The 56,061-nt window shown below is 71.5% G+C and carries 53 protein-coding genes and 4 pseudogenes (1 of these 57 running past the window's edge); 30 read left to right on the top strand and 27 right to left on the bottom strand.

The window, feature by feature from the left end:
* Positions 1-20 precede the first annotated feature (20 nt).
* From ACFYY6_RS22785 to ACFYY6_RS22815, 7 genes are all read left to right on the top strand, one after another.
* Positions 21-896: a HipA family kinase gene (locus ACFYY6_RS22785; RefSeq protein ID WP_351625684.1), complete on the top strand. Its 876-nt coding sequence runs from the start codon at positions 21-23 to the stop codon at positions 894-896.
* Positions 893-1,276 (top strand): DUF3037 domain-containing protein, encoded by a 384-nt coding sequence (locus ACFYY6_RS22790; RefSeq protein ID WP_351518741.1) that lies wholly within the window; start codon positions 893-895, stop codon positions 1,274-1,276. Before ACFYY6_RS22785 ends, ACFYY6_RS22790 begins: the two co-directional genes overlap by 4 nt.
* Before the next feature lie 276 nt (positions 1,277-1,552).
* On the top strand, positions 1,553-2,314 hold the full coding sequence (fabG, locus tag ACFYY6_RS22795; protein ID WP_351518740.1) for a 3-oxoacyl-ACP reductase FabG: 762 nt from the start codon (positions 1,553-1,555) through the stop codon (positions 2,312-2,314).
* 20 nt (positions 2,315-2,334) lie between these two features.
* Positions 2,335-3,090 carry an SDR family oxidoreductase gene (locus ACFYY6_RS22800; protein WP_351518739.1) on the top strand — a complete coding sequence of 252 codons (756 nt, stop codon included), beginning with the start codon at positions 2,335-2,337 and terminating at the stop codon, positions 3,088-3,090.
* Between the two features lie 117 nt (positions 3,091-3,207).
* Entirely contained in the window at positions 3,208-4,788 is a 1,581-nt protein-coding gene (locus ACFYY6_RS22805) for an ABC transporter substrate-binding protein (RefSeq protein ID WP_351518737.1), read from the top strand.
* A gap of 149 nt (positions 4,789-4,937) precedes the next feature.
* Entirely contained in the window at positions 4,938-5,621 is a 684-nt protein-coding gene (locus tag ACFYY6_RS22810; RefSeq protein WP_073782656.1) for a uracil-DNA glycosylase, read from the top strand.
* Positions 5,622-5,933: 312 nt separating this feature from the next.
* Positions 5,934-6,419: a hypothetical protein gene (locus tag ACFYY6_RS22815; RefSeq protein ID WP_351518735.1), complete on the top strand. Its 486-nt coding sequence runs from the start codon at positions 5,934-5,936 to the stop codon at positions 6,417-6,419.
* A gap of 54 nt (positions 6,420-6,473) precedes the next feature.
* Here ACFYY6_RS22815 and ACFYY6_RS22820 read toward each other — a convergent pair whose 3' ends face one another.
* Complete coding sequence (locus ACFYY6_RS22820) at positions 6,474-6,926, bottom strand: hypothetical protein (RefSeq protein ID WP_351518734.1); 453 nt, start codon at positions 6,924-6,926, stop codon at positions 6,474-6,476.
* A 288-nt stretch (positions 6,927-7,214) separates the two neighbouring features.
* Here ACFYY6_RS22820 and ACFYY6_RS22825 point away from each other — a divergent pair, with 288 nt between their 5' ends.
* Positions 7,215-8,114, top strand: a complete 900-nt coding sequence (locus ACFYY6_RS22825; RefSeq protein ID WP_351518733.1) for a Gfo/Idh/MocA family oxidoreductase — start codon at positions 7,215-7,217, stop codon at positions 8,112-8,114.
* 44 nt (positions 8,115-8,158) lie between these two features.
* Here ACFYY6_RS22825 and lnt read toward each other — a convergent pair whose 3' ends face one another.
* A complete protein-coding gene (gene lnt / locus ACFYY6_RS22830) occupies positions 8,159-9,871 on the bottom strand; it encodes an apolipoprotein N-acyltransferase (RefSeq protein WP_389194827.1) in 1,713 nt (570 codons plus the stop codon).
* A gap of 149 nt (positions 9,872-10,020) precedes the next feature.
* Entirely contained in the window at positions 10,021-10,869 is an 849-nt protein-coding gene (locus ACFYY6_RS22835) for a universal stress protein (protein ID WP_351518730.1), read from the bottom strand.
* A gap of 186 nt (positions 10,870-11,055) precedes the next feature.
* Here ACFYY6_RS22835 and ACFYY6_RS22840 point away from each other — a divergent pair, with 186 nt between their 5' ends.
* Positions 11,056-11,310: a DUF1049 domain-containing protein gene (locus ACFYY6_RS22840; protein ID WP_351518729.1), complete on the top strand. Its 255-nt coding sequence runs from the start codon at positions 11,056-11,058 to the stop codon at positions 11,308-11,310.
* Between the two features lie 286 nt (positions 11,311-11,596).
* Here ACFYY6_RS22840 and ACFYY6_RS22845 read toward each other — a convergent pair whose 3' ends face one another.
* Positions 11,597-12,232, bottom strand: coding sequence for a TetR/AcrR family transcriptional regulator (locus ACFYY6_RS22845; RefSeq protein WP_351518728.1), 636 nt, complete (start codon positions 12,230-12,232; stop codon positions 11,597-11,599).
* A gap of 111 nt (positions 12,233-12,343) precedes the next feature.
* Between ACFYY6_RS22845 and ACFYY6_RS22850 the strand changes: the two genes are divergently transcribed.
* Complete coding sequence (locus tag ACFYY6_RS22850; protein ID WP_389194830.1) at positions 12,344-13,624, top strand: MFS transporter; 1,281 nt, start codon at positions 12,344-12,346, stop codon at positions 13,622-13,624.
* 59 nt (positions 13,625-13,683) lie between these two features.
* On the opposite strand, the gene ACFYY6_RS22855 is transcribed toward ACFYY6_RS22850, so the two are convergent.
* Together ACFYY6_RS22855 and ACFYY6_RS22860 are read right to left on the bottom strand one after the other, a co-directional pair.
* A complete protein-coding gene (locus ACFYY6_RS22855) occupies positions 13,684-13,839 on the bottom strand; it encodes a hypothetical protein (protein WP_351518725.1) in 156 nt (51 codons plus the stop codon).
* A gap of 403 nt (positions 13,840-14,242) precedes the next feature.
* Positions 14,243-14,800, bottom strand: a complete 558-nt coding sequence (locus tag ACFYY6_RS22860) for a hemerythrin domain-containing protein (protein ID WP_389194833.1) — start codon at positions 14,798-14,800, stop codon at positions 14,243-14,245.
* 533 nt (positions 14,801-15,333) lie between these two features.
* Here ACFYY6_RS22860 and ACFYY6_RS22865 point away from each other — a divergent pair.
* Positions 15,334-15,494 (top strand): annotated as a pseudogene (locus ACFYY6_RS22865) (IS5/IS1182 family transposase); the annotation flags it as partial.
* Between the two features lie 146 nt (positions 15,495-15,640).
* Entirely contained in the window at positions 15,641-16,177 is a 537-nt protein-coding gene (locus ACFYY6_RS22870) for a hypothetical protein (protein ID WP_389194837.1), read from the top strand.
* Positions 16,178-16,536: 359 nt separating this feature from the next.
* On the opposite strand, the gene ACFYY6_RS22875 is transcribed toward ACFYY6_RS22870, so the two are convergent.
* Positions 16,537-16,959, bottom strand: a complete 423-nt coding sequence (locus tag ACFYY6_RS22875; protein ID WP_351525764.1) for a hypothetical protein — start codon at positions 16,957-16,959, stop codon at positions 16,537-16,539.
* A gap of 288 nt (positions 16,960-17,247) precedes the next feature.
* On the opposite strand from ACFYY6_RS22875, the gene ACFYY6_RS22880 reads away from it, so the two are divergent.
* On the top strand, positions 17,248-19,332 hold the full coding sequence (locus ACFYY6_RS22880) for a SpoIIE family protein phosphatase (protein WP_389194840.1): 2,085 nt from the start codon (positions 17,248-17,250) through the stop codon (positions 19,330-19,332).
* A gap of 491 nt (positions 19,333-19,823) precedes the next feature.
* On the opposite strand, the gene ACFYY6_RS22885 is transcribed toward ACFYY6_RS22880, so the two are convergent.
* Positions 19,824-20,240: a CBS domain-containing protein gene (locus ACFYY6_RS22885; RefSeq protein WP_351525760.1), complete on the bottom strand. Its 417-nt coding sequence runs from the start codon at positions 20,238-20,240 to the stop codon at positions 19,824-19,826.
* A gap of 1,614 nt (positions 20,241-21,854) precedes the next feature.
* On the opposite strand from ACFYY6_RS22885, the pseudogene ACFYY6_RS22890 reads away from it, so the two are divergent.
* The 3 genes and pseudogenes from ACFYY6_RS22890 (at position 21,855) to ACFYY6_RS22900 (ending at position 23,598) form a co-directional block, all read left to right on the top strand.
* A pseudogene (locus tag ACFYY6_RS22890) lies at positions 21,855-22,128 on the top strand (hypothetical protein).
* A gap of 476 nt (positions 22,129-22,604) precedes the next feature.
* Positions 22,605-23,111, top strand: coding sequence for a DUF1918 domain-containing protein (locus ACFYY6_RS22895; protein WP_386608186.1), 507 nt, complete (start codon positions 22,605-22,607; stop codon positions 23,109-23,111).
* Positions 23,089-23,598, top strand: a complete 510-nt coding sequence (locus ACFYY6_RS22900; RefSeq protein WP_351524825.1) for a DUF6328 family protein — start codon at positions 23,089-23,091, stop codon at positions 23,596-23,598. Before ACFYY6_RS22895 ends, ACFYY6_RS22900 begins: the two co-directional genes overlap by 23 nt.
* Before the next feature lie 651 nt (positions 23,599-24,249).
* Here the strand turns inward: ACFYY6_RS22900 and ACFYY6_RS22905 are convergent.
* From ACFYY6_RS22905 to ACFYY6_RS22915, 3 genes are all read right to left on the bottom strand, one after another.
* Entirely contained in the window at positions 24,250-24,492 is a 243-nt protein-coding gene (locus ACFYY6_RS22905) for a CDGSH iron-sulfur domain-containing protein (RefSeq protein WP_351625704.1), read from the bottom strand.
* Positions 24,476-25,156, bottom strand: a complete 681-nt coding sequence (locus tag ACFYY6_RS22910) for a HemK2/MTQ2 family protein methyltransferase (protein WP_351625706.1) — start codon at positions 25,154-25,156, stop codon at positions 24,476-24,478. The genes ACFYY6_RS22905 and ACFYY6_RS22910 overlap by 17 nt, the downstream gene beginning before the upstream one ends.
* A gap of 111 nt (positions 25,157-25,267) precedes the next feature.
* Positions 25,268-26,230, bottom strand: coding sequence for an iron-containing redox enzyme family protein (locus tag ACFYY6_RS22915; protein ID WP_351524823.1), 963 nt, complete (start codon positions 26,228-26,230; stop codon positions 25,268-25,270).
* An 82-nt stretch (positions 26,231-26,312) separates the two neighbouring features.
* Between ACFYY6_RS22915 and ACFYY6_RS22920 the strand changes: the two genes are divergently transcribed.
* Entirely contained in the window at positions 26,313-26,639 is a 327-nt protein-coding gene (locus ACFYY6_RS22920; RefSeq protein WP_386608187.1) for a GvpL/GvpF family gas vesicle protein, read from the top strand.
* 365 nt (positions 26,640-27,004) lie between these two features.
* On the opposite strand, the gene ACFYY6_RS22925 is transcribed toward ACFYY6_RS22920, so the two are convergent.
* A complete protein-coding gene (locus ACFYY6_RS22925) occupies positions 27,005-27,187 on the bottom strand; it encodes a CsbD family protein (RefSeq protein ID WP_351524821.1) in 183 nt (60 codons plus the stop codon).
* A 299-nt stretch (positions 27,188-27,486) separates the two neighbouring features.
* Here ACFYY6_RS22925 and ACFYY6_RS22930 point away from each other — a divergent pair, with 299 nt between their 5' ends.
* Entirely contained in the window at positions 27,487-27,813 is a 327-nt protein-coding gene (locus ACFYY6_RS22930) for a plasmid stabilization protein (protein WP_351524820.1), read from the top strand.
* A gap of 490 nt (positions 27,814-28,303) precedes the next feature.
* Here ACFYY6_RS22930 and ACFYY6_RS22935 read toward each other — a convergent pair whose 3' ends face one another.
* Positions 28,304-28,480, bottom strand: a complete 177-nt coding sequence (locus ACFYY6_RS22935; RefSeq protein WP_351524819.1) for a hypothetical protein — start codon at positions 28,478-28,480, stop codon at positions 28,304-28,306.
* 337 nt (positions 28,481-28,817) lie between these two features.
* Here ACFYY6_RS22935 and ACFYY6_RS22940 point away from each other — a divergent pair.
* Positions 28,818-29,306: pseudogene (locus ACFYY6_RS22940) on the top strand (SDR family NAD(P)-dependent oxidoreductase); the annotation flags it as partial.
* A 552-nt stretch (positions 29,307-29,858) separates the two neighbouring features.
* Here ACFYY6_RS22940 and ACFYY6_RS22945 read toward each other — a convergent pair.
* The 9 genes and pseudogenes from ACFYY6_RS22945 to ACFYY6_RS22985 form a co-directional block, all read right to left on the bottom strand.
* Entirely contained in the window at positions 29,859-30,266 is a 408-nt protein-coding gene (locus ACFYY6_RS22945) for a glycoside hydrolase family 15 protein (protein WP_389194845.1), read from the bottom strand.
* Position 30,267: 1 nt separating this feature from the next.
* A pseudogene (locus ACFYY6_RS22950) lies at positions 30,268-30,606 on the bottom strand (trehalase-like domain-containing protein); the annotation flags it as partial.
* On the bottom strand, positions 30,603-31,730 hold the full coding sequence (locus tag ACFYY6_RS22955; protein WP_389194848.1) for an enolase C-terminal domain-like protein: 1,128 nt from the start codon (positions 31,728-31,730) through the stop codon (positions 30,603-30,605). The gene ACFYY6_RS22955 and the pseudogene ACFYY6_RS22950, both read right to left, overlap by 4 nt.
* Positions 31,731-33,551: a thiamine pyrophosphate-requiring protein gene (locus ACFYY6_RS22960; RefSeq protein ID WP_351524817.1), complete on the bottom strand. Its 1,821-nt coding sequence runs from the start codon at positions 33,549-33,551 to the stop codon at positions 31,731-31,733. It abuts the gene before it with no gap.
* 107 nt (positions 33,552-33,658) lie between these two features.
* A complete protein-coding gene (locus tag ACFYY6_RS22965; protein WP_389194851.1) occupies positions 33,659-36,772 on the bottom strand; it encodes an FAD-linked oxidase C-terminal domain-containing protein in 3,114 nt (1,037 codons plus the stop codon).
* A 141-nt stretch (positions 36,773-36,913) separates the two neighbouring features.
* Complete coding sequence (locus tag ACFYY6_RS22970) at positions 36,914-37,951, bottom strand: NAD-dependent epimerase/dehydratase family protein (protein WP_389194854.1); 1,038 nt, start codon at positions 37,949-37,951, stop codon at positions 36,914-36,916.
* Between the two features lie 84 nt (positions 37,952-38,035).
* On the bottom strand, positions 38,036-39,220 hold the full coding sequence (locus tag ACFYY6_RS22975; protein WP_389194857.1) for a zinc-dependent alcohol dehydrogenase: 1,185 nt from the start codon (positions 39,218-39,220) through the stop codon (positions 38,036-38,038).
* 398 nt (positions 39,221-39,618) lie between these two features.
* Positions 39,619-40,491: an undecaprenyl-diphosphate phosphatase gene (locus tag ACFYY6_RS22980; RefSeq protein WP_351516599.1), complete on the bottom strand. Its 873-nt coding sequence runs from the start codon at positions 40,489-40,491 to the stop codon at positions 39,619-39,621.
* Between the two features lie 293 nt (positions 40,492-40,784).
* Positions 40,785-41,498 (bottom strand): TVP38/TMEM64 family protein, encoded by a 714-nt coding sequence (locus ACFYY6_RS22985; RefSeq protein WP_351516597.1) that lies wholly within the window; start codon positions 41,496-41,498, stop codon positions 40,785-40,787.
* Positions 41,499-41,628: 130 nt separating this feature from the next.
* On the opposite strand from ACFYY6_RS22985, the gene ACFYY6_RS22990 reads away from it, so the two are divergent.
* The 4 genes from ACFYY6_RS22990 to ACFYY6_RS23005 all read left to right on the top strand — a co-directional run bounded on the left by ACFYY6_RS22990 (position 41,629) and on the right by ACFYY6_RS23005 (position 44,821).
* Positions 41,629-41,769: a hypothetical protein gene (locus ACFYY6_RS22990; RefSeq protein ID WP_199883148.1), complete on the top strand. Its 141-nt coding sequence runs from the start codon at positions 41,629-41,631 to the stop codon at positions 41,767-41,769.
* A 95-nt stretch (positions 41,770-41,864) separates the two neighbouring features.
* Positions 41,865-43,034, top strand: a complete 1,170-nt coding sequence (gene tuf / locus ACFYY6_RS22995; protein WP_351516595.1) for an elongation factor Tu — start codon at positions 41,865-41,867, stop codon at positions 43,032-43,034.
* Between the two features lie 73 nt (positions 43,035-43,107).
* Positions 43,108-43,953, top strand: coding sequence for a patatin-like phospholipase family protein (locus ACFYY6_RS23000; RefSeq protein ID WP_388651889.1), 846 nt, complete (start codon positions 43,108-43,110; stop codon positions 43,951-43,953).
* Positions 43,954-43,975: 22 nt separating this feature from the next.
* Positions 43,976-44,821 carry a fused MFS/spermidine synthase gene (locus ACFYY6_RS23005; protein ID WP_351516591.1) on the top strand — a complete coding sequence of 282 codons (846 nt, stop codon included), beginning with the start codon at positions 43,976-43,978 and terminating at the stop codon, positions 44,819-44,821.
* Here the strand turns inward: ACFYY6_RS23005 and ACFYY6_RS23010 are convergent.
* Positions 44,783-46,099: an MFS transporter gene (locus ACFYY6_RS23010; protein ID WP_351516589.1), complete on the bottom strand. Its 1,317-nt coding sequence runs from the start codon at positions 46,097-46,099 to the stop codon at positions 44,783-44,785. The two genes, ACFYY6_RS23005 and ACFYY6_RS23010, sit on opposite strands and share 39 nt — an antisense overlap.
* An 89-nt stretch (positions 46,100-46,188) precedes the next feature.
* On the bottom strand, positions 46,189-47,259 hold the full coding sequence (locus tag ACFYY6_RS23015) for a hypothetical protein (RefSeq protein WP_351625742.1): 1,071 nt from the start codon (positions 47,257-47,259) through the stop codon (positions 46,189-46,191).
* Positions 47,260-47,432: 173 nt separating this feature from the next.
* On the opposite strand from ACFYY6_RS23015, the gene ACFYY6_RS23020 reads away from it, so the two are divergent.
* Complete coding sequence (locus ACFYY6_RS23020) at positions 47,433-47,885, top strand: DUF4442 domain-containing protein (RefSeq protein WP_351516585.1); 453 nt, start codon at positions 47,433-47,435, stop codon at positions 47,883-47,885.
* A gap of 169 nt (positions 47,886-48,054) precedes the next feature.
* Here the strand turns inward: ACFYY6_RS23020 and ACFYY6_RS23025 are convergent, their stop codons facing one another.
* Positions 48,055-48,597 (bottom strand): gamma carbonic anhydrase family protein, encoded by a 543-nt coding sequence (locus ACFYY6_RS23025; RefSeq protein ID WP_389194862.1) that lies wholly within the window; start codon positions 48,595-48,597, stop codon positions 48,055-48,057.
* A gap of 153 nt (positions 48,598-48,750) precedes the next feature.
* On the opposite strand from ACFYY6_RS23025, the gene ACFYY6_RS23030 reads away from it, so the two are divergent.
* Both ACFYY6_RS23030 and ACFYY6_RS23035 read left to right on the top strand, forming a co-directional pair.
* Positions 48,751-49,506, top strand: a complete 756-nt coding sequence (locus ACFYY6_RS23030) for an acyltransferase (protein ID WP_351625746.1) — start codon at positions 48,751-48,753, stop codon at positions 49,504-49,506.
* A gap of 104 nt (positions 49,507-49,610) precedes the next feature.
* A complete protein-coding gene (locus ACFYY6_RS23035; RefSeq protein ID WP_389194865.1) occupies positions 49,611-50,183 on the top strand; it encodes a helix-turn-helix domain-containing protein in 573 nt (190 codons plus the stop codon).
* Between the two features lie 12 nt (positions 50,184-50,195).
* Here ACFYY6_RS23035 and ACFYY6_RS23040 read toward each other — a convergent pair whose 3' ends face one another.
* Both ACFYY6_RS23040 and ACFYY6_RS23045 read right to left on the bottom strand, forming a co-directional pair.
* Positions 50,196-51,047 (bottom strand): aminoglycoside N(3)-acetyltransferase, encoded by an 852-nt coding sequence (locus ACFYY6_RS23040; protein ID WP_389194868.1) that lies wholly within the window; start codon positions 51,045-51,047, stop codon positions 50,196-50,198.
* 117 nt (positions 51,048-51,164) lie between these two features.
* A complete protein-coding gene (locus tag ACFYY6_RS23045; RefSeq protein WP_351516580.1) occupies positions 51,165-51,575 on the bottom strand; it encodes a CoA-binding protein in 411 nt (136 codons plus the stop codon).
* Between the two features lie 58 nt (positions 51,576-51,633).
* Between ACFYY6_RS23045 and ACFYY6_RS23050 the strand changes: the two genes are divergently transcribed.
* From ACFYY6_RS23050 to ACFYY6_RS23065, 4 genes are all read left to right on the top strand, one after another.
* Positions 51,634-52,260 (top strand): YigZ family protein, encoded by a 627-nt coding sequence (locus tag ACFYY6_RS23050; protein WP_351516579.1) that lies wholly within the window; start codon positions 51,634-51,636, stop codon positions 52,258-52,260.
* 131 nt (positions 52,261-52,391) lie between these two features.
* Complete coding sequence (locus ACFYY6_RS23055) at positions 52,392-53,339, top strand: ornithine cyclodeaminase family protein (RefSeq protein WP_351516578.1); 948 nt, start codon at positions 52,392-52,394, stop codon at positions 53,337-53,339.
* 219 nt (positions 53,340-53,558) lie between these two features.
* A complete protein-coding gene (locus ACFYY6_RS23060) occupies positions 53,559-54,725 on the top strand; it encodes an exonuclease SbcCD subunit D (protein WP_351516576.1) in 1,167 nt (388 codons plus the stop codon).
* Positions 54,722-56,061 carry the start of an AAA family ATPase gene (locus tag ACFYY6_RS23065; RefSeq protein WP_389194873.1) on the top strand. It continues 1,837 nt past the right edge of the window, so only the first 1,340 of its 3,177 coding nucleotides appear in the window; it begins with the start codon at positions 54,722-54,724; its stop codon lies off the right edge, out of view. Before ACFYY6_RS23060 ends, ACFYY6_RS23065 begins: the two co-directional genes overlap by 4 nt.

Below are 56,061 nucleotides of genomic sequence, written 5' to 3' on the forward strand. Positions count from 1 at the left end.
TAGATGGGTTGCCTGGGAAAATGCTGAAAGAGGTCACTGCGACCCGCTATGTCACGCCCTTGCGCGAAGGCGGCTCGCTCCCCGGGATCGTCGAGGCCGACGACCTCGGCACCTACGTCATGAAGTTCACCGGCGCCGGGCAGGGCCGCAAGACGCTCGTCGCGGAGGTTGTCTGCGGCCGGCTCGGGCAGCGGCTCGGGCTGCGCGTTCCCGAACTCGTACAGATCCAGCTCGATCCCGTCATCGGGCTCGCGGAACCCGACCAGGAGGTGCAGGAGCTCCTGAAGGCCAGCGGCGGGCTCAACCTCGGGATGGACTTCCTGCCCGGGTCCATCGGATTCGACGGGCTCGCCTACCAGGTCGATTCCCGGGAAGCCGGACGCGTCGTCTGGTTCGACGCGCTGATCAACAACGTCGACCGGTCCTGGCGCAATCCGAACATGCTGGTGTGGCACGGCGATCTGTGGCTCATCGACCACGGTGCCACCATGATCTGGCACCACAACTGGCCCGGCGCCCAGGCTTCCGCCGCCAAGCCGTACGACGCCTCGGACCACGCGCTCGCCCCCTTCGCGCCCGACATAGCGGCGGCGGCCGCCGAACTCGCGCCGCTGGTCACCGAGGAACTGCTCACCGAGGTCACGGCAGAGGTCCCCGACGAATGGCTGGTCGACGAGCCGGGCTTCGACTCCACGGACGAACTGCGCCGCGCCTACGTGGCGGCGCTGCTTCCGCGCGCCGCGACCATTCACGAGCGGATCACGATGGACGGGCCCACGCCCGCCAGGCCGTCGCAGGCGCCCGGCTGGCTGACCGGGGACAGCCCCTGGCCGTACCCCACCAGGAAGAACGACGAGGACGGCACCGACATGAACGGCGAGGACGGCCACCGGTGAGCGAGCGCGATGTCTTCGAGTACGCCCTGCTGCGCGTGGTGCCACGGGTGCAGCGCGGCGAGTGCTTCAACGCGGGCGTCGTCGTCTACTGCCGTGCGCGGGGCTTCGTCGCCGCCCGCACGCATCTCGACGAGGCCAAGCTGGTGATGCTGGATCCCGCCGCCGACGTGGCCGGTGTACGGGCCGCACTGCACGCGGTCGAGGGTATCTGCCAGGGCGGCGCGGACGCCGGTCAGGCCGCCGGTGACGACGCGGGCCGCCGCTTCCGGTGGCTGATCGCCCCGCGCTCCACCGTGATCCAGCCGGGCCCCGTGCACAGCGGACTCACCGCCGACCCCGCGGCCGAGGTGGAGCGGCTGCTCGACCTGCTGGTGCGCTGAGCCCTCCCCGCTCCTTCGCCTCCGCCACGCCGCTGCCCGGCCCGGCGCACGGCGCCGCCCGGAACACTCGCCCGCGGTGTTCCGGGCGGCGCCGAGTCATGTGACATGCGCCCCTGCGGCCGTGGGCCGTTGACACCGGGTGCCGGGGCTTCTAGCGTCTCGTCTGCTGAAGGTACTAAGCGGTCGCTCAGTCATGGGAGGTCCGGCGCGACGCGAGGTTCGCGCCGGGCCCCCGACGTCCGCTGAGCGGCGATCCGAGGGCGAGGAGAACCAAGCATGTCCACCACCGAGCAGCGTGTCGCCATCGTGACCGGAGCGGCGCGGGGCATCGGCGCCGCCACCGCGGTACGCCTGGCGGCCGAGGGCCGGGCCGTCGCCGTACTCGATCTGGACGAGGCGGCCTGCAAGGACACGGTCGAGAAGATCACCGCGGCCGGGGGCACCGCGCTCGCCGTCGGCTGCGACGTGTCGGACGCCGCCCAGGTGGAGGCCGCGGTCGCGCGCGTCGCCGCCGAACTCGGGGCCCCGACGATCCTCGTCAACAACGCGGGCGTGCTCCGCGACAACCTGCTCTTCAAGATGTCCGAGTCCGACTGGGACACCGTGATGAACGTGCACCTCAAAGGTGCGTTCCTGATGGCCAAGGCCGTCCAGAAGCACATGGTGGACGCCGGGTTCGGCCGGATCGTCTCGCTGTCCTCCTCCTCCGCGCTCGGCAACCGCGGCCAGGCCAACTACTCCGCCGTCAAGGCCGGCCTGCAGGGCTTCACCAAGACGCTCGCCAAGGAGCTCGGCAAGTTCGGCATCACCGCCAACGCCGTCGCCCCCGGCTTCATCGTCACCGAGATGACCGCGCAGACCGCCGCCCGGATCGGCATGGGCTTCGAGGAGTTCCAGGCCGCCGCCGCCTCCCAGATTCCGGTCCAGCGCGTGGGCCGCCCCGAGGACGTCGCGGGTGCCATCGCCTTCTTCACGGGCGACGAGGCCGGCTTCGTCTCCGGACAGGTCATGTACGTCGCCGGCGGACCGCTCAACTGACGCGGGGGACCGAGGACATCATGACTGCGCAGGACAGCGGGCGGGTCGCGCTCATCACGGGCGCGAGCCGCGGCATCGGCTACGGCATCGCCGAGGCGTTCGTGGCCCGCGGGGACCGGGTCTGCATCACCGGACGCGGCGAGGACGCGCTCAAGGAGGCCGTGGAGCGGCTCGGCTCCGACCGGGCGATCGCGGTGGCGGGCAAGGCGCACGACGAGGCCCACCGGGAGGCGGCCGTCGAGCGCACCATGGAGGCGTTCGGCCGGATCGACTTCCTGGTCAACAACGCCGGGACGAACCCGGTGTTCGGCCCTGTCGCGGACCTCGACCTCGATGTCGCCCGCAAGGTCTTCGAGACCAACGTGGTCTCGGCGCTCGGCTTCGCCCAGCGGACCTGGAAGGCGTGGCAGAAGGAGAACGGCGGGGCGATCGTCAACATCGCTTCGGTCGCCGGCTTGTCCGCGTCGCCGTTCGTCGGCGCGTACGGCGTGAGCAAGGCGGCCCTGGTCAATCTGACCCTCCAGCTGGCGCACGAGTTCGCGCCCGCCGTCCGGGTCAACGCGATCGCGCCCGCGGTCGTGAAGACGAGGTTCGCCCGGGCGCTGTACGAGGGCCGTGAGGCGGAGACGGCCGCCTCCTACCCGCTCGGCCGTCTCGGGGCCCCCGAGGACGTCGGCGGTGCCGCCGCGTTCCTCACGTCGGACCAGGCCGGCTGGGTCACCGGACAGACCCTGGTGGTCGACGGCGGGTTGTTCCTGAATGCCGGAGTGGGCTGAGACGGCCTGAGGGGATTTCGTCGAGATTGACTCAAGTGCCCTGTCGGGGTTGTGAATTGACCCGGCAGGGCACTGCGGTAGGGTCTGCCGTCCCATGGCTGATCGAGGAGCGTTCACGTGTTCTACCGGGCCAGTCTGCAGGCCGCTGCAGTCCTTGTCTCCCTGTCCCTGCTGGCAGGCTGCGGACTTCTCTCCGACAGTGGTTCGAAAGTCGAGCAGAAGATGGTCGTCGGTACGACCAGTGAGCCCTCCACACTCGATCCGGCGGCGGCGTGGGACAACTCCTGGGAACTGATGCGGAACGTCTTCCAGACGCTGGTGAGCTTCCCCACCGGCAGCAACCGTCCCGAGCCGGACGCCGCGGAGTCGTGCAGGTTCACCGACAGCAGCAGCACGGCCTACCGCTGCAAACTGCGCAAGGGACTGAAGTTCTCCAACGGTGACGATCTCGACGCCGAGGCCGTGAAGTACTCCATCGACCGGATATCGGCGATCAAGGTGAAGGGCGGCCCCGTCGGGATGCTCGGCTCCCTCGACCGGGTCGAGACGAAGGGGGACGACGTCGTCGTCTTCCACCTCACCAAGTCGGACGCGACCTTCCCGTTCATCCTCGCCACCCCCGCGATGTCGCTGGTCGCGCCGAGCGAGTACTCGAAGTACAAGATCCGCGACGACGGCAAGGTCATCGGTTCGGGCCCGTACCTCCTGGACTCGTACAAGCCCAGGAACCGGGCCGAACTGGTCAGGAACCCGGACTACAAGGGCTTCGCCGACCGGAAGAACGACGCGGTGACCATCCGGTACTTCAAGGACTCCGCCCATGTGGTCGCGTCGCTGAAGAAGAAGGAGATCGACGTGATCTACCGCGGTCTCACCGCGGACGACGTCGTCGACCTGGAGTCGGGCAAGGGCGCGAAGAATGAACTGAAGATCGTCGAGACGGTCGGCGCCGACATCCGGTTCCTGGTGTTCAACCCCGAGGATCCCGCCGCCGGGAACGTGGCGGTGCGTCGGGCCATCGCGCAGCTCGTCGACCGCGACGCGCTCGTGGCCAAGGTCTACCGGGGCACCGCCGAGCCGCTGTACTCCATGGTCCCCAAGGGCATCGCCGGGCACACCACCAGCTTCTTCGACGCCTACGGGGACCCGGACCCGGCCAAGGCCAAGCGGATCCTGGAGCGGGCGGGCATCACCAAGCCGGTCGCCCTGACGCTCTGGTACACCACCGACCGCTACGGCTCCTCCACGGCCGCGGAGTTCACCGAGCTGAAGCGCCAGCTGGAGGACTCCGGGCTGTTCCGGATCACGCTCAGGAGCAAGCCCTGGAAGGAGTTCCAGGAGGGCTTCACCAAGGGTGAGTACCCGGTCTTCGGACGCGGCTGGTTCCCGGACTTCCCGGACCCGGACAACTTCATCGCTCCCTTCGTGGGCAAGGACAGCATCACCGGGACGCCCTACCTGGAGAGCGAGATCACGGACCGGCTGCTGCCCCAGACCCGCAAGGAGAGCGACCGGGGCGCGGTCAGCAAGCAGTTCGAGCGGGCCCAGCGGATCCTGGTCGAGGACGTCCGGCTGCTGCCGTTGTGGCAGGGCAAGCTGTACGTGGCGTCCGGCGACGACATCGGCGGCGGCGAGCGCGTCCTCGACCCGCAGGTCGTGATGCAGATGTGGGAGTTCTACCGCAAGGCCAGCTGGTAGCCCGGCCGATGCCGTGACCGGAGGGGTCCGCCCGGCGACGCCCGCCGGGCCCCCTCCGGTCACGGCGGCAGGGGCTCGCCCGGCCCGTTGTCAGTGGCCCCCGGTAGGTTCTCGGGTGAAGAACGTATTACTTACCGGAGGTTGTCGACGTGTCCTACACCGACCTGCTGCCCGAGTCCTGGCGCGGCGTCCTCGGCGAGGAGCTGGAGAAGCCGTACTTCAAGGAGCTCACCGAGTTCGTCGAGGAGGAGCGGGCCAAGGGGCCGGTCTACCCGCCGCGCGACCAGGTGTTCGCGGCTCTGGAGGCCACGCCGTACGAGAAGGTGAAGGTGCTCGTCCTCGGCCAGGACCCGTACCACGGGGAGGGGCAGGGACACGGGCTGTGCTTCTCCGTGCGACCCGGTGTGAAGACGCCGCCGTCCCTGCGGAACATCTACAAGGAGATGAAGGAGGAGCTCGGCCTGCCGATCCCGGACAACGGGTATCTGATGCCGTGGGCCGAGCAGGGCGTGCTCCTGCTCAACGCGGTTCTGACGGTCCGCGCGGGTGAGGCCAACTCGCACAAGGGCAAGGGCTGGGAGAAGTTCACCGACGCGGTGATCCGCGCGGTCGCCTCCCGCCCCGACCCGGCGGTCTTCGTGCTCTGGGGCAACTACGCCCAGAAGAAGCTGCCGTTGATCGACGAGACGCGTCACGTGGTGGTGAAGGGTGCGCACCCGTCGCCGCTCTCCGCCAAGAAGTTCTTCGGCTCCCGTCCGTTCACGCAGATCAACGAGGCGATCGAGGCGCAGGGGCACGAGGCCGTCGACTGGCGCATCCCCGACCTGGGCTGACGCCGCGGGGCCGGAGGCGGCCGTTCGACGGGACGGCCGCCCGCGCCCGCACCGGCTCCGGCGGGACCTTCCGGCCGGAGCCGCACGCATCCGTACGCGTCCGGGGTCCTCGCGGGTCTTCGGGGCCCGGGGCGGTGTGCTCGCCGCGCCGGTAGCGGAACGCTCGTGCGCCGCTCGGCGCCCGATGGACGGCCGCGCCGGCCCCGGGACGCACCGGACGCCGCGCGCGCTGATCCACGGAGATCCGCGAAGATCCGTCGGAGAGGCCCTAGCGTTCGAGGGGGAACGGGTGGACCGGACGAGGAGGCCGCGGTGACCGAGCAGCGGGAGGCGTCGCCGGACGCCGTCATGACCAGGATCGGCCAGGCGATCATGCTGCTGCACGGCGGTGACCGGGAGGAGGCCCGCAACCGTTTCGGCGCTCTCTGGTCGGAGATCGGCGAGGACGGCGACGCCCTGCACCGGTGCACCCTCGCCCACTACATGGCCGACACCCAGGACGACCCCGGCGACGAACTGGCCTGGGACCTCAGGGCCCTGACCGCGGCCGACAGCCTGACCGACGAGCGCATGACGCAGCACTCCGACGCCCTCGCGGTGCGGGTCCTGTATCCGTCGCTCCACCTCAACCTCGCGGCGGACTATGTGAAGCTCCAGCGGGACGACGAGGCCCGGACCCATCTGGACCGGGCGCGCGCCGCCTCCGGGGTGCTCGCGGAGGACGGGGCGGACGACGGGTACGGGGGAGGGGTCCGCGCCGCCATCGCACGGCTGGAGCTGCGCCTGCGGGAGATGTGAGCGGGTGGCCCGTCCGCACCGGACGGTCCACCCGCTCGTCGTGCTCGCCCGGGGTCAGCGGCCGTAGGTCTCGTCGCAGATGCGGGACTGCGGGCTGCCCGTCGGCCAGTGGCCGTATCCCCGTCCCAGCGCGCAGACGTCCCGCCCGGACACCGGGGCGGGCAGGACCGGTACGGGTGCGGGGATCACGGGCGGGGCCTGACGCGGACGGTGGCGCACCGCGCCGGTGTGCTTCCGCTGCCGAGGAGGGTGCGGTGCGGCCCGGCGCGCGTCCGGCGGCGAGCCGTGCGCGGCGGAGGACGAGGTGGTGGACGGACCGGCGGCCGGCTCGGCGGCCAGGCCGTCGTGGACCGGTGGCCGTGCGATCTGGGGTTCCAGGTCCGGGGAGGGCCTGCTGTTCCCCGGCCGGGGCGGAACGTCCTGCTGCGGCGTCACGGACACGCAGCCGGACAGTGTCGCGACCGCCACACCGGCCAGGAGTTTCACGATGGTTCTGGTTCGTTGCACCCGAGCAACTCTGCTGTGCCGACCCGGTGTGGGGTGAGCCGGGAAGCAGGGATTGGCCCGCACGAGTGACTCCGGTCGGCGCAACGTCCCGCCGCGGGCCGGTGCGTCACCCTTTCGGACCCCCGGGCAGCACGGACCGGCCATCCCCGCCTCCGCCGACAGGAGGCAGCCGCGGCGCACGTATGCTGCCCGGACGAAGCACACGCGCGGCCGGCCGGGTCACCGGGCCGGTCGGGCCCAGCGGCGAACGCCGGGCAGGCCGACGCCGAACACCGAAAGGGAGTACCCGTGAAGGTCGGATGCATCGGGCTCGGCGACATCGCGCGGAAGGCGTATCTGCCGGTTCTGACCGCTCTTCCCGGGATCGAACTGCACGTGCAGACCCGCACCCCGGCCACCCTGGCCGCGGTCGCCGAGGCCCACCGGATCCCGGCCGGGCAGTGCCACGCGGACCTCGGGTCCCTGATCGCCCAGGGGCTGGACGCGGCGTTCGTGCACGCGCCCACCGCCGTGCACCCGGAGATCGTGGGGCGGCTGCTGGAAGCGGGTGTCGCCACGTACGTCGACAAGCCGCTCGCCTATGAACTCGCCGATTCCGAAAGGCTGGTGAACCTCGCCGAGGAACGCGGGACGAGCCTTGCCGTCGGCTTCAACCGCCGGGTCGCACCCTCTTACGCACAGTGCGCCGAGCACCCGCGCGAACTGATCCTCATGCAGAAGAACCGGGTCGGCCTGCCCGAGGACCCGCGCACCGTGGTGCTCGACGACTTCATCCACGTCGTCGACACCCTGCGCTTCCTCGTCCCCGGCACGATCGAGCACGTCGTCACGCACGCCCGGATCGTCGACGGTCTGATGCACCACGTCGTGCTGCACCTGTCCGGCGAGGGCTTCACCGCCGTCGGCACGATGAACCGGCTCAGCGGCTCGACCGAGGAACGCCTGGAGGTCTCGGGCCAGGACGCCAAGCGCGAGGTCCTCGACCTCGCGCAGGTGATCGACCACAAGGGGCAGCCGAGCGTGCGGCGGCGGGGCGACTGGGTGCCGGTGGCCCGCCAGCGCGGCATCGAGCAGTGCGTGCTGGCCTTCCTGGACGCCGTACGGGCCGGGACGGTGCTCAGCGCCCGGGACGCCCTGCAGACGCACGAACTGTGCGAGCGCGTCCTGCGTGACCTCGGCTGCGCCTGACCGGGCCGTACCCGGCCCACACCCGCCCCCGTACGCGCCCGCGGCTAGCGGTCGGTCTCCGGCGTCGGGCCACCGGGCACACCGCCCTCGGCGCCCCGGTCGCGCCTCCTCACGGCCCGCACGCCCACGGACGCGGCGTACACGACCAGTACGGCCGCCGCCCCCACCAGCGGCCAGTCGCCCCACCGGACGTACAGGGTGGTGCCGGAGGCCAGGGGCACGTCGAACACCTCGGCGCCACTGGTGTCCGTCCCGAGCGGGGTGCCGATCCGCTCGCCCCGGGGGCCGTACACCGTGCTGACGCCCGTGAGCGTGGCGTGCACCACCGGGCGGCCGTTCTCGGCGGCCCGCAGCGCTCCCAGCGAGGCGTGCTGTTCGGGGGCCCAGCTGTGCTGGAACGTCGAGGTCGACGACTGGACCACCAGGAGCTGCGCGCCGTCCCGGGTCAGCCGGCGGCTCATGTCGGGGAAGGCGGACTCGAAGCAGATCAGCGGCCCGATCCGCAGCCCTCTGCCGTGGACCGCGTCGGGGAGCGGCATCGTCACCGGACGGGCGCCCCGGAGCCGGTCCTCACCCGCCGCGCGGCCCACGGACGTGGCCCAGCCGAGCAGCGAGCGCGCCGGGATGTACTCACCGAACGGCACCAGCCGCATCTTGTCGTAACGATCTCCGGTCAGACCGCCCGGGCCCACCAGCATCGCCGACTTGAAGATCCCCGTCCGGCCCGATCCGTCGCTCTGCCGGGCGTCCGCATTGATCAGCACGTCCGCACCCACCCGACGCGACAGCGCCGCGATCCGGGCGGTGACGTCCGGATGCCGGGCCGGATCCACACCGACGCTGCTCTCGCCCCACACCACCAGATCGAGGTCGCGTCCCGCCAGCGATCCGGTCAGCCGCTCACCGGCCGCGAGCCGCCGCTCGACGCTGTGCGGGCTCGTGAGCACACCGGGCTGCACCACGGCGATCCTCGCCACCCCCGACGGCCGGGGCTGCGGTGCCCAGCCGGCCGCCGCCCCCACCGACAGGGCGCACAGCGCGACGCCGACGACACCGGCCTTCCGCGCGCCACCCGCCACGAACAGCAGCACGACGGCGGTGTTCACCGCGACCACCAGGAGACTCACCAGCCACACACCGCCGATCGAGGCCACGCGGAGCGCCGGGGCCACCTCCCACTGGCTCGCTCCGAGCAGTCCCCAGGGTCCGCCGAGTCCCTGCCAGGAACGGACCGTCTCGATCAGCAGCCAGCCGCACGGCACCACGAGGAGGGCGGCCGCGGCCGTCGCGGCGGACACCCTGCCCCGCAGCAGCCGGAAGACCAGCAGACCCCACGGTGCCCACAGCAGTCCGAGCAGCGCCGCCAGGATCAGCAGGAACACATGCAGGCTCGGCAGCAGCCAGTGATGCACGGCGAGCAGGAACCCCGTCCCGCCGAGCCAGCCGTCGAGCGCGGCCCGGCGCCCCGTACCGGCCGACCGGATCAGCAACAGCCACGGCACCAGGGCCACGTAGGCGAACCACCACAGGGAGGGCGTCGGGAACGCGAGCGCGGGCAGCGCACCGGCGAGCAGCGCGAGACACCTGCGCCATGGGGCGGACCGCAGCACGCGCCCGCACCGGCCGCGCCGCTCGGGCGGGCCCTGCTGTTCCGGCCGCTTCCGCCGTTCCCGCCGCTCCGGCGGGCCGTACCCACGACACGGCCCGTGCCGTCCGCGCTGTCCGTACCGCTCGTGCCGACCGGTCGGAACCCGCATGCCGCGCCTCCTCGTCCCGCCTGGTCAGCAGTCTCGCCCCGGGCCCCCCGTTCCGCAGTTCTTCCCCGGCGCCGTGGAGCGGAAGCACGGCGGGCGGGCCCGCCCGAGGCCGGCACCGGTGCCGGGGCGGGCCCGCGTCCGGGCCGCGGTCAGCAGGGCACCACGGCCACCGGGCCGAGCGCGTGGCTGAGCGTGGTCTGGGCGACGGGGGAGAGGCCGAGCCCCAGCGACTCGCCGCCCCGGCGCCGGCCGATCACCGTCAGGGCCGCGGTGGCCGATGCCGTGACGAGCGCACGCGAGGCCGATCCGCCGACCGCCTCCCTGACGACCTCGACCTGCGGATACTGCTCCCGTCGGCCGGCGGTGAGTTCGGCGAGGGTCCGCTCGGCCGACGCCGCCGCGGCCTCCCGGTCGAAGACGGGACCTCCGGACAGCATCGAGGAGACCATGGTCCAGCCGTGCACGATCCGCAGTTTCGCACCGGGCCGGGCGGCGGCCGCTGCGAAGGCGAACTCCAGCACCGCCTCGCTGCTCTCGTCGGCGGCCACGCCGGCGACGACGTCCCGCAACTCCTCCTCCCGGTCCTCCTCCGGCGTGCCGTGGACGACGACCACGGGGCACTTGGCCATCGAGGCGATCGCCATGCTGTTGGACCCGAGCAACAGCGACCGAAAACCTCCCAGCCCGCGGGAGCCGACCACCACCAGGGACGCGTCGCGGCTGAGCGAGGTGAGCGCCGCCGCGGGGAAGTCCATCGGGGTGAGCGTCGTCGGGTGCAGGGCGGGTGCGAGCCGGGAGACCCTTCGCACGCACTGGGCGAGCAGCTCCTCCGCCTCGCGCCGCTGCGTCTCCTGGACGGAGTGCGGGGCCGGCGTCCGGGCATGCACGACGACGAGCGCGAGCCCGCGCCGGACGGCCTCGCGGGCGGCCCAGCCGAGGGCTTCGAGGCTGTGCGACGAGCCGTCGACGGCTGCGATCACGGGAGGCTCGTTGGTCATGGTGTTTCCCTCCAACATCTGCGGTACGCGTCCCACACTGGTACGCGTCCACGCGGTACGGCAGGGACTTTCGGCCCCAACCGCGCCGCGAGGCCCGGTCCTGTGCTCCACGAACGGCGAAATGCAAAACAAACGGTGAAATGCGAACTATGAGGCCAAAAGCCTGAATGGCTTGATACTGGGACCATGACACAGAAAACGTCCGCATCGCACGCCCCGGCGACTCTTTCCATGAGGGGCCGGGACATACGGGTCCGCACGGTCGGGATCGTGGCGTTGACGGCCGTCGCGATCTGGTTCATCGCCGCGAACACGGTGTCCGTCGCCATCCGGCTGTGGATTCCCGTCGTCGTCCTGCCGCTCTGGTCGGTGCTGACCGTGACCCTGCTGGCCGGGCTGGTGCTGGGAGCGCTCGTCTCCCGTCGTCGGGGCAGGCGCTGAACCCGCCCGGGGCACGTTCGGCCCGTGACGGGTTCGGTGCCCGGCGGCCCGGGCCGTGGCTTCGGAGTGCCGCCTGCCGTGCGGCGCCCGGCGCACACGCAGCCCCTCAACACCCGGAGATGGTCCGAGAAGGGCGGTCCGCCGCAGCGGACCGGCGGCTCGGCGGCCAGCTCGCACTCGGACCAGCGCCTGCTAACCGCTGACTCACCGCGCGGTTGGACCACCAGGCGAGACCGGCACAGCCTGGAATGCGGGCAAGGGCCTCGACGGGCGTAGCGCTGCGCGTTCAGAGGGGGAGCCGTGCCCGCGTCGCGGTGTCCCCTTGCCGCGCCTGCATTCTCGCCCTCGCCTCCACCGCCGCGTCCAGCCAGTGGCACAGTTCGTCCAGTGCGCCCCGCGCTCGCTCGGCGTCGCCCGTGGTGAGGTAGTCCGCCTGGAGACCGGCGAACGTGGCATTCAGCATCGTCGCCGTGATCAGCGCCGTCCGCTCGGGTACGCCGCGCAGCGTCAGGCACGAGGCCACGAACTCCGCCCTGCCCCGAACGAAGTCCGGTACCGCAGAAGGCAGCCGGCCTGCTGCGGCGAGCCCTTCGATCTCGCGGATCAGCCGTGTCATGGGCAGTTCGGCCTCGTCCAGGTTGCGCTCCCAGGCCGATCGTACGACGGCGCTGACCGGTACAGCGGGGTCCTCCCACCCCTCGGTCGTCCGCAGCGCGTGGTGCTGCTGTTCGTCCAGGCGCCGCATGACGGCGATGAGAAGCTCCCGCTTGTCCGCGAAGTGGTGTGTGAGGACGCGGGTGCTCTGGCCCAGTGCCGCGGCGATGCCGCGCAGGGTGAACTGGCCGATGCCGGTGTGGGCGAGGTGCCCGATCACGGCGTCGAGCACCTCGCGGGGGCGGTCCGGGTTGACCGGTCTGGGCACCGCGTCGGCCCTCCTTTCTCGGCAGGGGCGTTCCCGGGCCCCTCGGTGTGCGGTCACTGTTTCATATCCGGCCTCACACCTCGTAAGGGAAACGTCTGTTACCTTTATTTGGTGAGTGTGCTCTTCCGTCAAGCACCCCTCTGGCTCTGTACGTTGACGCTCGCCGCCTTCGCGGTGCAGACCGACGACTTCATCATCATCGGCGTCCTCCCCGACCTCGCCCGTGACCTGCATGTCGGCGAGGGAGGTGCTGGCCAGCTGGTGACCGTGTACTCCCTCGTCTACGCGCTGGCCGCCCCTGCCTGGGCGCTGCTGCTCGCGCGGATCGACCGCAAGCGGGCGTTGTGCGGCGCGCTCGCCGTGTTCGCCGCCACCAACCTTGTGGTCCCGCTCGTCACCTCCTTCCCGGCGCTGATGGGTCTGCGCGTCTCCGCGGCGCTCGCCGCGGCTGTCGTCATGCCCGCCGCCCTCACCGAGGCCACCGCCGCGGCCCCGCCCGACCGGCGCGGCCGCTATCTCGCCACGGTCATGACCGGACTGACCGGCGCGGTGTTGATCGGCGTCCCCGCCGGTACGTACATCGGCGACGCCGCCGGCTGGCAGGCGACCTTCGTGTTCGCCGGGGCGCTGGGCGCGGCAGCGCTGCTGCTGGCCCTCGTGACCGTGCCCCGTACTCCCGCCGTAGCCGAACCGGCGGCAGACGTAGGGGAGTTGCTGCGCCCCGTCCTGAATCGCGCCGTCCTCGTCGTCCTCCTTGTCACCGTGGTGACCGTGGCGGGCAACCTCGCCTTCCAGACATACCTCGCGCCCTTCCTGGCCGACCTCGCCTCCGTGACCCGCAGGCAGCTGGCGCTTCTGCTGGTGCTCTCCGGTGCGGGCGGTCTCATCGGGACGCGCCTGGCGGGACGCTTCGTCGACCAGTACGGATCGCTGCGCGCCCTCGTCGCGGCGGGTGGGCTCTTCTGTGCCGGGATGGCCGCGTTCTGCGGGTTGTGGGTGTCCCGTCCGGTCCCGCTCGCGCCCGTCGCCGCCCTGCTGATGTGGTGGTCGGCCGCGGCCTGGGCCGTACCCCCCACCCTCCAGGCCCTGATGGTCGACCGGGTAGGCCCCGAGGGCGCCATCCAGGCGATGGCCCTGCACAGCAGCTCCGCATACGTCGGAGCGGCGGCCGGCGGAGCTCTGGGCGGCGCCCTGGTGGTTGTCGACGCGGGTCTCCTTCCGGCGGTGGCCGCCGTCCTGGTAGGACTCGCGCTCGGGGGCGTGTGGTGGGCGGTGCGGTCCGCCCCGGCTGCGGTGGAACGTCCGGATGCGTGTGCCGGGCCCGGTGAGGCGGAGGCGGGTGCCGCCGCCGGCGAGCACGGCGCGCGGACGGAGCGGGGCCACCGGCGGTGAGGGGGAGAGCGGTGAGGTGGCGGGCACGGGTGGGGAGCGGTGACGGCGCGGAGCCGTGGTCAGCCGTCGGCCTCTCCGTCCCTGCCGAACTCCAGGAGGCACAACCCCTCATGGGGTGCGGCCGCAAGGGGAGGGCGTAGCCCGAGCCCTGCGGCCTTGCCCAGCATCCGGAACTCCTCAGCGGCGCGCTTCTTGCCGTCCAACAGGACGAGCATCGGTGTCGTAGCTGCCGGGCTTGAGGTGGAGACACAGGCGGGGGCCGGCCGTGGTCGGGGTCGGTGGCGTGGTGGCCGAGGGCCGCGGCATCGGGGCACGCTTCCAGTTCAACCGGTGTCGCAGGAGCGGGGTCCGGCCCGGGGTGCGTAGGTGCGGCGGACCTGGGGCAGCAGCGAGACGCCTGATTCGTCGAGGAACACGGTCCAGGCACGTGTGTTCACCGCACGTCGGAAGTATAGCCGTGCCCGGATGTGCCGCCGAGCCGGTCATCGACCTCTGGGACCAGGGGGTCCCTGGGCGCCATGGGGCGCTGGCGCATCTCAGCGGCCAGGACGTCCGCCGAGCATACGAAGGGCCGATCTGTAACCGTGCTTCCGTGGCAGGAAAAGATGGGCAGTGAGGTCATTTGCCGCGGCCGGTGATGAGGTCGCGCGCGCGATCGACCAGCCCCAGCCCAGGGGAGAGGATCTTGCTGGCCAGTGGGGAGCTCCGGGGGCCGGGGTGCGGACGAGTGGGGGCGGACTCTTTCGAAAGGCGGGCTTCCTGGCCCAAAAGGTCCAGAAGCTCTGGGCCACAAGCCGCACGGAGCTGAGCGAAGAGATTGTCCTCCTCGTCCTGGACGTGGGCGCGGACCTCGGTGCGAAGCTTGGCGAATAGGTGGACGAACTCGGGCTCGTCCGCGTCCATCCCTTCGAGGTCTTTCAGAAGCTGCTCGACGCGACCGTGGTCGGCGGCCTCCTTGTCGGCCAGCGCATCCCCGCGCGGGATGTGCTCGCGCACTGCCGGATACAGGTGTTGCTCCTCCGCGACCGAGTGTCGCACCATCTCGATGGTCAGCTGGTCGAGCAGTCGCCTGCGCTCCGGGCTTCCGGGCGGAAGGGCTTCGATCCGGTCGAAGAGGTCGTCCATCTCGCGGTGGTCGGCCGTCAGTTCCTCGATGACATCGCCGCCATGTTGCATGACGCATACCGCCTTCCGGTTCCCTGTGCGGCCGGGGCCGGCCACGCGGAGAACGTGTTCCCGCGTCTTTATGGCGTGGGCCGTGCCTGTTTCGCCGCGGTGGCGGAGCGTGAGCAAAGGGGATCCTGGTGTATTCGGGCGTTTTGGCAACGCGGCTAAGGGCTGTCCCGTAATCCCTGGCGGGCGCACGACGACGGCTACGGCACCTCGCCGCGTTGTCGGAACGTCCACATACATCCAGTATGCGGACGTCCTCCGCCTTACGATGCACCGCATCCTTGGCCCGATCCGGCAGCGGCCTGTACCCAGTCGGTGCCCCTGCCGGAGGAGTACGGCCACTGGCGGGGCGTCTGCAACCGACTGCGGACGCGGACCGTCGACGGCACCTGGGAGCGGGGCTTCACCGCTCTGATGGCCCAGTCCGAGGCCGACGAGAAACCGGGGCGTCTCAGTGGGCTCCACGATCGTGCGGCCCATCAGCGCGCGGCCGGGTGCGCAAAAAAGACCGCGGCCGGTGAGACCGACGGCCAGGCATCAGCCGGTCCCGCGGCGGACTGACCACGAAGATCCACCTCGCGGCCGACGGGCGTTGCCGACCGCTGGCCTTCCATCTCACCGCCGGACAGTCCGACGACGCCCCGCCTCCATCGACGTCATGGCCCGCCTGCGCGTTCCCCGTCGTCGTGGACGGCCCCATGGTGATGGCCTGCCGCCCTCGGCCGAATCAGTGGTTCGGTCGGGGGCCCGGTGCGCGAAGCGCCCCGGGCGGGTATCCGGAGCAGTGAGCGACGGGTGCGACCCCGTCTTCTGGCAGAGGGACGACTTTTGAGGTGGCACGTGATGAACGACCGACCGAGTTCCGACACGGCTCGGCCCGAACATGCCCACAGCACCGACCCGGCCATGCTGGGCATCTACCTCAACGACCACCTGATGGGCGCAACCACGGGGGTGGAGCGGGTTCGCCATCTGGTACGCACCGTTCGCGGTTCGGCGCTCGCCGGGGCGCTCGGACCCGTCGCCGCCGAGATCGTCCAAGACCGGATGGCTCTGCTCGGCATCATGAGAGATCTGGGCATCCCGGTGCGCCGCTACAAGGTCTGCGCGGGCTGGACGGCCGAAAAGGTGGCGCGCCTGAAGAGCAATGGTCGCCTCGCACGGCGTTCTCCGCTGAGCACCTTGCTGGAATTGGAGATGCTACGACTGGCGGTGGAAGGCAAGACAGCCGGATGGCAGACCCTCCGCGGACTCACCGCCACCGAGAAGCGCTTGGATCCGCAACTGCTCGACGACCTCCTCGACCGAGCTCGGCGACAGCAAGGCGTAGTGGAAGAGTGGCGTACCCGCCAGGCCGCTTCAGCCTTTGGGACAGCTTGACACGTACCGCTGTGCGCCGTATACGGGCCCCTTGTGTCGGCCTGCCCCATCGGCGGCAAAGACTGATCGCGTCGGTGGGGGCGATGAGTTCCTCGTGAGCGATGAGGTGCAGGGCCGGTATTCCACCCCATAGAGGCCAGGACGTGCAGGCGCCGGCAGTGGCGGGCGACAGCCTGCCCAGTGGCTTCGCCGAGGTTGTTCCACAAAGGTCACCCGTCAGCGACCTGAATAGCCTGGGGTTCCCCCAGTCGTGCCGTCTTCCGCGAAGAACGCTGCGCGGGCCAGCCTGTGGGCGTGCCCGTATTCCGTAACCCGGTGACAGCCTGGAGGTGACAGCGACTCTCGGCGCAGCAGCCACGTCATCGAGAGGCGGATCGGTGCCCGAAGAAGTGCCACCTGTGCGGCCCGCTACTACTCGGGGAGACGGGGCGGTCGTCGTGGGATCGGTGCGCATGCTCCGCCCGGTGGGTGTCGTGTTGGCCTGGCGCGTCTTCGCGATCTGCGATCGGCTCGCGGCCTGGCTGTCCGAGCTCCCGGCGCGAGGCTCTGGAATGCTGGGATGGGCGACGCCCAGCGGCCACTATCAGGCTCAGCCCGAACATGGCCAGCGCCCCGACGACGATGCCGTAGAGGAACAGTGTGCCGGTGGACCCGGTCACGTGATATCCGAACACCGAGAAGCCGTTGTTGAGCTGGTGAGCGCTGCCGCCGTTGGCGAAGATGCCGGCCACGGCAACGACAACCGCGGCGATCAGAATGATGAGCCCCAGGAGAAGAATCATGGCGTGCTCCGGGAATTGCGGCGTATATCCAGGTTAAGTCCGCTCAGGAGATCGGAGCGTCCGACGTCGGGCTTGGGTCGGCGCGCTCGGCGACCAGATCCATCGCCTGATCGCAAGGGAAGGCCGACCATGAGAATCGCCAAGAAGATCGCGCACAAAGCCGAAGTAATCAAAGGTGGCTCCAGAAAGATCGCTGGCCGAGGAACAGGTAGCCGACGTCTACAGGCGGAAGGCCGCGGCGACGTCGTCGGCGCCGGCGCAGGTTCCGGTACGCATCTGATCGGCGCGGTGTTGGACGATTTCGTGCGGGAGACGGGCGCCTCCGGGTGCTTGGTGTACCTGCTGCCGCCGGGCGAGCGGGTGCTGCGGCTGGCGATGCTGAGGGGGGTTCCCCGGCAGGTCGCCGCGCACTGGACGCAGGTGCCGCTGGCGGCCCGCACCCCGGCGACCGACGCCGTGCGCGAGCGCTGCCTGGTGTGGATAGGCTGCCAGGAAGAGATGGCGCGGCACTACCCGCAGATGGCGCTCGCGCTCCCCTACCCCTTCTCGGCGGCCGCTGCCCCGATCACCACCGGCACCACAGCATGGGGCGCCCTGGTCGTGCGGTGGCCCGGCTCGCATCCACCGGCGCTGACCCGACACGAACGCAACGCGGTCCGTACCTCCTGCCGCCGCCTGGGCCTTCTGCTGCGGCAGGCCGCCGAAAGCGGCCACCCGCTGCTGCCCGGGTCCGAGCCCCAGGTCCTGCCCTCCCCGCGTGCCTACGCTCGCGGGCCGGCACAGGAGGCGGCAGCGACGGACTTCGCCGAGCGCCTGCCCGGAGGGTGCTGCACCTTGAACCTCGACGGCCGGATCACCTTCATCACAAACACCGCCGCCGACCTTCTCGGCGCCAGCGCCGCCGACCTGCTGGACGCCCTGCCCCGGCAGGTCCTGCCGTGGCTGGACGACCCGGTGGTCGAAGACCGCTACCGGGCCGCGGTGCTCAGCCACCAGCCCACTTCCTTCACCGCCCGGCGGCCACCGGACAGGTGGCTGTCCTTCCACCTCTACCCGGGCGTCTCCGGCGTCAGCGTCCGCATTGTCCCGGCCTCCCCCGCCCCTGCCTCGGAGATGTCAGAGGTCCCGCTCCCCGCACCGCCGGCTGCACCGGGCCGGTCGACCGCCCACCACCACCTGATGCACCTTGCCGCCACGCTGACCGAGGCCGTCGGGGTCACAGACGTGATCGACCGGATTGCTGACCTGGTCCCGACTGCCTTCGAGGCCCAAGCCCTCGCCCTGATGATCGCCGAGGAGGGCCGACTGCGGATCATCGGCTACCGCGGCTACACCGCCGAACACATGGACCGCTTCGACGGCATCCCCCTGGCCTCGGACACCCCTGCCGTGCGTGTCCTGACCAGCGGCGTCCCCAGCTTCTACGCCACCTTCTCAGACCTCAAGCGCGCGTATCCCCCCGCCGTCCTGCAGGACGGCAAGGCCGCCTGGGCCTTCCTGCCCCTGATCGCCTCCGGCCGCCCCGTCGGCTCGCTGGTCCTCGCCTACGACCGGCCGCACCCCTTCACACCCGAGGAACGAGCTGTCCTCACCGCGACCGCCGGCCTGATCGCCCAGGCCCTGGACCGCGCCCTCCTCTACGACGCCACACACGCTCTCGCCCACAGTCTGCAAGCCAGCCTGCTGCCCCAAGCACTGCCCCGCATCCCCGGCCTGGACGTGGCCACCTACTACCTCCCCACCGCTCACGGCATCGACGTCGGCGGCGACTTCTACGACCTCATACACATAGGCACCGACCTCGCCGCCGCAACAATCGGCGATGTCCAAGGCCACAACGTGAACGCCGCCGCCCTCATGGGGCAGGTCCGCACCGCTGTCCACGCCACCGCCGGCGCACCGCCCGGCCAAGTCCTCGCCCGCACCAACCGCCTGCTCACCGACCTCGACCCTGGCTTGTTCACCAGCTGCCTCTACATCCAGCTCGACCTGGCACGCCACCGCGCCTGCATGGCCACCGCGGGACACCCGCCCCCTCTCCTGCGCCACCCCGACCTGCACACCGAGACCGTCCCGCTGGCGCCCGGGCTCCTGCTCGGCATCGACCCCGCCGCCGACTACCCGGAGACCGACATCCCCTTGCCGCCCGGGGCCGTGCTCGCCTTGTACACCGACGGACTCGTCGAAACCCCCGGCATCGACTTCGAGGACGCCACCGCCGACCTCGCCGCTCAGCTCGCACAGGCCCGGAGCCAGACCCTGGACGCCCTCGCCGACACCCTCATCCACCACGCCCAACGGTCCGCCCCCCGCAACGACGACATCGCCCTGCTCCTCATTCGGCCACAACAGCGCGGCCGCTGCGTGCGATAAGGCGGCCGAAAGCCCTCGTAGCGGGGCTACGTGGGCTCTCGGCCAACGCCGAAGGGGGTCCCCCTGGCCCTTAAGGCCTTGGGGGAGTGAGTGCCGGACGGTGCGAGGGGGCAAACCTTGCCGGGAGCGGCACTAGAAACGTCACCTGCTGCGGCCGCTGCCCGCGGACGAGTACGACATGGGGATCGGGCTGACGCCGGTGGTGCACCGCAACGTGGTTCCGCCGCCCTTTTCGCTGCGCCTCTGCTCAGGCTGTTGTGGGTCCGACATTGTGGCCGCTCCCTTGCTCTGTGCGTGCACCTCAGATGCGGGAGCGGCCGCTGTCCCGACCGGGAAACGAGTCCTCACCGGTTCCCTCACCCGCCGGTGTCCCCGACATCTGACAGCGGCCACCTCACCCAGGATCCCACTTGCGCCGTACAGTTGCCGGGCGTGGCGGGTGGCAGGCACGTACGGTCCGCACCGGCCACTGCGCGTGCCCGACGGTCTGGTCAGTCGGTGGACAGTGCTTCCAGGAGGTCACCGACCTGGGGTTCCGGCAGGGCGCGGGCGACGTCGGCCTGGGCGACCATGCCGACGAGGCGGTGCCCGTCGATGACGGGGAGCCGGCGGACCTTGTGGTCGGCCATGGTGCGCAGGATGACGGAGGCGTCGTCGTCGGCTCCGATCGTGACGGCTTCGCCCTGCGCCAGCTCCCCGGCGGTCGTGGCCTCCGCGTCCTTACCTGCGGCCAGGACCTTGACCACGATGTCCCTGTCAGTGAGCACCCCTTTGAGCCGGTCGTCGGCCCCGCAGATGGGCAGAGCGCCGACACCCATTTCCGCCATCTTCCGCGCCGCGCGCAGTACGGACTCGTCCGCACCGATGCACTCGGCGCCTTCGGTCATGATTTCTCGCGCAGTGGTCATCGCCTGCCTCCTCAGTCGCCGGAAGCTCGCGCAGTTCTTGCCTGGTCATGTGCGCGCGGCCTTCGATGTTCCTGTCCCTGGCTTCCTCGTGCAGTCCGTGCCGCGTGTGATCCGGCGACGTGGTTCTGGCCCGGGGCGTTGCCGCGGTGGGGCGTGTGGGCTTCTGTTGCCGTCGGAGGAGCCGCGGTTCTGGGCGCACGCTCGGGCACCTTCGTGGTGGTTTCGCTCCTGCTCGGTCCTGCAAGCATGAAGGTCTTCCTGCCGTGGTGTCGCTGTGGTGGGCCTCGGGAAGGCGCCGGGCTGGCTCTCTGACAAGCCCGCCCTTCTTCCAGCGCACGCGCGAAATGGGATCCTCGCGACAGGAACGTAGATCGGTCTCGCGATACGTGCACGGCGGGGGAGTCCACCTTCTGCGGTCGCCGGTGAAGAGTCAGCCCGGCGGGGCCGGTCACCTGGGCACGCAGCGAGCCAGCGGGTGAGTACCTGGGGCGCTGAGAGAGGGCTCCGTTCACGTGATTCGCACCGAGGGCGGCAGCGGCTCGGTTTGCTGCCTGACCGCGCACGGTCACGGCACTAGTGCCGCATCAGGCAACGTTCGCCCCGTCGCGACGCCCGGCACGCCCTCTCGCCGCACCGGCCGAAATCCCAAGTACATCCAGTACGAGGGCTTCCGGCCGGCACACCGAGAGCACGTACCGGACGCGCTCCTTGACGGGCAAACGTTGCCTGCCGCGGCACTAGAAGGGGCGGGCGTCTGGACGCGTCGCATCGCCGTGACCAGCTGAAAGATGCCCGCACCACGACGTAACTGCGGCCAACAGGCTGCAGCGAGGAAGCCGCTCCCGCGTTGCCCTGTCTGTGGTTCCGCTGGCTCCCCATTTCTTTCAGTGGCCCACTGCTTCTTTCAGTGGCCCACTGCCTGTTCTCGTCGACGCGTGCAGCGTCGGTTGGCAGGAGATGTTCGACAGCTCGGGGACATGCCGATGCCGACCTCCAGTGGCTGATCGCGTGGGGCGGACGCCTCGGTGGGCCCGAACCTCAGAAGGACATCAGCGCGGATGAGCCTCTCGCGCCGACGGCCGTCGTCGAGGTCGCCCTCGGCTCCGAACTACGCAAGCGTGTCACTCTGCGCTTTGACGGCAGCCTGCGGCCATGCCGGACTCGTGGCCAAAACCCTGCCCACCCGTACCGACGCAGCGACACGCCAAACCTACTGGCGCCCGGGTCGCCACCCTTCCTGGCAAACCTCTCCGGCCACAGCACTAGGTCGTCGCCTGACAGAAGCTCCGCCCTGGTGTGGCGCACGTGGGCAAGACCGACACGATGATTAGAGATCTCCACCCCTCCGAGCGGCGGCGGGCTGGTGCTCTGCGCCCACCTCATCGCCCCGTCTGTTCGGCGCTGCTCAGAGCCGCCTTCCTGATCAGCTGTTCCCCATGCGATTCCTGACCAGAGCCTGTGGGCTGAGCGGTGCCTTTTCCTGAGCTGTCGCGGTGAGAGGGACGTAGCGTGCGAGAGCCCCCGCGCGGGCGCGGTACATCAGCTCTTGCATGCCGAGGGCGGAAGGTGTGGCGGCGGCTCGGGCCCTGAGCAGGACGAAGTGGAGGTAGGGCAGTGGGACATGGCGGGAATGTGATCGATGAACTCACCACCGATCACCGGGAAGTCGAAGCGCTCTTCGAGCGGATCGAGGCGTTGCCAGTCGGGGATCCGCGACGGCGGGAGCTGGCGGACGAGATGAGAGATCCGCCGCGCGAAGAAGACGGCTCCCACCCGACCGCATCCCTCCGCGCCCACCACGCCGCCTGCCAACAAACTCCTCGCCCCCGGCGCAGGGCTGGTCGACCGCGCCCGCGACCTCCTTGCCCGCCGTAACCGCGGTGACTGAGCCCGTTCTTCCGTCGGCGCTGATCGCCGTAGGGAGGGACCGTGCTTCCGCGGTAGCCACAACGGACCCACCCCGGAAGTGGGTGTGCGCCGCCTGCCTGTCCTCGACGAACGGCAGGTCATCGGGGTCCTGACCGTCGAGGACATCCTCATGGACTTCTTCCGCCGGATGGCGGACCTGCTCGGCGGCCCCATTGCCTGGAGCGCTCTGGAAGAGCCTCCCGGCCCACCAGGGCAAGAGGCCGGCCCTGGCATCCCGCAGGCGCCTCGTACCGGGTCTCCTTCTGAGCCGGAGCACGAAGCGGGCTGCCTGGGGGTGACCGGGCTCAGTCGTGTGGGAGGACGGCGACGGAGCCTCGTTCGGATCGCTGCCGTCTCCTGCCGTTTCAGTGGCCAGGCGGGTGACCATGAGGGGTGCTCGGGGCGCGAGCGCCCGCGCTGGCATGTCCGTACGGCCGCAGCCGTGACTGATCCCGGGTGGCATCCGACGCAGCGGCACACCACGCGTGGCCGTTGGCTACAGCAGCATGGGGAGGAGATGGTGGCGATGATGAGAGCTCACCTCGGCGATCAACTCGTCATGAGAGTCCGGCAACCGGTGCTGCCAGACGCGACGGCGAGATCATCGGACTCCACCATGAGGACGGAACACCTCCCTACGATGTGCGCTGGTCGGACACGGGCGGGGTGACGCTCGTGTTTCCCGGGCCCGACGCACACGTCCGTCACCTCGAGCACCAGCCCGGCGGACGCCAGGCGCCTTCCCGGCCTGGCATGGACGAGGCCGGTGTCATGTCCGCCACGACCCCGTCAGACGGGACCGCCGGGCCTGGGGACATCCGCCGACGCGTGGCGCCGGTTCCCTGCTGCTGCGCCGATCGCAGGACCCAACCGGCCCGGAGGCAGGATCGTTGGGCGCCCGGAGCGATCCCGAATTCTGAAAACAGTGATGAGCGGCAGCGTGAGAGAGCGAACGATGGGTGACAGCGACGACGAGAAGCGGGAGCCGGAGGAGAAGGCGGACCGCAAGTGGACCGAGATGCTCCAGGAGGTTCGCGTCGCCCAGACCGGAGCGCAGATCCTCTTTGGGTTCCTGATCAGCGTCGTATTCACGCCCCGCTTTACCCAGATCAGCCCGGCCGAGCGGGCGCTGTACGACATCACGGTGGTCCTCGGAGCTACCGCCACCGGCACACTGATCGCCCCGGTCGCCTTCCACCGCTTCCTCGCCGGTCACCAGATGATGCCCGAACTGGTCCGCTACGGCGCCAAGCTGATCACCCTGGGCCTTGTCCTGCTCGGCATCACCGTCGGCGCTGTCCTCGTGCTCCTGCTGCACGTCGCCACCCACTCACCCGTCGCCTGGGTGGTCGCCGGCACGGTAATGCTCTGGTTCGCCGTCTGCTGGCTGCTCTTTCCCTGGATCGCCCTGCGCCGCGGACGGGGCGGCAAATTGGGTCCATCCACATAGCCGCGCTGCGGATGGGCGGTAACACGCGGGTCGCGCATGCTCAGCAGGCGCATGTTGGGAGGGTGGCGCCGGGAGCGTCGCTGGGTTGGTGCCGTTGAGTCCTTCCGCGGGCAAGGATGCGAACCGAGGGCACGGGCTTCGCCTGGCCTGAGGCGGGGCCCACAGGGCCGTGACGGTGTCCGGCACCCCGAGCCCCGGGCACCGTCACGGGGAGCCGACCGGGGGCACCGGGTCTCCACCGATATGAACGAAACCCCACTGTCGAGGATTCGCCGCCGAACGGGTGGCAGTGCGTACCGGCACGAATAGCCTTAATGCTCCCGCCGGAGAAATCTGCCGCGGTGCGGACGGTCGGCGCCACCGCGTGCGCCGACGACTTTGGGGCTCAGACGGTCGTGGGCGTCTGGGGCGCGAGGACCTGATCACGGTGTTGGCCCAGCGCATCTGTCGCAGAGCCCGAGGGCGGCACGCAGCGGCCAACCGCGACAGGTCGGCTTTTCGCGCCGCATGTCCCGCTTGGGCCGGCATCTTTCAGTGCAAGGAGTTGCCAACGGCGCGCAGGAGCAAAGAGGGCCGCCGGGTCCCGCGAGGACCGCCGGGTCCCGGCGAGGGCGCTCCCCTGACGGCCAGTCGGCCGGCCCGTGCCGAGCCTCACTCTCCGGGGCCCGAAGGCCGGTCCGGGGGAGCGGCCCGGTGCGGAGCGGCGCGGCGGCGGTGACTGGTGTCGCACCACGGAAGGGTTCGGCTGCGTCGACACGTACAGACAGCGACGACGAAGCGGTCCGAGACATGCGTGACACCATCGGGCCCCTCCACCTCCACCGGCCCTTCGATCAGCAACGGGCCTCGTTCGGTCAGGACCACACGGCGCGGGGGATCAGTCTCGTTCGGCACGGATGACCACCAACTCCTCGGTCGTTCCCTCGCCGTCCAGCAGCTTTTGCTCGCGCAGCCAGTTCAGCCGCGACAGCAGAACGGGGCCGAAGGGGATGCGCACGCGGTTGCTGACGACCGCGTTCAGGCCTACATGTCCGAGGAGCCGCAGTGAGGCGTCGGGGTCGCACAGGCCGGAGTGCACCATCAGGAGCACCCCGCCCCGACGCAGCACCGTGGGCGCGCCCGCACAGACTCGGTCGACCACGGCCCGGCCGTCGGTCCCGGCGTCCCACGCACGGGCGGCGCCGTGCCGAGGGGTGTCCGGGGCCGGTGCGGGTACGTACGGCGGATTGCACAGCACGAGATCGTAGGAGTAGGCGCGGACGGCGGAGGTCAGATCATCTCGGCGCACGGTGATACGCCGACGGTGCAGCATTGCATTGAGGCGTGCTGTCACCACCGCGCGGCGCGAGATGTCGACGGCCGTCACCCTGCCGCCCAACTGCGCGGCCCGCACGGCCAGCACCCCGCTCCCGGTTCCGATGTCCAGCACCGTCGCCCCGGGCCGGAGGCCCTCGCGGTCGAGGGCCCCCATGAGCAGCCGTGTGTCGTGCTGAGGTGCGTAGACGCCCGGCAGTCTCACCAGGAACGGGCCAGGGAGGTCCAGGAGTGTCTCGGCCATGCGTTTGCTCCCGTCGGGGGAGACAGGACGTGGTTCCATGGTGCGCTCGGAGGGGGGCGGCCGCCTCTCGGAGCGACGGCACGTGCCGGTTCGTACGCCGTGTGCCGGCCCTCACCCGCCCCAGACCGTGAGCAGCCGGTCGCCGAGGCGGTCCTCGAGATACGAGGTCGCGGTGATGCCGAACGCGACGTCAGGCTCCAGCTCGGGTTCGTCGTCGAGGAGTCCGCCGATCACCTCACGTCGCACGATCTGCTCGTGCACGGCGTCGGCCTCCACATGTTCGGTGTAGAAGCGTTTCGCGGACGGCCCCGCGCCGGTGCGTTCCATGGCGCCCGCGAGGCGCCGGGAGGCCGGTGACGAGGTGATCTCCACGGTGGCGAAGTGGCCCACCAGCGCTCCTCGTAGACGCCGGTGCAGTCCGAAGAGCGACATGGCGTTCACCAGGGCGAGCATCTCCGCGTATCCCATGTCCAAGTAGTGACCGTAGGCCGTCTCCAGGCCGAGATCCGACATGAGATCCGCGAACAGCCGGGCGTGCACCCGGTCCGCCCTGCCCCCACCGAACTCGTCGTACTCGACGGCAGCCATCCCGGCCTTGGCACGACCGCTGAGTCGAGGCAGCACCCAGGCGTGCGGATCGGCCTCTTTGAGGTGGTAGAGGGAACGCTGCGCCGCGTACGCGCGAAGATGATCCAGCGTCCCGTGCTCCTCGAGGAATTCCGGTACGCTGCGGCCGCCGACGGCCTCGACCGCCAGATCGGCGAGGAGGGAACCGAGCGGCTGGCGGGCATACGCATCACGGCGCAGAGCGGTCAGGAAGCGGTCCTCCAACGCGGCACGGAGCGCGAGGAGCGTGGGGTCCCATTCCCAGCCGGGATCGACCCCGTCGAACCCTCGGTAGTGCAGTTCGTAGCAGGTGTACAGGGCCAGTTGCAGATCGTCGCCGTAGGCGTCGGCCCCTTCCGCCGTCGCCGCCGCGGGCGGTGGGTGGTCGCCGCGAAGGGCCCCGGACACCCCGAGGGAGAGCGGACCGCGCTCCCGGGGAAGGACCGGCTTGCGATGGTGGACGGCCATGCGTTCACATCCTGGGCGCGGCCGGTCCTCAGGAAGGCCGGCGTCATCGGGCCGGTCGCGGGGGGAGAATTCTGAGTTGAGCATGGCACAGACCCTTCTCTCACCCGCCCCAATCAGGAGTGGCAACGGCGGCCCGCAACTGCTACTCGTGCTAGGTGAGTTGGTCTCCGGTGAGGTGCGGCTCCGGGAGGGGCGGGCAGCCGAAGCGATCGTGGAATCGCTGCGCGGCTTCGCGCGGGAGGAGGACACCTCGCAGCCGCTGGGGGACGACTTCCTCAACGTGTCCTTCCTGGTGGAACGGGAGAAGGAGAAACCGTTCCTCGCCGCGGAGCGAGAACTCGCGGAAGAGCTCGGCCCGGACTATGACCTACGGCTGCGCGGACCGCCGGCCCCGTACAGCTTCGTCTAGAAGCCCACGTAGCCCGCTACGAGGGCTTTCGGCCGCCTTGCGATCGCACGACCGGACGACGCTCCTTCCGGGCAAACCTTGCCGGGAGCGGCACTAGCCGGTACAGCCTCGTCGAGGCGGCTTCCTCCGTTCCGCTTTTCCGTGCTCGCGTCGTCGACCGCGCCTTCGCGGGCACGGCCCCCCCTCGCGGGCACGGGCACAAGGGGTACCTCGCTTTCCCGGCGGCCCTCGGAGCCACCGCGGAGCGAGGAGGACGTGCCGGATCCGCGAACGGCCCGCACCTCCCGGAGGGGCGTGCGGGCCGTCATGTGGTTTCCGCCCGCCGACCTTCCCCGGTCACGCGGCGGAAGGATGGTGCTCCATGGCTACAGAACGGGCGGCGGCGGGGGCGGCGGGGTGCGGTCACGGCCGCCACTCATCTTCTTCTTGATCTCGCCCTTTGCCTGTTCGACCTTTCCCTCGGCTTCCTTTCGACGGTCTCCCGTCAACTTGCCCAGGGTTTCCTTGGCTTTGCCCTTGATCTTGTCCTTGCCGCTTCCGTGAGCCATTGCGACTCCTCCGATCGGCTGTTTCGGGCTCTCTTCCCAACGTAGTTCCTGCCTGGGACATCGGCGCGGCGTGGATGCGCGTCGCAGGACGCGGAGCCGGGCGGACTGAGGCCGCGGAACCGGCCGTACTCCGCGGGAACCCGGGGAGGTCCGTCGGCGTGGGTGCGGCGGAGCAACTGTTCCCTGCTCGGTCGCTGTTCTGCTGTGGCGGGGGACCGGCCTGGCGCGTGCAATGAAAGAGTCCTGACTTTCCCCTCGTCGTGGCCTGCGGCTGCGTCGCCGATACACAAGGAGCCGACATGCCGACTGGATCGAGCAAGAAACGGGAACGCCAGTACGAACACATAAAGGAGAGTGCCGAGAAGCGCGGAGCCTCGGAGAAGCGCGCGAAGGAGATCGCCGCACGCACCGTGAACAAGGAGCGGGCGCGGTCGGGTGAGGCCCGCACGTCGAGCAAGACCTCCACCGAGGACCCGAAATCTTCGTACCAGCGCGGTGGGCAGCGTTCCCACCGCGGGTCCCAGGGGCCGACGCGCGACCAGCTGTACGAGGAGGCCAAGAAGAGGAACGTCGAGGGCCGCTCATCCATGAACAAGCAACAGTTGCGCGAAGCACTCGGCCGTTGAATCGCGACCTTGCGATGCTCCCGCGGGGGCGGCGACGGAGCCCGTCGGACGTCCGCCGCCCGCCGACGGAGACGGGCCGGGAGGCGGGCCCTGCCCGGGGTTTCACCGTCGTGAAAGACGTGAAAGAACGGTGCCTCCATGTCCAGGAGGGGCCTCACCGGATCGAGTGCAGGCGTCGGGCTTGCGACGGCCCGCGAGTCCGCCCGCCAGAGGCCGACCGGGTCGGCGTCGCACGGGGTGTGACCGGCCACAGCACTGGGGCAGCGGCGGGGGCGGCACCGAACTGGCGGTCCGCCACCCAGGAGGCGGCGCAAGCCGGGCACACCGTGTCGATGGTCGATGTCCGTCCGCAGCGGGTCGCGCCCAGCGGCCCAACGAGCCCGGCCGCCCGCGGCTGCGCGCACCGCTTCGGTTCCGGACAGCTGCGGTGGCCCCGCGAGGGCGCCGCACGTCGCACAGGAGCGGGGCCGCAGATACTGCGACGGCCGGTTCAGATCAGCGGAACGACGATGGCGACCGCCAGGATGATGATGACGATCAGAGTTATCCAGACCCAAGGGGTGCGGTGCCTGGGAGACGGGTCTTCCGGGCCGCCGCCACGGGGCCGGTCTTCGGGAAGACTCGCGTCTTCGGGCCGGTCGCGTCGGTAGAAGTCGGGGTCTGCCATGACGGTAGCCTTCCTCTCGCACGGGCGCCCGGGAGAGGGAGCGCCTCGGGCACCCCATCGGGAGGAACGCCCGACGTTCTCCATCCTCCCACTTCCGGCTCCGCCGTGACGGGCCACTCCGCCCCCGTCGAGCGAGCGCTCCGTCCGCCCTGCTGCTTGTGCGCGTGAGGCGTCTGTCTCGGCTGTTGCGGTACGTTCCGCCCTCCGGGCCGGGGCGGCGGTGCGGAAACGGGTAGGTGAACCGCGTCGCGTCGCGGACAGTGCGATGCATGCCAGTGAGGTGGCCCCGCGCGGGTGTCCGGGACGCCCGCTGCCGTTGTCGGGAGAGGTTGTCGTCATGCCCCGTACGGTCGTGATCACCGGCGCGAGCGCCGGCGTGGGCCGAGCCGTCGCCCGCGAGTTCGCGCGCCGGGGCGACCGGGTCGGGCTCGTCGCGCGAGGCCTCACCGGGTTGCGGGCCGCCGCGGACGAAGTGCGGGAGATGGGCGCCGAGGCGGTCGTGGCCACCGCGGACATGGCCGATCCGGGCGCCGTGCGGGCCGCGGCCGACCATGTCGAGAGTGCCCTCGGACCCGTCGACGTGTGGGTCAACGTGGCCTTCGCGTCCGTTTTCGTCCCGTTCACCGAGATCGCCCCGGAGGAGTTCCGCCGCGTCACCGAGGTCAGTTACCTCGGCTACGTCAACGGCACCCGCGAGGCTCTGTCTCGGATGACGCCTCGGAACCGCGGCACGATCGTGCAGGTGGGCTCGGCACTGGGGACCCGCTCCATCCCCCTTCAGTCCGCCTACTGCGGTGCCAAGCACGCCGTGAACGGATTCACGTCCTGGTGATGCGACAACGCGGCGAGGTGCCGTGCCGTGCCGGGCGTCGCGAGCCGGTGAACCTTGCCGGTCACGGCACTAGATCGCGGGGCGGGTCGCCCGACGACCCAGCCCACCCGCTCCATCCCGGCGCCGTCCACCGGCGGGCCGCGCGGTGTCACACATTCGCCGACACGACGGCCCGAAGTGGTGGATGGCCCCGGACCACCCGCGCGTCCGGGCGAGGAGCGAGGCGGCCTTTATGGAACCCATCAGTGTGTCGGTGAACGGATCACCGATGGCCGGGTGCCGCGCACCGGGTGCGGGAAGACCACCTGTGGTGTGCGCCCATGCCGCCGGTGTCTCCAGCCGCCCTTCCGCCCGTTCCTCGAAGAACTTGGCCGTACCACGGAGCGTGGGCCGTCGACCTCTGCTCGCAGGGGGTTCGCCGCTGAACGGATGAGAACCCCGGGCCGGGGCGTCCCCCGTCCGGCCGCTGTGCCAGACCGCACGGCGGGCGGCGTGTCGCGGCGTCCGACACCGCAACGCGCAGTTGTCGCGTCCGGAAGTGCCCCCTCAGGGCGGAGGCGCAGCCAGCCGTGTGGCACTCTCCAGGAACAATGCGTGGACGAAGGCCTGGGGAACGTTTCCGCGAAGCTGTCGTTGGCGGATGTCGAACTCCTCGGCGAAGAGCCCCGTCGTGCCGCAGGCGGCCCGATTCCGCTCGAACCAGCGCAGGGCTTCTTCATGTCGGTGCTGCTGGTGCTCGGCGAAGGCCATGATGAAACCGCAGAGCAGGAAGGCGCCCTCGGCCTCTTCCAGGGGCCGTTCGTCGTGCCGGAACCGATAGGCGTAGTGACCGGTGGTCAGTTCCCGCTCGAACGCGAGCAGTGTCGCCCTTGTTCTCGGCGGTCCCGTCCACAGCTCCGACCCGACGCAACAGGACGGTCCGGTGCGGATCGCCGGGGAACACGAGGGCGTCACGGCATTCGACGATGCCGGTCTCGGTGATCCAGCGGTTGCGCCAGATCAGACCGCCTTCCTCGTAGTAGCCGCCGTGTACGAAGCGTCCGCGCGGAGTCACCGAGTAGTGGCCGGGTCCGCCGATGAGGGCGGCGAACACAGCGTCGGAATGCCAGTGCGGTGCACACAGCCATGAGATGTCCCCGCACGGGCCGACCAGGGCGCCGCGCTCGCCGTCCGCGATCAGGGCGTAGTCCCGCAGCGCGTGCGGCTCGGGCGTGGCGTTCCGGGGCACGAGGATGCGGTTCACACGAGGTTCCCCTTTCTGCCCGGAGGTGATGCGCGGGCGTGTGGCGATCACCGTCTGAGGCGGTAGCGCTCGGCGGCCTCCTCGCGCAGTTCGAGCCCCAGGCCCGGACGCCCGCTCCGGCCGGGGCGGATCGTTCCCCCTTCGGGGGACAGCGCGCCGTCGAAGAGTTGCTGCTCGATACGGACGTGGTCGTGGAACCACTCGACGTGCCGCAGGTTGGGCGCCGCGGTTGCCACGGGACCGTGGACATGAGGCGCGCAGTGCGCGGAGATCTGCAACCCGGCGGCTTCTGCCAGGGCAGCGGCGCGTAGCCACCCAGTTATTCCCCCGCATCGGGTCGCGTCCGCCTGGAGGCAGTCCACCGCGTCCGAGGCGATCATTGCGTGGAAATAGGCCGGTGTGCAGCCATATTCTCCGGCGGCGATGTCGGGGGACACGGCGGCACGGATCAGGGCCAGTCCTGTCAGGTCGTCGGAGGAGACCGGCTCCTCGAACCAGGTCACTCCCTCATCGTCGAGGCAGGGAGCCAGTCTGATCGCCTGCTTGCGGGTGTAGGCGCCGTTGGCGTCCACGTAGAGTTCTGCGGCTTCACCGATGCTCGTGCGTGCCGCAGTGACGCGTTCCCGGTCGCGTCGTTCGCAGCGTCCCCACGACTCTCCAACTTTGATCTTGACTCTGGGAATGCCCAGCCCGTCCACCCAGTCGCGCAGTTGACGATCCTGTTGCTCCGCAGCGTAGGTGGTGAAGCCGCCGCTGCCGTATACGGGCACATGGGGTGTGCTCACTCCCAGCAGGTCGGCGAGGGGCAGCTCCAGCAGGCGCGCCTTGAGGTCCCACAGGGCGATGTCGACGGCCGAGACGGCGCCGGCCACCAGCCCCGGGAGGCCCGCGTTGCGTACCGCGCGGCGCATTGCCTCGTTCGCGCCCGGGGGGTCCCATGCGCGCAGACCGGTCACGCTCCCGGCCAGCAGGTCCTCGACGACCCGGACGGCGGCGGGCGCGCCGTAGGTGTAGCCGAGCCCGGTCGAGGCCCCGGAGCGCACTCGCACGACCACCAGAGTGGTCGAGTCCCACGCCAGGGTGCCGTCCGCTTCCGGGGTGTCCGTCGGGACGGTGTACGCCACGGCGTCGACGGCATCGACGAGCGGGGCACTGTCTGCCGGGAGCGTGTTCACTCAGGGCTCCCGCCGCCGCGCGTGGGCGGAGCCGACATGGTGGCGGTGTCCGGGCAGCAGCTCCTGCACCTTGGCCTTGAGGCCCTGCTTGATCATGCTGCCGCGGTCGCTGTCGCCCTTGACGACGGCGCTGACCAGTGCCTCGGCCTGGTCCCCGGTAGCGTGCGGGGGGATCGGCGGGACGGCCGGGTCGGTGACGAAGTCGATGACGAAGGGCCGGTCGGCCGAGAGCGCCCGCCGCCAGGCGTCCTCGACCCCGCCGGGTTCCTCCACCCGCACGCCACCGAGACCGATCGAGCGCGCGAAGGCGGCGTAGGGCACGTCGGGCAGGGACTGGGAGGGAAGGAACTGCGGAGCGCCGGACATGGCCCGCATCTCCCAGGTGACCTGGTTCAGGTCCTGGTTGTTGAGCACCGCGACGACTAGGCGCGGATCCTGCCACTGCGACCAGTACTTGGCGACGGTGATGAGTTCCGCCATGCCGTTCATCTGCATGGCGCCGTCCCCGACGATGGCCAGCGCGGGACGTTCGGGATGGGCGAACTTCGCACCGATCACGTACGGCACCCCCGGCCCCATCGTGGCCAGCGTGCCCGAGAGCGATCCGCGCATCCGGCCGCGCAGACGCAGGTGACGCGCGTACCAGTTGGCTCCGGAGCCGGAGTCGGCGGCCAGCATGAGGTCGTCCGGCAGCAGCGCGTCGGCGCAGTGCACGACGTACTCCGGATTGACGGGGTCGGCCTCCACGGCCGCCCGCCGCTCCATCACCTCCCACCAGCGCGCTGTGTCCTTCTCGATCTTCTTGCGCCAGGCCCCGTGCTTCTTCCGCTTCAGCCTCGGCAGCAACTCCCTGATCGTCTCCCTCGCGTCACCGACCAGGTTCACTTCGAACGGATACCTGAGCCCGATCATGTGCGGATCGATGTCGATCTGGACCGCGCGGGCCTGGTCGAGTTCGGGCAGGAACTGCGTGTACGGGAAGCTGGAACCCACCACCAGGAGCGTGTCGCAGTCGCGCATGAGCTCGTACGAGGGGCGGGTGCCCAGCAGGCCGATCGCCCCGGTCACATAGGGGAGTTCGTCGGAGAGGACGTCCTTTCCCAGCAACGCCTTGGCCACCCCGGCGCCGAGCACGTCCGCCAACTGCTCGACCTCCGCTTGCGCGTGCCGGGCGCCCTGCCCGATCAGTGCGGCGACCTTCTCGCCGGCGTTCAGTACCTCGGCGGCCCGTGCCAGGTCCTCGGCGGAAGGGACCGGGGCCGACGACGCCAGGCCCAGGCTGGAGGGCACCATCTTGAAGGCGTGTGTGGGCGGGGTGTAGTCGAGTTCCTGCACATCCGCGGGGATGATGACCGCCGTCACCGTGCGCCGGGCGTACGCGGTGCGGAAGGCCCGGTCGATGACGTTGGGCAGCTGCTCGGGCACGGTCACCATCTCGCAGAAGTCCGACGCGACGTCCTTGTACAGGCTCATCAGGTCGACCTCCTGCTGGTAGGAGCCCCCCATCGCGCTGCGGTCCGTCTGCCCCGCCAGAGCCACCACGGGGACGTGATCGAGTTTCGCGTCGTACAGCCCGTTGAGGAGGTGGATGGCCCCGGGGCCCGAGGTCGCCGCGCACACTCCCACCCTGCCGGAGAACTTGGCGTAGCCCACCGCCTCGAAGGCGGCCATCTCCTCGTGACGGGCCTGGATGAACTCGGGCCGATTGTCGGCGCGCCCCCAGGCGGCGAGGAGACCGTTGATGCCGTCGCCCGCGTAGGCGAAGACATGGTCCACCTCCCACTCGCGCAGGCGCTGGAGAACGTAGTCGGACACCTTCATCGGCCTCGGTTTCCCTTCGTCTCGTACTGTGTGCCGGCGGTCGAGGGGCCACCGTCCTCGCGGAGTTCCGGTTTCCGGGCCGATGACGGCGGAGCGCCGGGTCCTGATCAGAGCGGGGCCGGGGGCCGGGTACGGCCGTGCCGCCGTACCAGGTACGCGCCCGCGCCCGCCGCCGCGCCCAGCGCCAGGACGGCGGCCGTCGCACGCCGGGCGTCCTCGGCGCGGGCCTCGGGCCGGTCGGTGAGTTTCTCCGGGTGGTCCACGGGCAGCGGGCCGTCCAGGCCCAGAGCCAGGGCCTCCGCCAGATGCATCGCGCGCCGGCCGGTGCCTCCCTCCTCGATCTGGGTACGGCAGCTGAAGCCGTCGGCGAGGACGAGCGTCGTCGGGGGAGCCGCCCGTACGGCGGGCAGCACGCCCTGTTCCCCGACGGCCATGGAGAGAGCGTGGTGCCCCCGTTCGAAGCCGAAGTTCCCGGCGAGCCCGCAGCAGCCCTCGTCCAGTACATCGGCGTCGATGCCGGCACGACGCATCAGTTCGCGGTCCGCGTCGTACTTCAGCACGGCGTGCTGGTGGCAGTGGGTCTGGACGACGGCGGTCCGTGCCAGCCGCGGCGGCTGCCACTTCCCGTCCGGGGCGTCGCCGAGCAGGAGTTCCGCGAAGGTGCGGAACTGCCGGGACAGCCGCTGCACGTCCAGGTCCTCCGGGACGAGTTCGGGGGCGTCGCTACGGAAGACCGCGACGCACGAAGGCTCCAGGCCCACGACCGGTGTGCCGGCTTCGATCCACGGCCGCAACAGGTCCACCGTGCGGCGCAGCACCCTTTGGGCGGTGGCCAGTTGGCCGGTGGAGATCCAGGTCAGGCCGCAGCACACGGACCGCGGCGGCACCGCGACCCGGAAACCGGCGTCCTCCAGGACCCGCACCGCCGCCTTCGCGACGGCCGGGTGGAAGTGGTTGCTGAACGTGTCCGGCCACAGCAGGACCGCGCGGGCGTCCGCCGGGTCGGGTTCCGGTGTCCGGCGCGTCGCCCACCACTGGCCGAAGGACTCCCGAGCGAAGGCCGGCGCCGTTCGCTCGGCAGCCACCCCCGCGAGGCGCTTGCCGGCACGGGCGAGACCGGGTGCGTGGAGCAGGGCGTCGACCGGGCCCGGGGCGAGGCGAGCCGCTCGCGCCCACAGGGGCAGCCACCCCAGTGAGTAGTGGGCCGCGGGACGCGGCCGCCCGGCGTAGTGATGGGACAGGAACTCGGCCTTGTAGGTGGCCATGTCGACACCGACCGGACAGTCGGATCTGCACCCCTTGCAGGACAGGCACAGATCGAGCGCGTCGCGCACCTCGGTGGAGCGCCAGCCCCCGGTCACCGGCGAGTCCAGGTGACCGCCCAGCATCTCGAAGAGCAGACGCGCCCGGCCGCGGGTGGAGTGCTCCTCCTCGCCCGTGGCCCGGTAGGAGGGGCACATCACTCCGCCGGTGTGACTCCGGCAGTTGCCGATCCCGACACAGCGCTTCACCGCCTGTGTGAAGGAGCCGTCGTCGTCCGGGAACCCGAAGTGGGTGGCGCGGCCCACCGGACGCCACCGCGCACCGAGCCGGAGGTTTTCGTCGGTCCGGTGCGGCGCGACGACCTTCCCCGGATTCATCCTGTCGTCCGGGTCGAAGAGCCGCTTCACCTCCTCGAAGGCGTCGACGAGGGACCGGCCGAACATCTGCTGGAGCAGTTCGCCCCGTGCCTGCCCGTCGCCGTGTTCCCCCGAGAGGGACCCTCCGTAGGACGTGACCAGGTCGGCGGCGCGGAACAGGAAGGTGCGGAAGGCCGCGACCCCCTCGGCGTGCGTGAGTCCGAACGGGATGCGCGTGTGCACGCATCCCTGGCCGAAGTGCCCGTAGAGGGCGGGCCGGTCGTAGTCGAATTCGGCGAACAGCGCCTTGAGGTCGCGGAGATAGTCACCGAGCCGGTCCGGCGGAACGGCGGAATCCTCCCATCCCTCCCAGGTCTCCCGGCCGTCGGGCGGGCGCGCGGTCACGCCCAGGCCCGCCTCGCGCGCCCGCAGCATCTTCCCCTCGCGCGCCGGGTCGTCCGAGAACGAGACCGTCGGCTCGTCGGGATGGCGGCCGAGTGCGTCGATCAGGTCGTGCGCCTGGCCGTCCACATCGTCCCGGCTCTCGCCGCTGAACTGGACGAGCAGCCAGCTCTCCCCCGCGGGGAAGGTGTCCAGCGACTCCAGATGGGAGCCCTCCTCGCGCATGAGCTGTGCCATCCGCCCGTCCAGCGCCTCCAGCAACTCCGGCTCGCAGCGCTCCAGCAGCCGCGGCACGTCGTCGGCCGCGGCGCAGATCTCGTCGTAGCCGAGCACGACCATCGCCTCGCACGACGGCACGGGCACCAGGTCGAGCTCCGCGCGCAGGACGGTGACGAGGGTGCCTTCGCTCCCGACGAGCGCGCGGGCCAGATCGAATCCGTTCTCCGGCAGGAGCGAGTCGAGGTTGTAGCCGGACACCCGGCGCGGAATGCGGGGGTAGCCCTGGCGGATGTCCGCGAGGTGGTCGTCCACCACCCGGCGCAGCCCGGCGTAGAGTTCCGCGCGACGGCCCCCGGCGGCGACGATGTCCTCGTACTCCTCCCGCGAGGTGGGCCCGACCCAGCAGCGCAGTCCGTCATAGGTCAGGATCTCCAGGCGCCGCACATTGTCCACGGTCTTGCCGTACGCCTGTGCCGACGCCCCGCAGGAGTTGTTCCCGATCATCCCGCCCAGAGCGCAGTGGCTGTGGGTCGAGGGCTTCGGCCCGAACTGCAGCTTCGCTCCGGAGAGCCCGCGATTCAGCTCGTCGAGCACGATGCCGGGCTCCACCACACAGGTCCTGCGCCCCGCGTCCACGGAGACCAGACGGTCGCAGTACTTGGTCCAGTCGACGACCACGGCGGCGTTCGTGCACTGACCGGCCAGGCTCGTTCCCCCGCCCCGGGACAGCACCGGGGCGCCGAAGCGTGCGCAGACCCCCACCGCCTCCGCCCCCGCTTCGACATCGCCGGGGACGACGACACCGATCGGGACCTGCCGGTAGTTCGACCCGTCCGTGGAGTAGGCACCTCGGCTGCCCGCGTCGAAGCGGACCTCTCCCCGCACACCTGCGCGCAGGGCGCGTTCCAGGGCGGTGGTGTCGACGGCCGCGTCGGCGTTCCGGGCAGGCCCGGGGGAGCGCGAGAAGTGCTGGAACTTCATGACCGTTCCTCCTCCGAGGGGTCACTGGACGGTGAAGGGTTCCGGGCGGGGCGCCGGGCCGGGGAGAGGATTCGGCCAGCAGCGCCGGTCGCCGCCCAGGCCGGCCGGAGGCGCGGTGAGATGTGCCGCTGCCACTCCCGCTCATCCCCACCGACTGCCGGCGAGCGGCGCGGTCTCCATACCCGCACCGCGGCGCACGCCGCTCAGGAACGACGACAGCGCCTCCTGCGCCGTCCTGGTCGGCCGCCAGCCCAGTACGTCACGCGCCCGGGCGCAGTCGAGGACGGGAAGCCGCAGCACCGCGTCGAAGAGATGCGGGGATGCGGGGGCCGCGTGCGTGTGCCACGCCGCCGCCAGGGCCGTCCGTACCAGCGCCCTCGGCACGCGGACCACCCGGGCGTCCAGCAGTTCCGCGAGCTCCGGCGCGCCGATGACCGGCTCCGCCGCCAGGTTGAACGGCCCCCGCACGTCACCCACCACGGCCGCCCGGTAGGCCTCGGCCGCGTCGTCGGTGTGGAGGGCCTGGAAGCGCAGCCCCGCCAGGTCCGGCACGAAGGGGAGGAGGTCCGGGCGCAGCAGGGGGCCGGGTACGTGACGGCCCGCGAAGATGCGGCGCTGTTCGCTGGCGGCCTGTTCCTTGAACAGGAACCCGGGCCGCATCCTGACCACCCGGATCCTCGGGTGCCGCGGCTCGAAGGCGTCCAGCACCCGCTCCAGGTAGGACTTCTCCCGGCAGTAGGAGGCGTCCGGCCACCCGTGTGTGGGCCATTCCTCGCTCACACCCGGTTCCTCCTTCGGACCGGGGGAGTAGGCCCCCACCGAGGAGGCGTGCACCAGGGCCGGTACGCCCGCCCTCGCCACCGCCTCGAAGACCCGGATCGACCCCAGGACGTTGCTCCGCCAGGTGATCAGGGGGGCGTGGGTGGGCTGGAAACGCCAGGCGAGGTGGACGACGGCGTCCGCGCCGGCCAGGTGCTGGTCCAGGACCTCCGGGCTGTCGCACCGGGACAGGTCCACCGTGGCCCACTCCACACCCGGGACCGACATCTTCGGGAGGCGGCGGGCGAGACCGACCACGGCCGCCACGTCCGGGTCCTCCGACAGGGCCCCGACGACACTGGTCCCCACGTTGCCGGTCGCCCCCGTCACCACGACGCGCAGGCCCGCATGTGTGCTCATCACCATTCCGCCCCTTTCAGGAGGGTCGTGGGGGAACACGGTCCGCGTCCCGGGCGGTGCCGCGCACCGCCGCGCACCGTGGTGCTACGGACGCAGGAGCGTCTTGACCATTCCGTCCTCCTTGCCCTGGAACATCGCGTACGCCTTGGGGCCGTCCGACAGGGGCAGGTGGTGGGTGGCGAAGCCGTCCACCCCGAGCACGTCCTCGTCGTCGAGCAGCGGAAGGATCTCGGGCACCCAGCGCCGCACGTTGGCCTGTCCCATCCGCAGCTGGATCTGCTTGTCGAAGAGGGTGAGCAGGGGCATCGGGTCCGCCGCGCCCCCGTAGACGCCGGAGACCGAGACGGTGCCGCCCCGGCGCACCACGTCGATGGCGGTGTGCAGGGCGGAGAGACGGTCCACGCCCGCGCGCTCCATGAGCCTGCGTGCGACCATGTCCGGCAGAAGGCCGGTGGCCCACTGTGCGGTCTTCGCGAGGGGCGCGCCGTGGGCCTCCATGCCGACCGCGTCGATGACGGCGTCGGTTCCCCGGCCATGGGTGAGCTGCCGGATCGCGTCGGGCAGGTCCTTGCCGCAACGGTTCGCGTCGAAGACCTGCACACCCCGGGCGGCGGCTCTGGCGAGCCGCTCCGGCACCAGGTCGGCGCCGATCACCAGCCCGGCCCCGAGATGCCGGGCCACTCTGGTGGCCATGTCTCCGACAGGACCGAGTCCCAGGACAGCGACGCTGCCCCCGGGCGGAACGGACGCGTACCGCACCGCCTGCCAGGCGGTCGGCAGCACGTCGGACAGGTAGACGTACCGGTCGTCGGGCGGCCCGTCCGGGACCGGTATCGGCAGCGTGTTACCGAACGGCACGCGCAGCAGCTCCGCCTGCCCGCCGGGCACCTGCCCGTACAGCTTCGTGTAGCCGAACAGCGCGGCTCCCATCCCCCGCGCGCGGACCTGGGTGGTCTCGCACTGGGAGTGCAGACCGCTGTCGCACATGAAGCAGGTCCCGCAGGAGATGTTGAAGGGGATCACCACGCGGTCCCCCGCGCGCAGGGCCGTGACGTCGGGGCCGACCTCCTCCACCACTCCGATCGGCTCGTGGCCGAGGACGTCGCCCGGGTCCAGGTATGGACCGAGCACTTCGTACAGGTGCAGGTCCGAGCCGCAGATCCCCGTGGAGGTGATCCGCACCACGACATCGGTCGAGTCCTCGATGCGAGGATCCGGGACGTTCTCCACCCGCACGTCCCGACGTCCCTGCCAGGTGAGTGCACGCATGGGCGTCTCTCCTCACTGCAGAACTCCCCGCAGAGGCGGGCCGGGGGCGCCTTGGGGCGCGCGTCCCGGGAACGGCTGCTTCCCTTCCCGCCGGAGGGTGTGGACGCGTCGGCGTCGGGGTGAGGCCGCGGCGTGGTTCCGAAGCGGCCGTGTGTCACCCTGTCCGGCCCTTGTGCTGCGCCGGTACGGGCCGACTCATCCAGCGAACCAGTCCCTCGGCCATCTCGCCTCTCGGGGCGGGGACGTCTCACGGCGGGGCATGGATCGCCGCGGGAAGAGGAGGTCAGGAAGTGCGGCTCATCCCGGGGAGCGGCACCGGGAGGTAGGGCACGGTACGCAGCGGTGCCACGGCACGTCGCGCGACGGCGCGTGCGGGTCTGCCGCTCGGGAAGCCTCGATCAGCCCGCGGACTCGCCGGCGTGCGGGCTCAGGACCCCCGCCGCGACCAGCGCGAACAGCGCCAGCCCGAGCAGGACGCGGTAGACGACGAACGGCATGAAGCTCTTGGTCGTGATGAACTTCATGAACCAGGCGATGACGGCGTACCCCACACCGAACGCGATGACCGTCGCGAAGATCGTCGGTCCCCACGACACGTGCCCCTCGCCCGCGTCCTTCAGTTCGAAGACACCCGAGGCCAGCACCGCCGGAATCGCCAGCAGGAACGAGTAACGGGCGGCGGCCTCGCGGGTGTAGCCCATCAGCAGACCACCGCTGATGGTGGCGCCGGAGCGGGAGACGCCCGGGATCAGCGCCATGGCCTGGCAGAAGCCGAAGATCAGGCCGTCCTTGACGCCGAGCTCCCGCAGCGACTTGCGCTCCTTGCTGGCCCGGTGCCTGCCGCCCACCTCGTCGCGGGCGGCGAGCCGGTCGGCGAAGCCGAGGACGATGCCCATCACGATCAATGTGGTGGCGATGAGCCGCAGATCGCGGAACGGTCCCTCGATCTGGTCCTTGAGCGTCACGCCGAGCACGCCGATGGGGATGGAGCCCACGATGACCAGCCAGCCCATCTGGGCGTCGTGATCGCCGCGCATCGACCGGTCGAACAGTGAGCGGAACCAGGCCGAGACGATCCGGACGATGTCCTTGCGGAAGTAGATGAGGACCGCCGCCTCCGTGCCGATCTGGGTGATGGCGGTGAACGCCGCACCCGGGTCGTGCCATCCGGCGAACGCCGCGGTGAGTCGCAGATGCGCGCTGGAGGAGATCGGCAGGAACTCGGTCAGTCCCTGAACGAGGCCCAGGACGAACGATTCGAACCAGCTCATGGGGCTTTGGCCATCCCGGAGGTGATCATGCATCGGCCGACAGGCACGAATGCTGTCGGAAACATGCGGATTTGCGGTCGAATCAAGGCAAGGTAAGGCCAGGCCCTGATGACTTCGGTCGGTCGCGGGCAGGGTATCGCCCTCGGATGAACGGGACGACGCACACCCCCGCCGCCGTACGCGGCCGGGCCCCGGCATCGTCCCGCCGCGCCCGTACCCGGTCCACGCGGCGGAGCGCGCCGCGGACCCGACGGTGGCGGAGGCCCCGGACCACGCGGCGGGGAACGCCCCGGTCACCGGGCGGAGAGGCGATGCCGCCTGCGCCAGGCGACGACGGCCGCGCCGAGCCCCGTCAGCACGATGAAGCCCGTCGCCGCCAGGAACGCGGGCGACGCCGGTGAGGCGGCCTCGCTGCCCGCCACGACGTACGCGGCGGTGTTCGGCACCGAACCCAGTCCGGTCGCCGCCAGGAACGCCGGGTAGCCCATGCGTGAGACCGCCGCGCAGTAGTTGGCCGCCGCGAACGGCACACCGGGGAACAGCCGCAGCGCCAGCATCGAACGGAACCCGTGCCGGCTCAGCTGACCGTCCGCCGCCCGCAGCCAGCGCCCCCGCAGCAGCGTGCGGAGCGCGTCCTGCCCGAGCACCCTGCCCAGCGCGAAGGAGATGCCCGCGCCGAGGACCGTGCCCGCCAGCGCGGCGGCCAGCCCCGCCTGCGAACCGAAGAGCGCTCCGGCGGCGAGATTGAGCAGCGGCCGGGGAACGAAGGCCACCGTGCACACCCCGTACGCCGCGGCGAACAGCACCACGGCGCCGCCGCCCCCGTCCGGCCGGTCCGGCCATCCGGTGGTGAGCAGCCGCTGGGGCTCGAACAGCAGCATCGCCGAGGCGGCGGCCACCAGCACCACCACGAGCAGCGAGAACCGGGACCAGGGCGAGAGCAGCGCCCTCGTGCAGCGCACGGCGAGGCCCTCGGCGGGCCGGGCGGCGGGGGCGGGGTCGAGCATGCGGGGAGACTAGCCGACCGCGTACGCGACGACGGGCCGAACTCCCGCGTACGGACCGGGCCCGCGGAGACCGCCGAACCCACCGGAAAACCGGTCGACGCGGGCGCGCGTCCCCGGCCATCATCGGACCATGGTCCGGTACGCCTTCCTCGCAGCGCCGTCCGCCGTCGCGGACGCGCCGAAGGCTGCCGTGAACTCCTTCTTCGCGACGGCAGTTGTCGCGGCGGCACCCGCCGCGTCCGTGGCTCCCTTCGACGGCGCCCGAAGCTGACCCTCCCCCGACAGTCCGGCGGACCCCGCAAGGGGAGGGTCGGCAGGGCCCTGGGGTCTTCTTCTTCCCGGCATCGATCTTCCAAGGAAAGAGCCATGTCCAAGACGGCATACGTACGCACCAAGCCCCACCTCAACATCGGCACCATGGGCCACGTCGACCACGGCAAGACCACGTTGACCGCCGCCATCACCAAGGTCCTCAGCGACCGCGGAACCGGCACGTTCGTCCCGTTCGACCGGATCGACCGGGCGCCGGAGGAGAGTCGGCGCGGCATCACCATCAACATCGCGCACGTCGAGTACGAGACCGACACCCGCCACTACGCCCACGTCGACATGCCCGGACACGCCGACTACATCAAGAACATGGTCACCGGCGCCGCCCAGCTCGACGGCGCGATCCTCGTCGTCTCCGCGCTCGACGGGATCATGCCGCAGACCGCCGAGCACGTCCTGCTGGCCCGTCAGGTCGGCGTCGACCACATCGTCGTCGCCCTCAACAAGGCGGACGCGGGCGACCCCGAACTGACCGACCTCGTCGAGCTGGAGGTCCGCGAGCTGCTCACCGCGCACGGCTACGGCGGCCAGTCCGTTCCCGTCGTACGGGTGTCGGGCCTGAAAGCCCTGGAGGGCGACCCGCGCTGGACCTCGGCCGTCGAGGCGCTGCTGGACGCGGTCGACACCTACGTGCCGATGCCGGTGCGCTACACGGACGCGCCGTTCCTGCTCCCGGTGGAGAACGTCCTGACCATCACCGGTCGAGGGACCGTCGTCACCGGAGCCGTCGAGCGCGGCACGGTACGGGTCGGCGACCGGGTGACGGTGCCGGGCCCGGACATCGAGACGGTCGTCACCGGACTGGAGACGTTCGGCAAGCCGATGGAGTCCGCCGAGGCCGGGGACAACGTGGCCCTGCTGCTGCGCGGCGTCGAGCGCGACCGGGTCCGCCGCGGTCATGTCGTCGCGGCCCCCGGCAGTGTGACGCCCCGTCGCCGGTTCACGGCGCAGGTGTACGTCCTGACGGCCCGCGAGGGCGGCCGCAGCACCCCGGTCGCCACCGGCTACCGGCCGCAGTTCTACATCCGGACCGCGGACGTCGTCGGCGACATCGACCTCGGCCCGGCGGCGGTGGCGCGCCCCGGCGACACGGTCGACGTCACCGTCGAACTGGGCCGCGACGTACCGCTGGAGACCGGACTCGGCTTCGCGATCCGCGAGGGCGGCCGTACGGTCGGCGCCGGCACCGTCACCGCGGTGCTCTGACGTCCGCACCGGCCGGGCCCGCCTCCCCCACCCCGGGGGAGGCGCGCCCGGCGCCGTGAGCAAGACTGACGGCATGGCAGACACAGCACTGGTACTCGGTGCCGGCGGAGTCACCGGCAGCGCCTGGGAGACCGGCATTCTGCACGGGCTCGCCCAGGCGGGAGCGGACCCGACCGCCGCAGACCTGATCATCGGCAGTTCGGCGGGCGCGGTGGTCGGCGCGCAAGTGGCCTCCGGGGCGCTCGGCCTCGCCGAACTCTACGAACTCCAGCTCTCCGACCCGCGGCGCATGACCGGCGGACGGCTCGGCGCGGCGGCGTTCCTGCGCTACGCGGGGGCCGTGCTGTCGGCGCGCACGCCCGAGGCGTACGGCCGCAAGCTGGCGGGGATCGCCGCCCGGTCCAGGACCGGCGTCACGGCGGAGGAACGGCGCGCGACGATCGCCGACCGCCTCCCCTCGTCGGACTGGCCCGAGCGCCCTCTGCTCATCACCGCCGTCGACGCGGTCAGCGGCGAGCTCCACGCCTTCGACAGGAGCGGCGGGGTGCCGCTCGTGGACGCCGTCACCGCGAGCTGCGCGGTCCCGGCGGTCTGGCCCGTCGCCACCGCGGGCGGCCGGTCCTGGATCGACGGCGGTGTGCACTCCCCGGCCAACGCCCAGCTCGCCGAGGGCTATGAGCGCGTCGTGATCATCGCCCCGACGGCGAGCGGCAACAAGGTCATCGCCTCGCCGCGCTCGCAGGCGGACCGGCTCGCCGCCCGGGGCGCCCGCGTCGAGGTCATCACCCCGGACCCGGCGGCGAAGCGAGCCTTCGGCCGCAATCCCCTGGACCCGAGCCGCAGGGCGGCGGCGGCCCGCGCCGGACTGGCCCAGGCGGCGGCGCACGCCGACGCCGTGGCCGCGGTCGTGAGCAGGTGATCCGGCACCCCACAATGGGAGAGTGAACGAGCCGATACCCGTCATCCGGGACGTGGACCAGGGCACCGCCAGACTCCTCCCGGACGTGGACCGGGACCGGGCCTGGCTGCTCACCGTCGACGGCGCACCCCAGTCGTACGTCGATCTCGACGCGCCGGAGCATCTCGAGTTCGAGTACGTGCGGCGGCTCGCCCATGTCGTGGACCTCACCGCGGCACCGGGCGCGCCGCTCGACGTGCTCCACCTCGGCGGCGGTGCCCTCACACTGCCCCGCTACGTCGCCGCGACCAGGCCCGGATCCCGTCAGGACGTCGCCGAGGCCGACCTCGGGCTCCTCGCCCTGGTCGCCGAACACCTCCCGGTGCCCGACGGCGCCGGGATCACCGTGCACGGCGCCGACGCCCGCGGCCTGCTGGAACGGACCCCGCCCGGCTCCGTCGACCTGCTGGTCGCGGACGTCTTCGGCGGCACCCGGGTGCCCGCCCACCTCACCACCGTCGAGTACGCGCGAGCCGCCCGCCGGGCGCTGCGCGACGGCGGAACCTATGCCGCCAACCTCGCGGACGGCGCCCCCTTCGACTTCCTCCGCTCCCAACTGGCCACCTTCGGGGCCGTCTTCGAGGAGCTCGCACTGATCGCCGAGCCCGCCGTGCTGCGCGGCCGGCGCTTCGGCAACGCCGTACTCGTGGCCTCCCAGCACCCCGTCGACACCGAGGCGCTGACCCGCCGCTGCGCCGCCGACGTCTTCCCCGCCCGGGTCGAGCACGGCCCGGCGCTCACCCGGTTCACCGGGGCCGCCCGGCCGGTCGGGGACGGTGAGGCGGTCGGCTCACCCGAGCCGCCCGACGGCGCCTTCGGCATCGGCTGAGACCGGCTCCCGCGGGGCCACCGCTCCCGCCGCTCCGGTGGTGGCGGGCGCGCGGGTCAGCCGGCGTACCTCGGGCACGAACAGCACGGCCCCGGTGACCAGCACGATCAGTGCCGCGCAGCCCCACAGCGCCTGGCTCCGCCCGACGAGCGTCTCCACCGGACCGGCGAGCGCGGTGGCGAGCGGCATCATCGCCACCGAACCGAACCAGTCGTAGGCCGAGACCCGCGACAGTTTCTCCTCCGGGATCTCCTGGTGCAGGGTCGTCATCCACGCCACCCCGAACACCTCGATGCAGACGCCGCTGACGAACATCACCAGACACAGGCCGGCCACCGGCAGTGGTACCGCGAGCGCCGCCGACGGCAGGGCCAGCGGGAACACGCAGAGCGTTCCGACCAGCAGCATCCGACGGGGCTTCCAGCGCGTCATCAGGAGCGCCCCGCCCAGTGTGCCGGCGCCGAACGCGGCGAGCGCGAAGCCCCAGGGCCGGGGGCCGCCCAGTTCGTCCCGGGCCACCAGCGGCCCGTACACCGACTCGGCTGCCGCCACGGCGGCGACCACCACGGAGAACTGCGCGACGATGCTCCACAGCCACGGTCGGCCGATGAACTCCCGCCAGCCGTCCCGCAGATCGGAGAGCAGACCGCCGCCGGGTTCGCGTGCCGGGATGTGACCGACGTCCAGGAAGGCGCGCAGCACCCCGGCCACGGCGAAGGCCGCCGCGTCGACGGCCAGCACCCATCCCGGGTCCATGGCCGCGATCATGGCGCCGCCGAGCGCGGCACCGCCGATCGTCGCGCCCTGCATGGCCATCCGGAAGAGGGCGAACGCCCGGCTCGCCTGTTCCCGGTCGACGCTCGACATCAGCATGCCCTCGGCCGCCGGGTTGAAGAACGCCTGTCCGGTCCCGCACAGAGCGGTGAGCAGCATCATCTGCCACAGTTCGGGGTCGCCCGCCAGCACCAGCCAGGCGAAGACGGCCTGGGAGACGCAGTTCAGGGCGTTCGCCGCCACCATCACCCGGTGCCGCGGCAGCCGGTCCGCGATCGCCCCGCCGATCAGCAGGAACAGCACCAGCGGCGTGGCCCTGGCGGCGGCCACCAGGCCGACGTCGCCCCCGTCCCCGCCGGACTGGAGAACGGCGAACGCCGCCGCGATCAGCGCGCCATGGGTACCCAGGCCCGTGATGATCGCGGCGGCGGTCAGCAGACGGTAGTTGCGGCCGGAACGGCGTGCGGGGAGTTCGGGGGCATCGGCGGTGGAGGTGACGTTCACCACGGGACTATCGCCGCCGCGGCCCCCTCGTGCCAATCGAATAAACGGCGCCCCTGGCGGAACGCCCCCACGAACCGGCCGCGGGGGCGTCAGGAGGACGGGGCGACGTCCGTCAGCCGTACGGTGCTCAGGATCTTCTCGATGGTGGTGTCCGGGAGCTCGCCCGGCACGTTGTCGGCCGCGTACAGCACCCAGGACGCGAAATCGCCGTTCTTGTTCTTGAAGGTGAAGGCGATCGTCTTGCCGTCGCTGTCGCACTTCCTGCGCTTCGTGACGCCGGGAGCGGTGGCGGTGACGACCTGGCCGGTGAGCCCCGACTTGGTGGTGTACTGCCTGGCCGGGGTGAACTTGATGGTGCTCTGCGGCATGTGCTGCGCGTACGCGCCCCACGCCCAGGTACCGGCCTCGCTGTGGGCGTTCTTGGCGGCGTCGGTGGCGCCCTGGGCGCCCCTGGTGCCGGCGCTGGCCAGGCTGGAGGTCTCCTCGACGCCGTCCTTGTCGGAGTCGTCCACGCACCACTTCTTCTGGAGGTACGAGGGTGCGGAGAATCCGATCAGGGGCGAGCCGTCGCCCTTCTTCTCGTCCTCGAAGAACGAGAACGTGCCGGGTGTCCCGACCTCCCAGTCCCCGGGCACGTCGAACCGGGTGCCCCACTTGGGATTGGTGACCACCTTCCAGCCCGCGACGAGGGGCTTGGCATCCTCGCCGCCGCGCGGGTTCGCCTCCGGCGAGGCCGCGGTCTCGGACGGGTCGGCGGGTGCCGAGGTCTTCTTGTCGTCGGCGACGTCCTTGCCCTTGTCGCCGTCCTTGTTCATCACGACGACACCGGTGACCACCGCGGCCACCACGACGGCGGTGGCCGCGACGATCGCCACGGCGGTGGTCTTCTTCTTGTCGTTGCCGGGCTGCGGAGCACCGGGCGGACCGGGAACCGCGTACTGCGGAACGGTCGGCTGCTGGTACGGGTTCGGCTGCGGGTAGCCGTAGCCGGGCTGTTGCCCCTGCTGCGGATGTCCCGGGTGCTGCCCGGGCTGTCCCTGCTGCTGGTATCCCGGCTGCTGATAGGGATTCGGCTGCTGGTACCCCGGCTGCTGGTACGGGTTCTGGTTCTGGTCCTGCGGGTTGTGCTCGCCCCCGGGCGGCTGCTGTCCTGGCCACATGGCTGGAAACAATAAGGGGGCCCGGCCGGGACGGCTACGTCCGCCCCCGTGAGCGGATGGTGAAGGAAGCGGCGGGCCGGGAACGGGGGACCGGTGAGGAAACACGGGGGAGCGGGACGGGGGCCGGGGAAGCGGGATGGCACAGCCGGGCTACCCGAAAGTAACATCAGGTCATGAGTGCTGCACAGTCGAACGTCGGCGAGATGCTCGCCGCCACGGTCCCCATGGCCCGTACCCTCCGTCTGGAGTTCCTGGAGACGACCGCCGAACGCGCGGTGGTCCGGCTGCCGGACCGGGCCGAATACCACAACCACATCGGCGGCCCTCACGCCGGAGCGATGTTCACGCTCGCGGAATCGGCGAGCGGCGCGATCGTACTGGCCGCCTTCGGCGACCAGTTGTCGCGCGCCGTGCCTCTGGCCGTGCGGGCGGAGATCGGCTACAAGAAGCTGGCCATGGGAGAGGTCACGGCGACGGCGACCCTGGGCCGGCCGGTGGCCGATGTCGTCGCGGAACTGGACCGCGGGGAGCGGCCCGAATTCCCCGTGGCCATCGAGATACGGCGTGCGGACGGCGCGGTGACCGGCGAGATGACGGTCCTCTGGACGCTCCGTCCCCACGCCTGATCCCCGGCCGCCCGTACGGGGCTGCCGCACCTCCGGCGAACGGGGGAGCGGCAGCCCCGTACGTCGTCCGCGCGAGTGGGGCACCGGCCGGGCGGCGGATCGCCCCACCGCCCGGCGGATTCCGGCCCGAGCCCGGGGAGCCCTCGCCCGCCCCGGTCGCCCCCTCGGGTCATCGCCCGGCGCGGTCCTCGTGCGCCCTGCGGTGCGCCTTGGCCAGTTCGACGTAGCCCGCCGCGTTGAACCTGATGCCTTCGCGTTCCTCCTCGGTCAACTGCCGCTTGACCTTGGCGGGGACTCCCGCGACCAGGGAGCCCGGCGGCACCTGCATGCCCTGCGGCACCAGCGCCTGCGCCGCGATCAGCGAACCCGCCCCGATGCGGGCGCCGTTGAGGACCGTGGCCCCCATGCCGACCAGGACGTCGTCCTCGACGACACAGCCATGGAGCACCGCGTTGTGCCCGACCGATACACGCTCGCCGACGGTGACGGCGAAGCCGGGATCGGTGTGGATGCTGCAGTTGTCCTGGACGTTGCTGTCCGCACCCACCACGATGGGGCCGCAGTCGGCGCGCAGCACGGCTTGGTACCAGACGCTGGAGCCCGCCGCCAGCGTGACCTCGCCGATCACGACGGACGTCGGCGCGGTGAAGGCGTCCGCGTCGACCTCCGGTTCCTTGCCGCCGATTCCCGTCACCAACGCCTGCTCCGACATCGCCCGTTCCTCCGTGCCGGCCGGTGCGCGATCCCGGATGTCCGATCGCGTCGGAGGAACGCTATGCGACCGGCGACGGACCGTCCCCGAGTGGGGTGAACATCACAGGCGGTCGCGGTGATCGCGCCGCACGCCGCCGACTACCGTGTGCGGGTGCCGAACAACAGGAACACGTTCTCCCCCCTCGCCGTCTGGCGGCGGCGCGTCCTCTCCCGCGCCGTCCACCACGGCTGGCGCCGGGTGCGGGAGTGGGGCGCGGTCACCGCGGAGCACCCCGGTGGACTGCGGTTCGGCCGGATCGGCGACGGGACCCGGCTGGCCTTTCCGCAGGGCACCGTCTTCGGCGAGAAGTGGATCGAACTCGGCGCCCACTGCGTGATAGGCGAACAGGTCACGCTCACCGCGGGACTCATGCCCGATCTGGACCTGGGGCCCGAACCGATCCTGACCCTCGGCGACGGTGTGGTGCTCGGCAGGGGCAGTCATGTCGTCGCCGACACCCTGGTCACCATCGGCTCCGACACGTACTGCGGACCGTACGTGTACATCACGTCCACCAACCACAGTTACGACGATCCGCACGAGCCGATCGGCCGGCAGTGGCCCCGCATGGAGCCGGTCGCCATAGGACCCGGCTGCTGGATCGGAACCGGATCGGTGATCCTCCCGGGGGCCACCCTCGGACGCAACGTGGTGGTGGCCGCCGGCGCCGTCGTACGCGGCCACGTGCCCGACCATGCGGTGGTGGCCGGGGCCCCCGCCCGTGTCGTGCGCAGCTGGGACCCGGAGAAGGGCTGGCAGCCGCCGCTGCGCACCCCCGCGCCGGTGCCGATCCCGGCGGACGTCACCCCCGAGCAGCTGCTCGCGCCGGCGGAGCCCGGCGAGACCTCCGTCCCGCCCGCAGGCTGAGAACGGCCGGACCGGACGGCGCAGTACAGTGCCGTGCATCGTCGGTCGCGCCGCACCGCGATGCCGCCGCCGTCGGCCCTCGTCCCCGGAATCCTGGACGGAACGTGTCCGACCTCGATCAGCTCACCCAGTCGCCGGCCCGCAACCTCAAGCGCTGGCGAGGCGAACGCGGCTTCACCCTGGACACCCTGGCCGCCCGCGCCGGGGTCAGCCGCGGCATGATCATCCAGATCGAGCAGGCCCGCACCAACCCGAGTGTCGGTACGACGGTGAAGCCGGCCGACGCGCTGGAAGTCGGCATCACCACGCTGCTGGACCACGAACCGGTGTCGCCGGTCCGGCTCGTGCCCGGGGACCGGGCGGTACGCATGTGGTCGACGCCGGCGGGGAGTTCCGCCGTCCTGCGCGTCGGCACGGAGGCCCGGGGACCGCTCGAACTGTGGACGTGGCGCCTGATGCCCGGCGACAGCCGCACCTCCGACCCGCACCCCGAGGGCGCCGTCGAACTGCTCCACGTCACGGCGGCCGAGCTCACCCTGGTCGTCGACGGCACTCCGTGCGCCGTACCCGCCGGTGTCTCCGCCACGTTCGAGGCGCATCACGCGCACACCTACCGCAACGACGGCATCGAACCGGCCGAGGCCACTATGGCGGTCTCCATCCCGCCCGCGCGCTGAACGCCGCGTCCGTCAGCCGTCCGTGCGGCACGGTGCCCGGTCCGCGACACCGGCCCGGAGCGAGGGCAGACGGCGGGCCGCGAAATCGACGGCGGCGTCCAGGCGGAAGAGCAGGCTCGTCGACGAACCGACCGGACCGCTCCGTACCCCCGCACCACCGTCCGCGCGTGCGAACTCGGCTCCCAGCACGGCGAAATCGCCGTCGTCCAGCGCGACGTCCTCGTACTCCCACCACTGGCGCCGCCCTGCGGACCCCACCACGCAGCGGTAGCGGCGACGGGGCGGCGACGGCATCCGGTACTCGCCCAGATGAAACGCCGTGCAGGTGTCGAACCCCGTGCCCAGCAGCAGCACCTGGGCGCGCAGCTCGTGGAGACGGGCCAGCGGGGAGTCCTCGCCGAGGTGGCAGTCGGGGCGGTGGCCCGCCGTCAGCTCCCTGGCGAGGAGGCCGAGCGCGGTGAAGGACGTCTGGGGATGGTCGCTGCGCACCGCCCCCTCGGTGAGCCGTACGGTCTCCGGGAGCAGGCCCATCGACGGCGCGGCCGTCGTCGCCGGGTCGAAGGCGGGCATCCGCGCCCGCAGGGCCTCCCGCTCCCGGCCGGTCAGACCGCGCACCCGGTCGAGGTACTGCGGAGAGGTGTCCGAGTTCTCCGGGGTGAAGGACGGGACGACGAGCGTGCCGCGCTCGCCGAGGGCGTCCCGCAACGCTCCCACCACCGCCCGGGCGCCGCCGCTCACCGGGCCCACCGCACGCATCGAGGCATGGACCATCAGGACGCCGCCCCGCGCCACTCCCAGCTCGGACAATTGCTCCGCGAGCCCCGCTCGGGTGTGGGGGGCGATGGGCGACGGCGTAGTGGTCACAGCCCGTCATTCTCCCAGCCGCCCACCGATGTGGACACCACGCACATCCGGACGGAGGACGGGCCGCCACGACCGTGCGGGCCGGGCGCCGCACGGCGGGCGGCCGTCGGAGACGCCCTAACCGCCCAGCGCGGGGATCTCGATCGCGGGGCAGCGGTCCATGACCATGTCGAGCCCGGCCGCGCGCGTGCGTTCGTACGCCTCGGTGTCGACCACGCCGAGCTGGAACCAGACCGCCTTCGCGCCGATCGCCACCGCCTCGTCGGCCACGCCGCCCGCCAGCCCGCTGTTGACGAAGACGTCCACCACGTCCACCGGGAACGGTATGTCCGCCAGCGAGGCGTACCCCTGCTCGCCGTGGACCGGCTCCGCCTTCGGATGCACCGGTACCACCCGCTTGCCGAAGCGCTGAAGCACCTCGGCGACGTGATGGGCCGCGCGCGACGGGTTGTCGGACAGGCCGACCACGGCCCAGGTGTCGCCCGTGTCCAGAAGAATCCTGCGGATCGTCTCCGAGTCTGCGTACATGATCGGGGCAACGGACGGTGGTCTCCGGCTGTTCCCGGAGGGGGCATAGGCTGGCCGGATGCAGGAGCAGTACCGGACCGTCGCCCGCGCGGGCGTGCACGAGACCGAGATCAACCGGTCGCGTTTCATCTGCGCGCTCGCCCCCGCCGCCACCGAACAGGAGGCGCAGGACTTCGTCGCACGCGTTCGCGCCGAGCACCCCACCGCCACCCACAACTGCTTCGCCTACGTGATCGGCGCCGACGCGTCCGTGCAGAAGGCCGGCGACGACGGAGAACCGGGCGGCACCGCCGGGCTCCCGATGCTGCAGATGCTGACCCGCCGGGAGATGCGCTACGTCGTCGCCGTCGTCACCCGCTACTACGGGGGCGTGAAACTCGGAGCGGGGGGCCTGATCCGGGCGTACGGGGGAGTGGTCGGCGAGGCCCTCGACGCCCTCGGCACCATCACCCGGCAGCGGTTCCGCCTCGCCGCGATCACCATTGGGCATCAGCGGGCCGGCAAGCTGGAGAACGATCTGCGGGCCACCGGCCGATCCGTGCGCGAGGTCCGGTACGCGGAGGCCGTCGTCATCGAGGTCGGACTGCCGGACTCCGACGTGGAATCGTTCCGCGGCTGGCTCGCCGACGCGACGGCGGGCGAGGCCCGGCTGGAACTCGGCGGCGAGGCGTACGGGGACGCGTGACACAGGCGCCCGGCAGGGAGGACCGGCCGCGACGACCCGCCGGGGCGGCCCTCCCGACGACCTCGCGTACACGGCGCTCCGGCGTGGGGGGCATGTGTGGGAGCCCGTCGGCCGCATCGGACAATGGGGCCATGACCCGGCTTCTGACCAGCAGCGATCTCCTGGCCGTGCTCGAACCGGACGCCTGTCTGGAGGCCCTGCGCGACGGCTTCCGTCGGGCCGGTGCCGCCACCGTCGCCGGCCGACGGTTCCGCACGGACCTCCCGTTCCCGGGTACGGCGACGGCCCTGATGCCCGGACTGCTGCCGGGCGTCGACGCGTACACCGTCAAGGTCAACGCCAAGTTCCCGGGCGCCCGGCCCGCGCTGCGCGGTGTGATCTGCCTGCACAGCGGACGGGACGGCGAACTCCTCGCCCTGCTCGACTCCGCCACCGTCACGGCCTGGCGGACCGGCCTCGCCGCGGCCCTCGGCACCCATGTCCTCGCCGCACCCGATCCGGCGGGCGAAGCGGTGCTCGGCGTCGTCGGAGCGGGCGCGCAGGCCGAGATCATGGTCCGTGGCGTACGGAGCCTGCGCGAGTTCCGCGACCTGGTGGTGCACGACACCGACCCGGAGCGCGCGGCAGGCTTCGCCGGCCGGCACCGGGGCCGTGTCCTCGGTTCGGCGGCCGAGGTCGCCGCTGCCGCGGACGTCGTCCTGCTCGCCACCTGGTCGCGGACCCCGCTGCTGGGCCTCGCCGACACCCGTCCCGGCCAGCACTTCACCACGCTCGGCGCCGACGAGCCCGGCAAACAGGAACTCTCCGCCGACCTGCTCGGCTCCGCCCTCCTCGTCGTCGACGACCGTGAACTCGCCGCGACCACGGGAGCGCTGGCCGCGGCGGGACTGCCGCCCGGCGCCGCGCACGCCACGCTCGGTGAACTGCTCGACGGCACCCGTCCCGGCCGCGTCCCGGACACGGCACGCTCCGTATACGCACCCGTCGGGCTCCCCTGGCAGGACCTGGCCGTCGCCCGGGTCGCCTACCGGCAGGCGGAACGGCTCGGCGTCGGGACGCCGGTCGATCTTCTCGGCTGAAGGCGCCGTGGGCGGCCGATGCCGGTGGGACACTGTGAGCGGTGAGAACAGTGTGCTCAGCGGGGAGAACGTTGTGCTCGCCGGTACGGAAGCGGTCGCGGCGGGCGATCGGCGCGGATCACGAAGCCGCGCCGGTCCGCGGGCCGGTCATGGTGTGCGCCGGGCACAAAACCGGACACGGGGGCGGAGGAAGAAGATGACGCAGGGCGGAGCCGGCACGTGAGAATTCTGCACACATCGGACTGGCACCTGGGCCGGTCCTTCCACCGGGTCTCCCTGCTCGAAGCCCAGGCGGCCCACCTGGACCACCTGGTGGCCACGGTGCGCGAGCACGAGGTGGACGCGGTCGTCGTGGCCGGTGACGTGTACGACCGGGCGGTGCCCCCGCTGTCCGCCGTCGAGCTCTTCGACGACGCGCTGCACCGGCTCGCCGCCGCCGGGGTGCCCACCGTGATGATCTCCGGGAACCACGACTCGGCGCGCAGGCTCGGCGTCGGCGCCGGGCTGATCGGACGAGCCGGAATCCATCTGCGGACCGACCCCGCCCACTGCGCCACCCCCGTCGTCCTGCGCGACGCCCACGGCGACGTGGCGTTCTACGGACTGCCCTATCTGGAACCCGCCCTGGTCAAGGACGTCCTCGGGGCGGAGCGCGCCGGACACGAGGCGGTGCTGGGCGCCGCCATGGACCGGGTGCGCGCCGACCTCGCCGAACGGCCCGGAGGCACCAGGTCCGTCGTGCTCGCCCACGCCTTCGTCGCGGGCGGGGAACCCAGCGACAGCGAACGCGACATCACCGTCGGCGGGGTCGCCGCCGTACCCGCCGGAGTCTTCCACGGCGTCGACTACGTGGCGCTCGGACACCTCCACGGCTGCCAGACCGTCAGCGAGCGGATCCGCTACTCCGGCTCACCGCTCGCCTACTCCTTCTCCGAGGCCGCCCACCGCAAGACGATGTGGCTCGTCGACCTGGACGCCTCGGGGGGCATCACCGCCGAACGCGTCGACTGCCCGGTGCCCCGACCGCTCGCCAGACTCCGCGGCCGCCTCGATTCCCTCCTCGACGACCCCGCGCTGGAACGCCACCGGGACTCCTGGGTCGAGGCCACGCTCACCGACCCGGTGCGCCCCACCGAACCGATGGCCCGGCTCGCCGAACGCTTCCCCCACACCCTCAGCCTCGTGTTCGACCCCGACCGGGCCCCCGACGACCCGCTCGCCTCGTACGCTCAGCGCCTCCAGGGGCGCGACGACCAGCAGATCGCGGAGGACTTCGTGGCACATGTGCGCGGCGGCGCGGCGGCGGACGAGCGGGAACGCGCCGTGCTGCGCGGTGCCTTCGACCACGTCCGGGTGGACGACACGCTGCGCGAGGTGAACCGGTGAGGCTGCACAGGCTCACGCTCACGGCCTTCGGACCGTTCGGCGGCACCCAGCACATCGACTTCGACACGCTCTCCGCGGCCGGGCTCTTCCTGCTGCACGGGCCGACCGGCGCAGGGAAGACCTCGGTCCTCGACGCCGTGTGCTACGCCCTCTACGGCTCGGTGCCCGGCGTCCGTCAGACCCCCGGCGGCTCGCTGCGCAGCGACCACGCCCCGGCGGACGTACCCACCGAGGTCGCGCTCGACCTGACCGTCGGCGGCCGGCGCCTCGAAGTCACCCGTCGTCCGGCCCAGCCCCGCCCCAAGAAGAAGGGCGACGGCTTCACGACGGAGAAGGCGCAGAGCCGCCTGCGCGAGTACGAGCCGGACGGCGGCTGGCGGTCGCTCAGCCGCTCGCACCAGGAGATCGGCGAGGAGATCACGCAGCTGATCGGGATGAGCCGCGACCAGTTCTGCCAGGTGGTGCTCCTGCCGCAGGGCGACTTCGCGCGCTTTCTGAGAGCCGACGCCGAGGCGCGGGGCAAACTGCTCGGCAGGCTCTTCGACACCCGTCGCTTCGCCGCCGTCGAGGACCGGCTCGCAGAGCTCCGCCGTGCCGCCGAGGTCCAGGTCAGGGCTGGGGACGAACGCGTCCTCGCGACCGCTCAGCGGATCGCCCAGGCCGCCGGTCCGGCCGCGCGCGAAGCGGTGCTCCCCGGCCTCCAGCCCGGTGACCCCGGCCTCGCCGCGAGCGTGCTGGAGTGGGCCGCGCAGGCCCGTAGCGGCGCCCGGGAACGGCTCGACATCGCCGTGTCCGTACTGGCCCTCGCCGAGGGCCGACAGGAATCCGCCCGCCTGGCCCTCGACGCCGAACGCGAACGTGCCGCGCTCCAGCATCGGTACGAGGAGACCCGGCGCCGCGCCGCCGCGCTCGAAACCGGCCGTCCCGACCACGACCGCCGCCGTGAACGGCTCGCCCGCGCCCGCAAGGCGGACCAGGTCGCCCCCGCCCTGGAACTGCGCGAGGAGGCCGAACGCGCCTACCACGCCGCCCGGGAGGCCCGGGACCGCGCCCGCGCGCTGCTGCCCGCCGCCCTCGCCGAGGCGGGCGCCGAGCAACTGGCCGAACTCGAGCGCGGGCTCCGTCAGGAACTCGGCGGACTGGACGCGGCGAAGCGCGCCGAGCGGCGCAGCGCGGAGATCGATGCCGAACGTGCCGGGCTGGAGCGACAGGCCCGGGCGGACGACGAACTGATCCAGGAGGCGAAGGTCTGGCTGGCCGACTGGGAGGCGACCCGGCACGCCCTGCGGGCCCGGGTCGAGGAGGCCCAGGAGGCGGCGACCCGCGCGGAACAGCT

This window comes from Streptomyces sp. NPDC001750 (assembly GCF_042892615.1).
GTDB lineage: Bacteria > Actinomycetota > Actinomycetes > Streptomycetales > Streptomycetaceae > Streptomyces.

What these genes read in the sequence shown, in the direction of transcription:
- ACFYY6_RS22910 (WP_351625706.1), bottom strand. Translation starts at nt 25,156, where the DNA reads ATGGCCGAGACACTCCTGGACCTCCCTGGCCCGTTCCTGGTGAGACTG.
- ACFYY6_RS23000 (WP_388651889.1), top strand. Translation starts at nt 43,108, where the DNA reads ATGGCAGACACAGCACTGGTACTCGGTGCCGGCGGAGTCACCGGCAGC.
- ACFYY6_RS23045 (WP_351516580.1), bottom strand. Translation starts at nt 51,575, where the DNA reads ATGTACGCAGACTCGGAGACGATCCGCAGGATTCTTCTGGACACGGGC.
- ACFYY6_RS22935 (WP_351524819.1), bottom strand. Translation starts at nt 28,480, where the DNA reads ATGGCAGACCCCGACTTCTACCGACGCGACCGGCCCGAAGACGCGAGT.
- ACFYY6_RS22970 (WP_389194854.1), bottom strand. Translation starts at nt 37,951, where the DNA reads ATGAGCACACATGCGGGCCTGCGCGTCGTGGTGACGGGGGCGACCGGC.
- ACFYY6_RS22870 (WP_389194837.1), top strand. Translation starts at nt 15,641, where the DNA reads ATGAACGACCGACCGAGTTCCGACACGGCTCGGCCCGAACATGCCCAC.
- ACFYY6_RS22875 (WP_351525764.1), bottom strand. Translation starts at nt 16,959, where the DNA reads ATGATTCTTCTCCTGGGGCTCATCATTCTGATCGCCGCGGTTGTCGTT.
- tuf (WP_351516595.1), top strand. Translation starts at nt 41,865, where the DNA reads ATGTCCAAGACGGCATACGTACGCACCAAGCCCCACCTCAACATCGGC.
- ACFYY6_RS22920 (WP_386608187.1), top strand. Translation starts at nt 26,313, where the DNA reads ATGGCACAGACCCTTCTCTCACCCGCCCCAATCAGGAGTGGCAACGGC.
- ACFYY6_RS22855 (WP_351518725.1), bottom strand. Translation starts at nt 13,839, where the DNA reads ATGCTCGTCCTGTTGGACGGCAAGAAGCGCGCCGCTGAGGAGTTCCGG.
- ACFYY6_RS22785 (WP_351625684.1), top strand. Translation starts at nt 21, where the DNA reads ATGCTGAAAGAGGTCACTGCGACCCGCTATGTCACGCCCTTGCGCGAA.
- ACFYY6_RS22915 (WP_351524823.1), bottom strand. Translation starts at nt 26,230, where the DNA reads ATGGCCGTCCACCATCGCAAGCCGGTCCTTCCCCGGGAGCGCGGTCCG.
- ACFYY6_RS22930 (WP_351524820.1), top strand. Translation starts at nt 27,487, where the DNA reads ATGCCGACTGGATCGAGCAAGAAACGGGAACGCCAGTACGAACACATA.
- ACFYY6_RS23050 (WP_351516579.1), top strand. Translation starts at nt 51,634, where the DNA reads ATGCAGGAGCAGTACCGGACCGTCGCCCGCGCGGGCGTGCACGAGACC.
- ACFYY6_RS22860 (WP_389194833.1), bottom strand. Translation starts at nt 14,800, where the DNA reads ATGCAACATGGCGGCGATGTCATCGAGGAACTGACGGCCGACCACCGC.
- ACFYY6_RS22885 (WP_351525760.1), bottom strand. Translation starts at nt 20,240, where the DNA reads ATGACCACTGCGCGAGAAATCATGACCGAAGGCGCCGAGTGCATCGGT.
- ACFYY6_RS22835 (WP_351518730.1), bottom strand. Translation starts at nt 10,869, where the DNA reads ATGACCAACGAGCCTCCCGTGATCGCAGCCGTCGACGGCTCGTCGCAC.
- ACFYY6_RS23015 (WP_351625742.1), bottom strand. Translation starts at nt 47,259, where the DNA reads ATGTGGCCAGGACAGCAGCCGCCCGGGGGCGAGCACAACCCGCAGGAC.
- ACFYY6_RS22840 (WP_351518729.1), top strand. Translation starts at nt 11,056, where the DNA reads ATGACACAGAAAACGTCCGCATCGCACGCCCCGGCGACTCTTTCCATG.
- ACFYY6_RS22925 (WP_351524821.1), bottom strand. Translation starts at nt 27,187, where the DNA reads ATGGCTCACGGAAGCGGCAAGGACAAGATCAAGGGCAAAGCCAAGGAA.
- ACFYY6_RS22980 (WP_351516599.1), bottom strand. Translation starts at nt 40,491, where the DNA reads ATGAGCTGGTTCGAATCGTTCGTCCTGGGCCTCGTTCAGGGACTGACC.
- ACFYY6_RS22965 (WP_389194851.1), bottom strand. Translation starts at nt 36,772, where the DNA reads ATGAAGTTCCAGCACTTCTCGCGCTCCCCCGGGCCTGCCCGGAACGCC.
- ACFYY6_RS22960 (WP_351524817.1), bottom strand. Translation starts at nt 33,551, where the DNA reads ATGAAGGTGTCCGACTACGTTCTCCAGCGCCTGCGCGAGTGGGAGGTG.
- ACFYY6_RS23020 (WP_351516585.1), top strand. Translation starts at nt 47,433, where the DNA reads ATGAGTGCTGCACAGTCGAACGTCGGCGAGATGCTCGCCGCCACGGTC.
- ACFYY6_RS22975 (WP_389194857.1), bottom strand. Translation starts at nt 39,220, where the DNA reads ATGCGTGCACTCACCTGGCAGGGACGTCGGGACGTGCGGGTGGAGAAC.
- lnt (WP_389194827.1), bottom strand. Translation starts at nt 9,871, where the DNA reads ATGCGGGTTCCGACCGGTCGGCACGAGCGGTACGGACAGCGCGGACGG.
- ACFYY6_RS23025 (WP_389194862.1), bottom strand. Translation starts at nt 48,597, where the DNA reads ATGTCGGAGCAGGCGTTGGTGACGGGAATCGGCGGCAAGGAACCGGAG.
- fabG (WP_351518740.1), top strand. Translation starts at nt 1,553, where the DNA reads ATGTCCACCACCGAGCAGCGTGTCGCCATCGTGACCGGAGCGGCGCGG.
- ACFYY6_RS22990 (WP_199883148.1), top strand. Translation starts at nt 41,629, where the DNA reads ATGGTCCGGTACGCCTTCCTCGCAGCGCCGTCCGCCGTCGCGGACGCG.
- ACFYY6_RS23055 (WP_351516578.1), top strand. Translation starts at nt 52,392, where the DNA reads ATGACCCGGCTTCTGACCAGCAGCGATCTCCTGGCCGTGCTCGAACCG.
- ACFYY6_RS22985 (WP_351516597.1), bottom strand. Translation starts at nt 41,498, where the DNA reads ATGCTCGACCCCGCCCCCGCCGCCCGGCCCGCCGAGGGCCTCGCCGTG.
- ACFYY6_RS22800 (WP_351518739.1), top strand. Translation starts at nt 2,335, where the DNA reads ATGACTGCGCAGGACAGCGGGCGGGTCGCGCTCATCACGGGCGCGAGC.